This is a genomic window from Pseudomonas sp. ADAK21 (assembly GCF_012935735.1).
In the GTDB taxonomy this organism is placed as follows: Bacteria; Pseudomonadota; Gammaproteobacteria; order Pseudomonadales; family Pseudomonadaceae; genus Aquipseudomonas; species Aquipseudomonas proteolytica.
This window is the reverse complement of the sequence record NZ_CP052857.1, coordinates 745,413-800,042: the sequence shown is the minus strand read 5'-3', so window position 1 is coordinate 800,042 and position 54,630 is coordinate 745,413. Positions and strand designations below refer to the sequence as shown.

Below are 54,630 nucleotides of genomic sequence, written 5' to 3'. Positions count from 1 at the left end.
AGCGTCCCTTGGGCGAAGGCTGGCTGGCGCGGCCGCTGCTGGACGTGCCGCGGGCCGAGCTGGAAACCTACGCTCGCGAACAGCAACTGAGCTGGATCGAAGACCCGTCCAACGGTGACTCACGTTTCTCCCGCAATTATCTGCGTCATCAAGTGTTCCCGCAGCTCACTGCGCGCTGGCCCCAAGCGGTAAATACCCTGGCGCGGACCGCAGGGCATCTGGCGCAGGCCCAAGGGTTGCTCGATGAGCTGGCGCAATTGGATGTGCAGGCCGCCCAGTTGCCATCGGCATTTCCCTGGCTGGCGCTGCCCTCGTTGGCGCTTGCGCCGTTACGTGATCTTTCCGACGCCCGGCAGCGCAATGCCCTGCGTTACTGGCTGGCGCCCCTGACGCCCTTGCCCGACAGCGAGCACTGGGTCGGCTGGAATACCCTGCGTGATGCCAAGGCTGACGCACAGCCGGTTTGGCGTTTGGCCGACGGCCAATTGCACCGTTGCAACGATCGCATCTGGTGGGTGCCTACCGCTTGGTCGGAATTTTCCGACACTGCGCTAAGCTGGCCACACCCGCAAAACCCACTACAGTTACCTGGCAACGGCCAGCTGTATTTCAGCGCAAATGCCCCTGAAGGCCCTTTGAGCATCGGCTACCGCCAGGGCGGTGAAGTCATGGAAGTGTCAGGTCGTGGCCGGCGTGACCTCAAGCGTTTGCTCAACGAAAGTGCGGTGCCGGGTTTTATCCGTGGCAGATTGCCGCTGCTGTACCAGGGCTCCCGGCTACTGGCCGTGGCCAACCTGGCGAGGGCCTCGACAGGGCAGGGGGATGACTGGCAATTACATTGGGCGCCACCAACCTGCGATCAAGGTTTGAGCTGATAGCGCCTTTCCGGTAGACTACGCTCCCTTCTTGATACAACTTCTGTGGATTCTCCTGAAACACAGTCGTTGCCGATTACCAAGCAGTCTTTGCTGGGCGATTCCAAAAAATGTGTAGCGATCAACGTACCGGTGTTCCATTGCTGGTCTGTCACAACGCGGCGGTTTTTTTGAAAGGTGCACTGTGATTAATGCAGGTGATCGGGGGCTTCGGCCTTCCTTCGCTTTCCCCGGCGGCTCCGACCGCTTTAACGCAGACTTCTAGGGTTTTTCATGACGCGCTACATATTCGTCACGGGCGGTGTTGTTTCTTCATTGGGGAAAGGCATTGCCTCCGCTTCGTTGGCGGCCATCCTGGAGGCGCGGGGACTTAAGGTCACCATGCTCAAGCTGGACCCGTACATCAACGTCGACCCGGGCACCATGAGCCCGTTCCAGCACGGTGAAGTGTTCGTCACCCATGACGGCGCCGAGACCGACCTGGACCTGGGCCACTACGAGCGGTTCATCCGCACGACCATGACCCAGAACAACAACTTCACCACTGGCCGTGTCTACGAGCACGTGCTGCGCAAAGAGCGCCGTGGTGACTACCTGGGTGCAACCATCCAGGTGATCCCGCACATCACCGACGAAATCAAGCGCCGCATCATCAAGGGTGCGGGCGATGCCGACGTGGCGATGGTCGAGATCGGTGGCACCGTGGGTGACATCGAATCCCAGCCGTTCCTCGAAGCCATCCGCCAATTGCGTTTCGAAGTCGGCGCCAAGCGCGCGATGCTGATGCACCTGACGCTGGTGCCGTACATCGCCACTGCCGGCGAAACCAAAACCAAGCCAACCCAGCATTCGGTCAAGGAACTGCGTTCCATCGGCCTGCAGCCGGACGTGCTGGTGTGCCGCTCCGATCACCCGATCGACATTTCCTCGCGTCGCAAGATCGCCCAGTTCACCAACGTTGAAGAGCGTGCGGTGATTGCCCTGGAAGACGCCGACACCATCTACAAGATCCCGGGCATCCTGCATTCCCAAGGCCTGGATGATTTTGTGGTCGAGCGTTTCGGCCTGCAGTGCAACGGCGCGGACTTGTCCGAGTGGGAAGCGGTGGTTGACGCCAAGCTCAACCCTGAGCACGAAGTGACCATCGCCATGGTCGGCAAGTACATGGAACTGCTGGACGCGTACAAGTCGCTGATCGAAGCGATGAGCCACGCGGGCATCAGCAACCGGACCAAGGTCAACCTGCGCTACATCGATTCCGAAGATATCGAGAACCAGGGCACCGCCCTGCTCGAAGGTGTTGACGCGATCCTCGTACCAGGCGGTTTCGGCCTGCGTGGCGTGGAAGGCAAGATCACTGCCGTGCAGTACGCTCGCGAGAACAAGGTGCCGTACCTGGGTATCTGCCTGGGCATGCAAGTGGCCGTTATCGAGTTCGCCCGTAACGTGCTGGGCTGGAAAGACGCCAACTCCACCGAGTTCGATCACACCAGCGGCCACCCGGTCGTGGGCCTGATCACCGAGTGGGAAGATGCCACCGGCGCTGTCGAAACCCGCACCGAAACCTCCGACCTGGGCGGCACCATGCGTCTGGGCGCACAGGATTGCCTGCTGGAGTCCGGTTCGCTGGTGCACGACTGCTATGGCAAGGACGTGATTGTCGAGCGTCACCGTCATCGTTATGAGGTGAACAACAACCTGCTGCCGCAGATCAAGGAAGCCGGCCTGAAAATCTCCGGTCGCTCCGGTGACGGCAAGCTGGTTGAAGTGGTCGAAGCCCCGGATCATCCATGGTTCGTCGCTTGCCAGTTCCACCCTGAGTTCACGTCGACCCCGCGCGACGGTCACCCGTTGTTCAGCGGTTTCGTCAAGGCTGCACTGACGCAACATCAGAAGAAGGCGTAAACCTGATGGCCCAGAAGATCATTCGCGTAGGCGACATCGAGATTGCCAACGACAAGCCCATGGTGCTGTTTGGCGGCATGAACGTGCTGGAAAGCCGCGACATGGCGATGCAGGTCTGTGAAGAGTACGTAAAGGTTACCGAGAAACTGGGTATCCCTTATGTATTCAAGGCCAGCTTCGACAAGGCCAACCGTTCGTCCGTGACCTCCTATCGCGGCCCGGGCCTTGAAGAAGGCATGCGGATCTTCCAGGACATCAAGCAAGCCTTCGGCGTGCCGATCATCACCGACGTCCACGAGCCTGAGCAGGCGGCCGTGGTCGCCGAGGTGTGCGACATCATCCAGTTGCCGGCCTTCCTGTCGCGCCAGACCGACCTGGTGGTCGCGATGGCCAAGACCGGCGCTGTGATCAATATCAAGAAAGCCCAGTTCCTCGCGCCCCAGGAAATGAAACACATCCTGAACAAGTGCGTGGAAGCGGGTAACGACCAGTTGATCCTCTGCGAGCGTGGTTCGAGCTTCGGCTACAACAACCTCGTGGTGGACATGCTCGGTTTCGGCATCATGAAACAGTTCGAATACCCGGTATTCTTCGACGTGACCCACGCGCTGCAAATGCCCGGTGGTCGCGCAGATTCTGCCGGTGGGCGACGTGCCCAGGTGCTGGACCTGGCCAAGGCCGGTATCAGCCAGTCCCTGGCTGGCCTGTTCCTGGAAGCCCATCCGGACCCGGACAACGCCAAGTGCGACGGTCCTTGTGCCCTGCGCCTGGACAAGTTGGAGCCATTCCTGGCCCAGCTCAAGCAATTGGACGAACTGGTCAAGAGTTTTCCGACAGTAGAGACCGCGTAACCCGCGTTTCTCCGGTAAACTTTCCGCGCTTTATGCTCAGGCCCCAGGGCCTGGGCCTTGTCGCCTGCAAGCCTGCCCCGTTGTTCCACCCTTGCGGTCGGTCAAAAGATTTCCTTCAGCTGCGTCGTTTTCGTCAACTTTGGAGTGTTTACAACAATGGCAAAAATCGTCGACATCAAAGGTCGTGAAGTTCTCGACTCCCGTGGCAACCCCACCGTCGAAGCCGACGTGCTTCTCGATAACGGTATCATCGGCAGCGCCTGCGCGCCGTCCGGTGCTTCCACCGGTTCGCGCGAAGCGCTGGAACTGCGTGATGGCGACAAGAGCCGTTACCTGGGCAAGGGTGTCCTCAAGGCGGTAGCCAACATCAACGGTCCGATCCGCGACCTGTTGCTGGGCAAGGACCCGCTGGACCAGAAAGCCCTGGACCACGCGATGATCAAGCTCGACGGCACTGAAAACAAAGGCAGCCTCGGCGCCAATGCGATCCTCGCCGTATCCCTGGCGGCTGCCAAGGCCGCTGCACAGGATCAAGACCTGCCGCTGTACGCGCACATTGCCAACCTGAACGGCACTCCGGGCGTGTACTCCATGCCGGTGCCGATGATGAACATCATCAACGGTGGCGAACACGCGGACAACAACGTCGATATCCAGGAATTCATGGTGCAGCCAGTCGGCGCCAAGACCTTCTCCGAAGGCCTGCGCATGGGCACCGAGATCTTCCATCACCTCAAAGCTGTGCTGAAGGCCCGTGGCCTGAGCACTGCTGTGGGCGACGAAGGTGGTTTCGCACCGAACCTGGCGTCCAACGAAGATGCACTGAAAGTGATCTCCGAAGCGGTGGCCAACGCTGGCTACAAGCTGGGCACCGACGTGACCCTGGCCCTGGACTGCGCGGCCAGCGAGTTTTATGAAGATGGCAAGTACAACCTGTCTGGCGAAGGCCAGGTGTTCAACTCCGAAGGTTTCGCTGAATACCTGAAGGGCCTGACCCAACGCTACCCGATCATTTCGATCGAAGACGGCTTGGACGAGTCCGACTGGGACGGTTGGAAAATCCTCACCGACAAGATCGGCGAGAAGATCCAGCTGGTTGGCGACGACCTGTTCGTGACCAATACCAAGATCCTGAAAGAAGGCATCGACAAGAAGATCGCCAACTCGATCCTGATCAAGTTCAACCAGATCGGCACCCTGACCGAAACCCTGGAAGCTATCCAGATGGCCAAGGCCGCGGGCTACACCGCCGTGATCTCGCACCGCTCCGGCGAAACCGAAGACTCGACCATTGCCGACCTGGCCGTGGGTACCTCGGCGGGCCAGATCAAAACCGGTTCCCTGTGCCGTTCCGACCGCGTTTCCAAGTACAACCAACTGCTGCGTATCGAAGAGCAATTGGGCGGTAAAGCCAAATACAACGGTCGCGGTGAGTTTCGCGGCTGAGTAGTTGATGGTAAAAAGACAACGGATTGTGTCGGAAAACTCGCTGAAGAGTGAATTTGCGCACTAATCTGATGCCTATCAAGCACAAGCCTGGTTCTTCCAGGCTTCGTGCTATCAGTTGCTTCAAAAGTTTTGCATGGCTGTCTTTTTTCACTGGATACCCGATATTCGATGCGCAGTCCCAATTGGTTGTTCCTCGTCTTGCTCTTGCTGCTGGCTGGCCTGCAGTACCGCCTTTGGGTGGGCAATGGCAGCCTGGCGCAGGTAACCGACCTGACCCAGCAAATTGCCGCGCAGCACGCTGAGAACGAGGTGTTGCTGGAGCGCAACCGTGTACTCGATGCCGAAGTGCTTGAGTTGAAAAAAGGCATGGAGACCGTCGAAGAGCGGGCTCGTCATGAATTGGGCATGGTCAAGGAGGGCGAAACCCTCTACCAGTTGGCCCAATGAGTTCCTGTTTGCCGGCCTTCTGGGCCGTGATTCCTGCCGCGGGCGTCGGTGCCCGTATGGCCGCAGACCGTCCCAAGCAGTATCTGCAGTTGGGCGGGCGCACTATTCTTGAACACAGCCTGGGCTGTTTCCTCGATCATCCGAGCCTCAAGGGGCTGGTGGTCAGTCTGGCTGTGGATGATCCTTATTGGCCAAGCCTGGCGTGTGCTGGCGACCCGCGCATCCAGCGCGCGGACGGTGGTTCGCAGCGTTCAGGCTCAGTACTCAATGCGTTGCTGCAACTCAATGCCTTGGGCGCCAGCGATGACGACTGGGTGCTGGTGCACGATGCCGCACGGCCGAACCTGAGCCGCGAGGACCTCGACACGTTGTTGGCGGAGTTGGCGCACGACCCTGTAGGCGGCTTGCTGGCTGTGCCGGCCCGCGACACCCTCAAGCGTGTCGACAAGCACGGGCGGGTCGTGGAAACCATTGACCGCAGCCTGATCTGGCAAGCCTACACGCCGCAAATGTTCCGCCTGGGTGCGCTGCATCGTGCCTTGGCCGATAGCCTGGTGGCCGACGCAGTTATCACCGACGAAGCCTCGGCCATGGAATGGTCCGGCCAGGCGCCGCGTCTGGTGGAAGGGCGCGCGGACAATATCAAGGTGACCCGGCCAGAGGACCTGGAGTGGCTCAGGTTGCGATGGGCCAATCGTAGCTAATCAGTTACACCGAGTTGACTCTATCGCAGGCAAGCCAGCTCCCACACTTGACCGCATTCCAGCAGGTATATGCGGCCAAGTGTGGGAGCTGGCTTGCCTGCGATGAGGCCGGGCCTGACACTCCAGATCACCCACCATACTCCGGCCGCCCAGCCAGCCCTTCCTTCAGGTAATCCACCAACTTGCGCACCTTCGGCGACAAATGCCGCTGCTGCGGATACAGCGCCCACACTGCGGTATTTGGCGGTTGATGGGCCTCAAGCAGCGAAACCAGCGCCCCGTTGTGCAAGTGCTCCAGCACGTAATAATCCGGCAACTGACACAACCCCACCCCCTGCAACGCCGCATCCAGCACTGCCTGCCCACTGTTGCAGCGCCAGTTTCCCTGCACCCTTTGGGAGAATTCGCGTCCATCCTGGGCCAATTGCCAAATATCCGAGCTGCCGATCAGGCAGTTATGCCGGCTCAGTTCCGACAAGCTATGTGGGCGTCCATACCTTTCCAAGTACGACGGCGACGCGCACAGATACATGCGCCGCGGTGCCAGGCGGCTGGCGACCATTCGCGAGTCCTGCAGGCGCCCCAGGCGAATCGCCAGGTCCAGGCCTTCATGCACCAGGTCGAGCGGGCGGTTGCTCAGTTCGATATCCACCCGCAATTGCGGATACAGCCCCATGAAGCGTGTAACCAGTGGCACGATAAAACGTTCGCCATAGGCCACCGCGCAGGTCATGCGCAACATGCCCTTGGGCTCGCTGGTCAGGTCGCCCACGGCGCGCAAGGCTTCTTCACGCCCGTCTTGCAGGCGCTGGCAATGCTGGAGGAAGGTCTGGCCGGCCTCGGTCAGCGTCACCCGCCGGGTACTGCGATAGAGCAAGCGGGTTTGCAGGCGCTCCTCCAGGCGTGCCACCTGGCGGCTGATATGCGACGAAGACACTCCAAGGCGTTCTGCCGCGGCGGTGAATTGGCTGCATTCGGCCACGGCGACGAATTCATCGATGCCTTCCCAGCGGTTCTCCAGCATGCAGATTGTCCCTGTATGGCAATAATGTTTTGCTTTTGCCTGGATTATTAATCAGTGGGCCATGTTTTACACTGCCCGTCTCACTTTTCAAGCCCCTGGAGAAACCCGGATGATCAAGTCACGCGCCGCTGTCGCCTTTGAAGCCAAGAAACCGCTGGAGATCGTGGAAGTGGATGTGGCCATGCCCAAGGCTGGCGAAGTCCTGCTGCGTGTGGTCGCTTCCGGGGTTTGCCATACCGATGCCTACACCCTGTCGGGCGCCGATCCTGAAGGTATTTTCCCGTCGATCCTGGGCCACGAAGGCGGCGCAGTGGTCGAAGCCATTGGCGAGGGTGTGACCTCGGTAGCGGTGGGTGACCACGTGATCCCGCTGTACACCCCGGAATGTGGCAAGTGCAAATTCTGTCTGTCGGGCAAGACCAACCTGTGCCAGGCCATCCGCGCAACCCAGGGCAAAGGTCTGATGCCGGACGGCACCACGCGTTTTTCCTACAAGGGTCAGCCGATTTTCCACTACATGGGGACTTCGACCTTTTCCGAGTACACCGTGCTGCCGGAAATCTCCGTGGCCAAGATTCCTAAAGAAGCTCCGCTGGAAAAAGTCTGCCTGCTGGGTTGTGGCGTTACCACTGGCATCGGTGCAGTGATCAACACCGCCAAGGTCAAGCCGGGCGATACCGTTGCCATCTTCGGCCTGGGCGGGATTGGCTTATCGGCTGTGATCGGCGCGGTGAAAGCCAAGGCCGGTCGTATCATCGCCATCGATATCAACCCGGCCAAGTTCGAGATTGCCAAGCAACTGGGCGCCACCGATTGCATCAACCCGAAAGACTACGATCGCCCGATTCAGGATGTGATTGTCGATTTGACCGACGGCGGCGTGGACTTTTCCTTCGAGTGCATTGGCAATGTGCAACTGATGCGCGCAGCGCTTGAGTGCTGCCACAAAGGCTGGGGCGAGTCGGTGATCATCGGTGTCGCCGGTGCTGGTCAGGAAATTGCCACCCGTCCGTTCCAACTGGTGACCGGCCGCGTCTGGCGCGGTTCGGCATTCGGTGGCGTGCGTGGCCGCAGCGAGTTGCCAAGCTACGTGGAAATGGCCCAGACCGGCGAAATCCCCCTGGATACCTTCATCACCCACACCATGGGCCTGGAAGATATCAACAAGGCTTTCGACCTGATGCATGAAGGCAAGAGCATTCGCACCGTCATCCATTTCTGAGGTCGGCCATGAGTCTGGAAAACCTGTCATGCCAGAAGAGCTTCGGCGGCTGGCACAAGCGTTACAAGCATCATTCCGAGGTGCTGGACTGCGACATGACCTTCGCCGTCTACCTGCCGCCCCAGGCGGAGCAGGGCGGCAAGCTGCCGGTGTTGTACTGGCTGTCGGGGCTGACCTGTACCGATGAAAACTTCATGCAGAAGGCTGGCGCGCATCGTGTGGCGGCCGAGCTGGGAATGATCATCGTCGCGCCGGATACCAGCCCTCGTGGGCCGGGTGTGCCGGGGGATCCGGACAACGCCTGGGACTTTGGCCTGGGTGCCGGGTTCTACCTGAATGCCACGCAGGAACCTTGGAGCAAGCATTATCGGATGCACGACTATGTCGTGCAGGAATTGCCGGCGTTGGTTGAAGCGCATTTCCCGGCTTGCGACAAGCGCGGCATCAGTGGCCACTCCATGGGCGGGCACGGTGCGTTGGTGTGTGCCTTGCGCAATCCGGGGCGCTATCAGTCGGTGTCGGCCTTTTCGCCCATCAATAATCCGATGGATTGCCCTTGGGGCCAAAAAGCCTTTTCTCGCTACCTGGGGGAAGAGCGCTCCAAGTGGCGCGAATGGGACGCCTGCGTGCTGATCAGCGAAGCCTCGCAAAAGCTGCCATTGCTGGTGGATCAGGGCGATCGCGACGACTTCCTGGCCACCCAACTCAAGCCCGAGGCCTTGTTGCAGGCTGCCAAGGCGGCGGGCCATCCGCTGGAGCTGCGCCTGCAACCGGGCTATGACCACAGCTACTTCTTTATCGCCAGCTTCATCGAGGACCACTTGCGTCATCATGGACGTGCTTTGCTCGGTTAATGTCCGGCAAAAGTAGGTAGAATCACGCCCTGAATTAAATCGGGGCGTTTTTTTATGCGTATTGGCCACGGCTATGATGTGCACCGTTTCGCCGAAGGCGACTTCATCACCCTGGGCGGCGTGCGCATTGCGCACCACCATGGGTTGCTGGCTCATTCCGACGGCGACGTTGTGCTGCATGCCTTGAGCGATGCCTTGCTCGGCGCAGCGGCGTTGGGGGATATCGGCAAACACTTTCCGGACACCGACCCCACTTTCAAGGGCGCGGACAGCCGCGTGCTGCTGCGGCATGTGGTCGGCCTGATCCATGCCAAAGGCTGGAAGGTCGGCAATGTCGATAACACCATCGTTGCCCAGGCGCCAAAGATGGCGCCGCATATCGAATCGATGCGCGCCGTGATTGCCGCCGACCTGCAAATAGAACTGGATCAAGTTAACGTGAAAGCCACCACTACCGAAAAGCTCGGGTTTACGGGTCGTGAAGAGGGCATCGCGGTGCACTCCGTCGCCTTGTTGTTGCGCGCATGAACGACCTGCAATTGTTGGGCCCTAGGGCCTATGGCGAGGCACTGGGCAGCGCGGCGCTCAAGGCCACGGCCGAAGATTTCCAGGTGGATGAAGTGCTGGATATCCCGCTGACTGGCGAGGGTGAGCACCTGTGGTTGTGGGTCGAAAAGCGCGGGCTGAACACTGAAGAGGCTGCGCGGCGCATTGCCAAGGCGGCCGGTGTGCCGTTGCGCACTGTCAGCTATGCCGGCCTCAAGGATCGCCAGGCGCTGACGCGCCAGTGGTTCAGCGTGCAGTTACCGGGCAAGGCCGATCCCGACTTGAGCGCGGCGCAAAACGACACCCTGAAGATTCTCAAGACCGCTCGCCACAAACGCAAGTTGCAGCGTGGTGCACATTCGGCCAACGGTTTCACCCTGCGCCTGACCCAACTGGCGGGCGACCAGGCTGCTATCGATGCGCGCCTGCAATTGATCGCCAAGCACGGGATTCCCAATTATTTCGGCTCCCAGCGCTTTGGCCACAACGGCGGCAATGTCGTCGATGCCCGCGACTGGGCGGCCCGCAAGGCGCTGCCGGAGCAACGTAATGTGCGTTCGCGCCTGCTGTCGACGGCGCGCAGTTTTGTGTTCAATAAAGTGTTGGCGGCACGGGTTGCCGATGGTTCGTGGCAGCGGGCCCAGGTCGGTGACCTGCTGGCATTCACCGATAGTCGCAGCTTTTTCCCGGCGGGGGAGGCGGAGTGCAGCGATCCACGCCTGGCGATCCTCGACCTGCATCCCACCGGCCCGCAATGGGGTGAAGGCGATTCGCCCGCCACTGGCGCCACCCATGCACTGGAACAAGCGGTTGCTGCGAGCGAGGCGGACCTGTGCGATTGGCTGGCCAAAGCCGGCATGAGCCAGGAACGTCGCATTCTGCGACTGCCCATTGGCGGGTTGACGTGGCATTATCCCGAGACTGACATTCTGCAATTGGAATTCGTCCTGCCGGCCGGATGCTTCGCCACTGTCTTGGTGCGCGAGCTTGTTGATCTGGTGCCGGTGGGGCAGACGGACAGCCCATGCGTATTCTGATATCTAACGACGACGGGGTCACCGCACCCGGCCTTGCCGCGCTTCATGCTGCGCTGGCGGATTACGCCGAGTGCGTGGTGGTTGCCCCCGACCAGGACAAAAGCGGCGCCAGCAGTTCGCTGACGCTCGACCGTCCCTTGCACCCGCAGACGCTGGCCAACGGCTTTATCAGCGTCAATGGCACGCCGACCGATTGCGTGCACCTGGCGATCAACAGCTTGCTGGCCGATGAGCCGGACCTGGTGGTTTCCGGGATCAACCTGGGCGCCAACCTGGGCGATGACGTGTTGTACTCCGGCACTGTGGCGGCGGCCCTTGAAGGGCGCTTCCTGGGGCGCACGGCTTTCGCTTTTTCGCTGGCGTCGCGGCAGGTGGATAACCTGGCGACCGCTGCGTATTTTGCGCGCAAGCTGGTCGAGGCCCACGGCACGCTGGTGCTGCCGCCGCGTACGGTGCTCAACGTCAATATCCCCAATCTGCCCCTGGACCATATTCGCGGTATCCAGTTGACCCGCCTGGGCCATCGCGCGCGCGCGGCGGCACCGTTGAAAGTGGTCGATCCCCGTGGCAGGGAAGGCTACTGGATTGCCGCAGCGGGCGACGCCGAGGATGGCGGACCGGGCACGGACTTTCATGCGGTGATGCAAGGTTATGTTTCGATTACCCCGTTACAACTTGATCGCACATTCAATGATGCCTTCGGTGGGCTCGATCCCTGGTTGGAGGGGCTGCGCTGATGGCTCGTGAACAGGACGACCTGTTGCGCCGTGGCATCGGCATGACCTCCCAGCGCACCCGTGAGCGTTTGATCCAGCGGCTTTACGAAGAGGGCCTGTCCAACGCCCAGGTGCTGGAAGTCATCCGCCGTACACCGCGCCACCTGTTTGTCGATGAGGCGCTGGCCCATCGTGCCTACGAAGATACGGCGTTGCCCATTGGCCACAACCAGACCATCTCCCAGCCCTATATGGTGGCGCGGATGAGCGAGTTGCTGTTGGCTGCGGGTCCTTTGGACAAAGTGCTGGAGATTGGTACGGGGTCCGGGTACCAGACGGCCGTGCTCTCGCAATTGGTCGAGCGGGTGTTTTCCGTCGAGCGGATCAAGGTCTTGCAGGACCGGGCCAAGGAGCGCCTGGTGGAGCTGAACCTGCGCAACGTTGTGTTTCGCTGGGGGGATGGCTGGGAAGGCTGGCCGGCATTGGCGCCCTACAACGGCATCATCGTGACGGCCGTCGCCACCGATGTGCCCCAGGCACTCCTCGATCAACTGGCACCGGGTGGGCGCCTGGTGATACCGGTGGGCTCGGGCGAAGTGCAGCAGTTGATGTTGATCGTGCGCGAAGAAGAAGGTTTTTCCCGGCATGTCCTGGGAGCGGTGCGTTTCGTTCCGTTACTTAATGGGCCGTTGGCCTGATCATTTGTCACGGCGCACTGAATTCTATTGCTGGGTATGTGTCTTACAGCGGGGTTCATTGAGTCAACATCAAGTTGGGTAGTTTATAAACGAGATGAATTTTTCGTTTCTACCTTGTTGCCGGTTAAAGTCTGGCAGCCAGTTATACTTGCGACATATTTCAAGCCTGATACAGGCGTTCATGTTTCAGCCACCACAAAGGGAGCGGCGGGTGAGTCTCACAGTCATTGCGCAGCGTATGAGTAAAACGAGCTTTCAGCGACTGGTGATTGGCCTTGTCTTGAGTTCCTTGCTGGCTGCCTGCTCCAGCACAGGTAGCAGCGCGCGGGTTGTCGACCGCAATAGCGCAGCACCGCAACGGCCTACGGTGACCACCGGGCAATACGTGGTGCGCAAGGGTGATACGATGTTCTCGATCGCCTTCCGTTATGGCTGGGACTACAAGGCGCTCGCAGCGCGTAACAATATTCCTGTGCCCTATACGATACATCCGGGGCAGACCATCCGTTTCGATGGACGCACGGGTTCGGCACCCACGGCAGTTGTGACAAAATCCGGTTCCTCGGCCTCTTCTTCCAGCAAGACTACGGTCTTCACCCGGCCTGCAGGCACCGTTGCGCCTAAGGTTGCGAGCAAGCCGGCACCCGCGCCGTTGCCACCTGCGGGACCTGCGCCGACCGGTTGGGGATGGCCCTCAAATGGCATCCTGATTGGAAAATTCTCTTCAAACGGTAGTTTGAATAAAGGCATTGATATCGCCGGGGATTTGGGACAGCCTGTTTTAGCTGCGTCTGATGGGACCGTTGTATACGCCGGGAGTGGTTTACGGGGCTACGGCGAATTGGTCATCATCAAACACAGCGATACCTACGTCAGTGCCTACGGTCATAACCGCAGGTTGTTGGTTCGGGAGGGGCAGCAGGTCAAAGTCGGACAGACAATTGCCGAAATGGGGTCGACTGGTACAGACCGGGTGAAACTGCACTTTGAGATTCGCCGCCAGGGTAAACCTGTAGATCCACTGCAATTCCTACCCCGGCGTTGATGTGTTGTCAGCCTGTTCCCTCACGTAGAAGGAACAGGCTCCAGCGTTGCCAAGGATAAAGGCGTCGCTTGAGCTTGAGGTCGAACTCACCAAAGGACTATAACAATGGCTCTCAGTAAAGAAGCGCCGGAGTTTGACATCGACGATGAGGTTCTCCTTATGGAGACCGGCATCGCTACGGAATCGATGTCGAATGAGGGACCCGCTGTACCTTCAGTTCGTACCAAGTCCAAAAACTCCACAGCGTTAAAACAGCATAAGTATATTGATTACACCCGGGCGCTTGATGCTACCCAGTTGTACCTCAATGAAATCGGCTTTTCCCCCTTGCTCACTCCCGAAGAAGAAGTCCATTTTGCGCGACTGTCGCAAAAGGGTGATCCGGCTGGGCGCAAACGCATGATTGAAAGCAACCTGCGCCTGGTGGTGAAAATCGCCCGACGCTACGTCAATCGTGGGCTGTCCCTGTTGGACCTGATCGAAGAAGGCAACCTCGGTCTGATCCGGGCCGTGGAGAAGTTCGACCCAGAGCGCGGTTTTCGCTTCTCGACCTACGCTACGTGGTGGATTCGCCAGACCATCGAGCGTGCAATCATGAATCAGACCCGGACCATCCGGCTGCCGATTCATGTCGTCAAGGAGCTGAACGTGTACCTGCGGGCGGCACGTGAACTCACCCAGAAACTTGATCATGAACCTTCGCCTGAAGAGATCGCCAACCTGCTGGAAAAACCGGTGGGAGAGGTCAAACGCATGCTGGGTCTTAATGAGCGTGTGTCTTCGGTCGATGTCTCGCTGGGTCCGGACTCGGATAAAACCCTGCTGGACACCCTGACGGATGACCGGCCAACGGATCCGTGCGAGCTGTTGCAGGACGATGACTTGTCACAGAGCATCGACCAATGGCTTTCAGAGTTGACGGACAAGCAGCGTGAGGTGGTGATTCGCCGCTTTGGCCTGCGTGGCCATGAAAGCAGCACCCTGGAAGATGTAGGCCTGGAAATCGGCTTGACCCGTGAGCGGGTGCGGCAGATCCAGGTGGAGGGTCTCAAGCGCTTGCGGGAGATCCTGGAGAAGAATGGTCTGTCGAGCGAGTCGTTGTTTCAATAACGACGCTTGAGCCAATGTGGGAGCGGGCTTGCTCGCGAATGCGCAGTATCAGTCGACAGATGTACCGACTGATCCACTGCATTCGCGGGCAAGCCCGCTCCCACATTTTTTTGTGCTCGACCATAACGACCGAATGGCGGGCATAAAAAAACCCCGCTTTTAAGGGCGGGGTTCTTTCGACTGAGTCAGTACAAGTTAGATAACTTGAACTTCTTCAGCTTGCATGCCTTTCTGACCGCGGGTAGCGATGAAAGAAACCTGTTGGCCTTCTTTCAGGCTTTTGAAGCCGTCGGATTGGATAGCTTTGAAGTGAACGAACAGGTCGTCACCGGATTGTGGAGTGATGAAGCCGAAGCCTTTTTCATCGTTGAACCACTTAACGGTACCAGTTTGGCGATTAGACATGGTGTATCTCCTTGGACAAAGTTAACTGCGACTCAGGAAAAGCCCTGGCCGAGACTGAGTGCAAAGAGCAGGAAAAATTCTTGGAGATGGTTGGATCGAAATTCAACATATCGTGTAGAGATTCTCAGTGACACAAGCAGCACAGTGGCGCCACCTTAACCCTTTTTCCGGAACGTGCCAATGGTATTTCCGAAGGTTTCTCTATTTTCGTGACTGGCGGTGCCTTTTACAGGCCTGAGGCCCTTTGATTCTGGGGCAGGGCTTGCCCCACACGGTTGACAGTGATCCGGCTCAACTTAATCAAGAAAAACCCCCGCGTCCTTTGAACCGCGAGGCCAGCCCCGGTAAGATGCCCAACAGAATTTTCCACCTCGCTATTCAGGACACCCGCCATGAGCATCAAATCGGACAAGTGGATTCGCCGCATGGCGCAAGAGCACGGCATGATCGAACCCTTCGTCGAGCGCCAGATGCGCGGTGAGGGCGCCGAACGCCTGATTTCGTTCGGGGTTTCCAGCTACGGCTACGATGTGCGTTGCGCCGATGAATTCAAGGTGTTCACCAACATCAACTCGGCCACCGTCGATCCGAAAAACTTCGATGAAAAGAGCTTCGTCGATGTGAAGAGCGATGTGTGCATCATCCCGCCTAACTCCTTCGCCCTGGCGCGCACTGTCGAGTTTTTCCGTATCCCGCGTAATGTCCTGACCATCTGCCTGGGCAAGAGCACCTACGCGCGCTGCGGCATCATCGTCAACGTGACGCCGCTCGAGCCGGAATGGGAAGGCCACGTGACCCTGGAGTTCTCCAACACCACCACCTTGCCCGCCAAGATCTACGCCAATGAAGGCGTGGCGCAGATGCTGTTCTTCGAGTCCGATGAAGAGTGCGAAGTGTCCTATAAGGACCGTGGCGGCAAGTACCAGGGCCAGCGCGGCGTCACTCTGCCACGCACCTGATCGAAACGTCTTACAGAGCAAGGGAATTTGTCAGCGGGCAGGCACTCTATTGGGTGTACTGCCTCGGCGCGTGCACAGCGCGCCGAGCCACGCTTGAGGAGTACCCTATGAAGATCGACCCGCGAATCAGCGCCGAACTTGCCCGGCTTGAACCCAACCAGATTGGTGTTCTGGCCTGGTCCTTGATGGCCGACCCCGCCGCTGGCGGCATCCCTGGCCAGCCTGACCCCGATACCCCGGAACAACCTACCGAACCTGGCGTACCGACCCTGCCGGACGAGCCACCACCCGCGCCTGTGGCCTGATACCTGTGGCGAGCGGGCTTGCCCCGCGCTGGGGTGCGCAGCAGCCCTGAAACCTGACACCGCAGTTCACCTGGATAAAGGCGGCGAAGTTATCTGGACTGTGGCAAGCCCGCTCGCCACAACCACAACCAGGCCAGAGTCTGAACAACCTTTTCGCCAGGCCTCAGCGTTGTGCGCTGTTTATTTCAGGTTGCCACTCAAAAACTGCTGCAATCGCGCGCTTTTCGGGTGATCCAGCACCTCTTGCGGGGTGCCTTCTTCTTCCACCAGGCCCTGGTGCAAAAACAACACCTGGCTCGAGACCTTGCGCGCAAAGCTCATCTCATGGGTCACCATGATCATGGTCCGCCCCTCTTCAGCCAAACCCTGGATCACCTTCAATACTTCGCCGACCAGTTCCGGGTCGAGGGCCGACGTTGGCTCGTCGAACAGCATCACCTCCGGCTCCATCGCCAGTGCGCGCGCGATAGCTACCCGCTGCTGCTGGCCACCCGACAGGAACGCCGGGAACTGGTCCGCTACCCGTGCCGGGAGCCCAACCTTGTCCAGATAACGCCTGGCGCGGTCCTCGGCGTCCTTTTTGCCACACCCCAAGACCCTGCGGGGGGCCATGGTGATGTTCTCCAGCACGCTCATATGGCTCCATAGGTTGAAGTGCTGGAACACCATCGCCAGGCGGGTACGCAGGCGCTGTAACTCGGCCTCGTCGGCCACGCGCATACCATGGCGGTCGCCGACCATGCGGATCGGCTGGCCATCAAGGCTCATGGCGCCGTCATTGGGTTGTTCAAGGAAATTGATGCAACGCAGGAAGGTGCTTTTCCCCGAACCGCTGGCGCCGATCAGGCTGATCACATCACCGCTTTTGGCCTTTAGCGAAACCCCTTTGAGCACTTCATGGTCGCCATAGCGTTTATGCAGGCCTTCAACGGTCAATTTGTACATGGGGCGTGCATCCTCAAGGCGATAGTAAATAGCCACTGCGATAGGGCGTATGTCCGGCGACATGGGCAATCACCATGCCGGCCGTGGCCATGCGCCGCAGCGACCGGGCATACAGCAGGCCGGCGTACCGGCAATGAATGGGGCTGACGCGGTCGTGAATGGGGTCGATGACTTCGGCGACCAACTGCCCGGCCTCGAGGTATTCCCCTGGCAGCGCGTGAAACACCAGCAGGCCGCCTACAGGGGTGGTCACCGGCTCGACGGCGGCAAGCGGCGTGGCGGGGTAGGGCAACCCGGGTAGGGGCGCAGGTTCGCCGCTAATGGCGCCAAAGTGCATCAGGTAGTCGATGATCGCCTGACAGTCGAGGCTGGCCAGGCCGTGATTGACATCACCCTGGCCGCGCAACTCCAGGGTCACCGAAAAGCTGCCCAGGGGAATCGCGAAGCGTTGGCCAAACCGTTGCTGCAACTGCCACCAGAGCAGGGTGAAACACTCATCGAAGGACTGCCCGCCGGAATCGGTGGCCAACAGGCTGGCTTCAGCGCCGATGTAGCGGGCCAACGGCTCGACCTGGGGCCAGGCCTCGGGTGTGGTGTACAGATGGGCGACGGCTTCGAAGTCGCAATGCAGGTCCAGCACCATATCGGCATCACAGGCCAGGCGTTGCAGCACAAGGCGCTGGGATTGCAGTTGCGTGGTGGGTATATGGCGGTCGAGAGCCTGGCGCAGGCTCTCGCGGATCAGTGCGACGTTAAGCCGTGGATCATCCCCCAGCAGGCCTTCGACCTGATTGCCAACCTCTTCACTGAGGTCAATAAACAGACGATTGAAGTTCTGCCCGCTCTCCAACTCGTAGCGGCCCAGGGGAATATCCATCAATACCTGTTCCAGGCCTACCGGGTTGGCGACGGGCACCAGCACGATTTCGCTACGCAGGCGGCCGGCAGTGGCCAGTTCCGCCAGGCGCGCCTTCAAGTGCCAGGCCACCAGCATGCCGGGCAACTCGTCGGCGTGCAGCGAGGCCTGGATATAGATTTTTCCTTCGGCCTGCTCTGGCCCGAAGTGGAAGCTGTGGATCTGCCGTGCGGTGCCGGGCACCGGTGCGAGGATGGGATGAATCTGTTGCCGCATAGGGGCTCCTTAATGACCAGGCCCGAGAAAGGCCAGCCAGCGACGCTCCGCCAGACGAAACAGACCGACCAGGGCAAACGTCACGGTCAGGTAGATCAGCGCAGCGATACCAAACGATTGGAACGTGAGGAAGGTGGCCGAGTTGGCGTCCCGGGCCACTTTGAGGATGTCCGGGATCGTCGCGGTAAAGGCCACCGTCGTCGAGTGCAGCATCAGGATCACTTCATTACTGTAGTACGGCAATGAACGACGCAGGGCCGAGGGCATGATCACGTAGGCATACAGTTTCCAGCCGCTCAGGCCATAAGCTTTCGCGGCCTCGACCTCACCGTGGGCCATGCTGCGGATGGCCCCGGCGAAGATTTCCGTGGTGTAGGCGCAGGTGTTGAGGGCAAACGCAAGCAGGGTGCAGTTCATTGCGTCGCGAAAAAACGCATCCAGCACCGGCTGGGCACGAATGGCAGCCAGGCTGTAGATGCCGGTGTAGCAAATCAGCAACTGGATGTAGAGCGGCGTGCCGCGAAACAGGTAGGTATAAAACTGCACCGGCCAGCGCACCCAGCGGTTGGGCGAGACGCGGGCGATGGATAACGGGATCGACACCACGAAACCGATGCAGAGTGAAGCCGTGAGCAGCCACATCGTCATGGCCAGGCCCGTTATGTGGTTGCCGTCACTGTAGAGGAAGGGGCGCCAGTATTCCTGCAAGAGTTCGATCATCGCACCGCCTCCCGAACGCCTGCCGCGTAACGGGTTTCCAGCCTGCGCAGGACGAAGTTTGATGCGCTGGTGATGGCCAGGTAGATCAAGGCCGCGACCACCAGGAAAAAGAACAACTGATAGGTACTTTTGCCCGCGTCCTGGGCGGCCTTGACCACGTCGGCCAGGCCGATGATCGACACCAGTGCCGTGGCCTTGAGCATCACCATCCAGTTATTGCCGATACCCGGTAGGGCAAAGCGCATCATTTGCGGGAAGGTCACGTAGCGAAAGCGCTGCCGGCGTGTGAGGCCATAAGCCGTGGCGGCCTCCAACTGGCCGCGGGGCACGGCGAGGATCGCACCGCGGAACGTCTCGGTGAAATACGCACCGTAGATAAAACCCAGGGTAATCACCCCGGCGCCGAATGGGTTGATCTCGATGTATTCCCATTCCATGTAGTCGGTGAAACTGGTCAGCCAGGTTTGCAGGCTGTAGAAAATCAGCAGCATCAGCACCAGATCCGGCACGCCGCGAATCAGGGTGGTGTAGAGCTGGGCGGGGATGCGCAACAGCGCCACGCTCGACAACTTGGCGCTGGCCCCGAGCAGGCCCAGCACGACGCTGACGGCCAGGGACAGCACCGACAACTTGATGGTCATCCAGGTGCCTTGCAGCAATAGCGGGCCAAACCCTTGCAGGCTGAACGCGCCAAGCCCGAGGGTCTGCAGCAGGTCTTCAAACATGGGGTATGCCCTTGGCCATCGATAGTGCGCCCACCCCTTGGCGGAGTGGGCGCCGCAGCATTACTTGCCGCTGTACAGGTTCAGATCGCCAAAGTGTTTTTTCTGGATGGTGGCGTAGGTGCCATCATCGTGTAACGCTTTGATACCTTTATCCAAGAGGGCTTTCAGCTCTTTGTTACCTTTTGCGATGCCCACGGCGGTCTTGGAGGGCAGCATTTCGCTGTCTACCGGCTTGCTGACTTCGTAGTCCGCGCCTTGCGGCGACTTCAAAAAGCCCAGCTCGGCTTGCAGCATGTCCTGGATCGATGCATCAAGGCGGCCCGAGGTCAGGTCGGCATACACCTGGTCCTGGTTCTGGTAGGCCTGGGTTTTTACCCCGGCTTTGTCCAGCACGGCCTTGGCATAGGCTTCCTGGATGGTGCCTTGCTCATAACCCACGGTCTTGCCTTTGAGCGACGCAATATCTTCGCTCAGGCCGGCGCCTTTCTTGAACACGTAGGAAGTGGGGCCGGAAAACAGCTCGCTGGAGAAGTCGATAACCTTCTCGCGGGCCGGGGTCACGGTCATCGACGAAATCACGCCGTCGAACTTCTTGGCTTTGAGGCCCGGGATCATGCCGTCAAAGTCGCTTTCTACCCACTTGCACTTGACCTTCAGCTCCGCACAAATGGCGTTGCCCAGGTCGATATCGAAGCCCACCAGGCTACCGTCGGCCGCCTTGGATTCAAACGGCGCGTAGGAAGGGTCCACACCAAAACGCAATTCTTTGTATTCCTTGGCCAGGGCGGTACCGGCGGCCATGCACAGAGCGAGTGCAGAAAGGGTCAGCAATGCTTTTTTCATTATGTAATCCCTGGAAACCACGATAAGCGCTTGTGGCGCGATTAGGACTGTTACTGAACGGGGTCAGGCAAATCGCAAGTAGCAATTTCTGCACCATAGTTCCGAACGGTCTTTTTAATAGGAGGGATTACGCGAAGGGCAACGTGGTCAGCGCCCGATATCGGGCGCTACATAGCTTCAGCACCATTGCAGTGCAGCCTGATCATCAATGGCAGGAGCTGGCATGCCAGCTCCTGCATCGGGTTATTTCCCAGGGACCAGGGTCAATCGGGTCTTGCCGTACGCCTTGTCAAAGTTCTGTGGTTGCATCGGGAAGCTCAAGTACTGCGCCTTGAGCCACGGATCGATGCCATTGGCATAGTACGGGCTGGCAGGGTTGCCGGATTGGCCGATACCGCCCTGGCCCATCATGGGTTCTACCTGGCCGAAATCCACAATCATGCGCATGGCCTGGACTTGGGTGGTGGCGAAATCCTGCCCCCAGTTGTAGGGCGCAGCGTTCAACGTAGTGTGATCACCACCTGCCGCCAACGGGCCACGCAAGGTTTGTCCACTGCTGGTTTTCCAGGTGTAGCTGTGCAGTTTGCCCCATTGCCAGGCCTTGTGATCTACACCCAACAAGCTGTCGCCGGCGGTGATTGCTGCGACCAGGCTGCGGGCGAGGATCGCCGGTTTGTCTTCTTTTTGCGCCGTGCGCAGGTCGTCCCAGAATGGGCTGTCTTCACGTCCCAACAGATGGTCGGCCTGGGCGGCGTAGGACAGGTTGGCGTTGCTGACAAACGCTTTCCAGGTGGCGCTGGTTTCCGGGCCCAGTTCATCGAGGAAAATCTGCTTGGCGCTTTCCTGCAGGAACAGTTGGTAGATCGCAGCATCGCTCGACGTGGCTGCCAGGCGCCCGTCGAACGCCATCAGTCGGCTCAGGGCCTCCTGGGCCTTGGCCCGATCGGCGGCAGGCAGGGCATCGATCGCCTGTTTCAGTGGCAGAGCCATACCCGGTGCCTGGAACATGCCTTTGAGCTTGGCAGCGAACAGCGTGGTCTGGTCGTACTGCATGGCAATCACGCTACGGCTGTCGTGTTTGCCGTTGCCGGCCAGTTGCGCCAGGCGTTCGCTGCGTTCGGGTGCGGCCCAGGAGTTGGACAGTTGCATGCCATAGCCGTGGGGCACGGTGCGTTGGTTGGCGGTGCCGACCCAACCTTGTGGCGGGTCCTGGTCATAGGGGTGCAGCATCGCGTCGGCGTAGCCATCCCAGTCAAAGCGCCCGTCCCAGCCTGGCGACGGCAGCAGGCCTTCGCCTTCGCGGCGGTTGGGGAAGCGCCCGGTGACCTGCCAGCCAATATTGCTGGCGTCGGCAAACACCATGTTCAGGGGGATGGCACGAATCTCACGGCTGGCGTCCGAGGCTTTTTCCACGTTCTGCGCCCGGGACAGGTCGAAAAATGCATCCAGGCTCTTGTCACCCTTGAAGTCGGCGGTTTGCAGGGCCAGGCCGTAGCCGCTGGTCAGCGACTGGGCGCTGTTGAGCAGCGGCCCGTGGCGGGTTTCGTACACCGTTTCGCGAATCGGCCGCTGGCCCTTGGCGAAGAAGGTTTCGTTACGCACGATGGCCGGCACCCATTTGCCATTGTGCTCGTAGTACAGCGCGCTGCCCTGGCGTCTGACCTTTTCTAGGAACAGGTCCTGGGTATCGCCGGAGACCTGGCTCATGCTCCAGGCCACCTTGCCATTGAAGCCGGATAGCAGCGTAGGTACCCCGGCAATCGACACCCCGGCCGCCTGGTATTTCGGTGCGCGGATTTGTACGAACGTCCACAGGGACGGTGCCTGCATCGGCGTCGACAGGTCGTTCGCCAGCAGGCTGCGGCCACTGCGGCTGCGTTGCGGGGCGATGGCCCAGTTGCTGGCGGTGGAAACCCCAAGGGTGTTGAGGCTGCCCAGGCGCTCGTTGATGCTGGTGAGCGTGGCAAGGCCGGGAATCTGCCCGAGGTTGACGCCCTTGAGCTTGTCGGCTTCCGCCGCAGGCAGAGGTTCGTCCGGGTAGCTTGGGGTCAGCCAGGCGAGTTTGTCGGCGCCGACTTTTTGCGCCAGCACCAGGGCGGACAACTCTTCCTGCAGGTTGGCCGACTCACTGAAATTGAGCAGGCAGAACAGCAGCGCCGAATCCTCTGGCTTCCAGTATTCGGGCTTGTAGCCGCTCTGGGCCAGGTCTGCCGGCAGCTTGTCGCGGTAGCGGAACAGGTAGGCATTGACCCCGCGGGCATACACTTCGAAGAAGCGCTTGAGGCGCGGTGACGAGGCGTTGTATAGCTCGCTGGCGCTTTTCTTGAGGTTTACCGCGCGCATGAAACGGTCGACATCCAGCACATCCGGCCCGGACATTTCTGCCAGGCGGCCCTGGGCCAGCAGACGCAGGGTGACCATCTGGTTGATCCGATCGCTGGCGTGCACATAACCGAGGGTGAACAGTGCGTCGTGGAAGGTGTTGCTTTCGATCAGCGGCATACCCTGGCTGTTGCGCCGCACGGAGACATTTTGCGCCAGGCCCTTGAGCGGCTGTACGCCGGAAACGGGAGGCAGAGTGTCCTGGCTGTTCAGTGACTGGCAACCGGCCAGGCCCAAGGCACTGGCCACTGCCGCGGCAACGCCGAACCGGGGAAGAAAACGTGAGAGGGCTGGCGAGGCCATGGCAAAGCTCCTGCGGGGGTAGCGTCAGTAAAGGCGCTACGTTAGTGAGCGCGGCGAACCGACGCAAGCGGGAGGCGATGCTAATTTTTTCAAACACTCACAAACCCTTGTAGGAGCCGGGTTGCCGGCGAAAAACTACCAGGCGCCACGCTTATCCAGGCCCCGGCGTTTTCGTTGACGATCTTCGCCGGCTAGCCAGTTCCTACAGGGCACGATCAGGATTTCGGCGGGTTGACCTTCTGTACCAAGTCATAGGCCCGCACCGTCGCCGGGCGTTCCTTGATCAGGTTGAACCAGCGATGCAGGTGGGGGAAATCTTCCAGGCGCTGGCTCTGCCATTTGTGGGAAACGATCCATGGGTAGATCGCCATATCGGCAATGCTGTAGGCCTCGCCGGCGACGAAGCTGCGATCGGCCAGGCGCCGGTCCAGCACGCCATAGAGGCGCGCGGTTTCATCGACGTAGCGTTTGATGGCGTAGGGGATCTTTTCCGGGGCGAACTGGCTGAAGTGGTGATTCTGCCCGGCCATCGGGCCCAGGCCGCCCATTTGCCAGAACAACCATTGCAGTACTTCCTGGCGAGCGCGCAGGTCCTTGGGCAGGAACTGACCGGTTTTTTCCGCGAGGTACAGCAGGATGGCGCCGGATTCAAACAGGGAAATCGGTGCGCCACCGTCGCTCGGCTGCTGATCGACAATCGCCGGAATGCGGTTGTTGGGCGCGATCTTCAGGAAGTCTGGCTTGAACTGGTCGCCCTGGCCAATGTTGATCGGGTGCACCTCGTAGGGCAGGCCGGCTTCTTCCAGGAACAACGAAATCTTGTGACCGTTGGGGGTGGTCCAGTAATACAGGTCGATCATGAAGCTCTCCAGGATTGGTGATGCTTGAACGGGCAGGGCGCCCGATGATGTGCCTGTAGGTATAGGTAATGGTCGACTAGGGAAAATTCAATGAAATATTTGGGTCTATCGATAGAACCGTAGGAGCCGGCTTGCTGGTAAAGACCGACAAGCCTGCGCCTACATAAGGCGTATCAGGCGCCGTGGCACTTCTTGAACTTCTTGGCGCTGCCGCATGGGCATGGGTCGTTGCGGCCCACATCCTTCAGGGCATTGCGCACGGGTTCCTGGTGGGCATGGCCGCAGTTCGGGCCGTGGACATGACCATGGTCGTGATCGTGATGATCGTGATCGTGGTTGCAGTCAGGACCATGGACATGGGGTTGCTGAGTCATTGGTGTCGCTCCGGAATAAAATCGCCGGGGATTATCTCGTCATTGCGCATCACGTGCACGTCGTTACCGATGAATAATCCGGTTTTCAGTTCACCTTCCAGGCGATAGGGGATGGGCCGGTCCGGGTTTTTCAACAGGTCGGCGATTTCCCGCACCTGCGGCCACAGGTTGGTGCGCACCGTGACTTTGAAAAATCCCCGGCCATGGGGCGCAATTGTCAGCCATTCGTTGGACTCGCCTTCGGTCAGTTCCACATCGGCCAGGCTGATCTTGTAGATCAGGCCGCGCACGGTCAGGTCCGAGTCGCCGCGGTTATCCACACGAAAGTGCAGCTTGAATTTCTGTTCCAGCAACTTGGCGCGCACCAACTCCACCTTGACCAGGTGGATCTGCGGTGGCGGCGTGTCATCGGCGAACCAGGACGTGCATCCCGAGAGCCCAACGGCCAGCATCAACAAATAGCTATAGCTTCGTAATCGGCTGACCATGACGCATTCCTTTGTAGGAGCCGGCTTGCCGGCGATGGTCGTCAACGATGACGAGGGCAGTCTGGGTAAATGCGGTGCGCTTGCCTTCTTCGCGAGCAAGCTTGCTCCTACAAAGAAGCGGATTCTTACAGGTAGCTGGAACAGCACTTCTTGAACTTCTGCCCGCTGCCGCACAGGCAGGCATCATTGCGTCCCGCCTTCACCTCCACGGTAGGGTCAATAAAGTACCAGTGCCCATCGTTCTGTACGAAAGACGACTGTTCCCGGTGGCTATGTTCGCCGGTGCTGTCATGCCAGCGCGCGGTAAAGGTGACGAAGGCATGTTCCGGCTGCCCACCAAACACCTCGGAACTTTCGACCTCCAGGCCCAGCCAGGTGCTTTGCGCGCTCCAGGCCCCGATAGCCTCACGATCCAGGCCGCTGCGTTGTGCCGGTAGCGTAGTCGCCACCAGGTAATCCACCAACCCCAGCACATAGGCGCTGTAGCGTGAGCGCATCAACGCCGTGGCGCAGGGTGCGGGGTGGCCAGAGTGATAATGGCCGCAGCAGGCATCCAGCAGGTTGCCGCTGCCGCAAGGGCAAATGGAGGTGCTCATGGTTACCACCAGTACTTTCCAAAATTTTCCGGGTTGGCCCAGAACCGGGCGTTCAGCCAGTCCGGTACCTGTTTGTATTCAAGCAGATCGTAGGTAAACAGCGTCAGTACCTGATTGTCGCGGCAAAAGTGCTCGCTGGTCTGCAGGGCCAGGGAGAAAAAATCAGTGTCTTTCCAGCCGCAGGCCGCCAGGTCGGCGAGGACGGCTATACGGCTGGCATTGAGGTTGCGCACGCCGCCCAGTAGCTCCAACCCTGCACGTTTTGACAGGTGCTCCAGGCAGTCGACCACCAGGGCCAGGTCAAATCGCTGGGCGGCCAGGTCGGCAGGCAATGGCCCCGGCCCTGCGACGCAGACCACGGTGTCCGGGTGGGCCTGCTTGAACGCATCCAGCGCCGGGAAGTGGCCGGCACCCAATACCAGCAGGCGTTTGGGGGCTTGGCGATCAAGCAGGGCAGCGAGTGATTGCTGCGGCGTACGGGAAGAATTACCGGCGGTCATCGAAGATCCTCACATCAGAACCGTGAAGACTAGCCTGCTTGAGCGCGCGGGCCTAGAGCGGGCGGCGGCCTGTCGGCTGGAAAAAGCAGCGTGGGCCAATGAATACGGGGGTGTGGCGCGCTGGCGCGGATGAAAAGAGCGGTCTTTACTCCACCCATCGGCTTGCGGCCGATCCCCTCAGGAGAAATCAAATGAGCATCATGCGGACAGCTCTACCCTTGGTTCTGCTAACCGGAGTATTGACAGGTTGCGCAGGCTTGCAAAAAACCGATTGGCCCACCTGTGCAGCCCTCGGCGGCGTAACCGGTGCCGCGCTGGGCGCCACCGAAAGTTCGTCATGGGCCGGCGGTGGTGCGTTGTTGATCGGCGGCATGGCCGGCGCCTATTGCTGGGTCCATGGCGACGGTGATGAGGACGGCGACGGTGTGCCCGACAGCCGCGACCAATGCCCGGGCACCCCCAAAGGCGTGCAGGTCGATGCCAATGGCTGCCCGCCAGTACCCGAGGCGGTAGTCGTCGAAGAAGTGGTGGTGGTCAAGGAAGAGACCATCGTGATTCGTGACGTGCACTTTGAGTTCGACTCGGCCCGGCTGACGGCGGCCGATAAAACCAAGCTCGACACCGTCGCCGCACGCCTGAAACAGGAGGCGCCGAGTGCCCAACTGCGGGTCAGCGGGCATACCGACAGCGTCGGTAAAGATGCGTACAACCAGAAGCTCTCGGAAAAACGCGCCCATTCGGTGACCGACTACCTGGTCAGCTCCGGCGTGCCCCGCAGCAACTTTGTGTCGGTGACAGGTGCTGGTGAAACCCACCCGGTGGCGGACAACAAAACCGCCGACGGCCGCGCCCTGAACCGCCGCGTGGAAATCCAGATCAACCGCTAGCGCGCTGCACGCCTGCCCCTGGGTGACTCCAGGGGCATTTCTGACGGAAGCTTCAGACAATCCTCGGCGATCTGGTCGCCAAATCGCAGCTATCTCAAGTTTTTTTATCCTTCACTGGCAAATCGCCTGTAGAACTCGTTACTGTGCGCCCAAAGAATAATGTGCAAGGGGGCGTAGGGCATGAAGCTGTTGTTGCGATTGGGGAAGTTGCTGGCGTTGCTGTTCTGGGTCGTTGTGCTGGTCAATCTGTTCAAACCGCTGACCAATCCATTTCATCTGCTGGTCAACCTGGTCGGTATCCTGTTGTTGCTGACCCATCTTCTGGAGTTGGTGTTATTCAACGCCAGCGTCAAACATCGTGCCCACCCTTGGCGTGACCGCCTGCTGATCCTGTTGCTGGGGATGTTCCATATAAAGAGCCTGCCTGCACCTACGGCTGATCAAGACAACAAGGATGGCAATCATGCGTAACGTTTTTCTCCTGGCCCTGCTGGTCAGCCCCATTGCCTTGGCCGAAAGCGTCAGCGTCGAGACCAACTCGTTGTTGCGCTTGCCCAACAGCACCAGCGTGCTGCAGTTGGAACGCCTGGAAGTGGCCGACTATGGCACTTTGTTGATTCCGGCGAATATCACCCAGGTCACCGTCGACGAACTGCACCTGGGCCGCGACGCGCGGATCGCCATCGTGCCCAGCGCCTCGGCCCTGCAATTGCAGGTACGGCATGCGCAGTTGGAGCATGGCAGCCAGATCACCTCCCGGGGGGCGCCCGGTACCCATGAAAAGCCGGCCAAGCCGGGGCGTGACCTGACGTTGCGGATCAATGCATTGAATGCGCAGCTATTGTCTGTCGATGCCCGGGGTGGCACCGGCGCCCAAGGTTATAGCGGCCTGGATGGCGCCAATGGCGAAGACCCAGGGTGCACCTGGGGTTCGGCCGGGCGTGGCGCCAATGGCGACAACGGCGGCGACGGGCTGCCAGGCGCTGCGGGTGCGGCAGTGCGCATCGAATTGCCACAGGATTATCCGAGCGAGCAGATAAAGGTCTGGGTCGACGGCGGTGCTGGCGGCTTGCCAGGTGTTGCCGGCAAACCGGGCAAGGGCGGGCAGTCCAAGGGGTGCCTGGTGTACCGCGCCGATGGCGGCGAGAAAGGCCGGCCGGGGTTGGAAGGGCAGGCAGGGCCTTCCGGACCTGCCGGCACGGTGACCATCCAGCGGCTTTGAGCTATAGGCACTGACCCCATCGCGGGCAAGCCCCACACTTGATTTGCGAACCGATTCAAATGTGGGAGCGGGCTTGCCCGCGATGAGGCCCTGAAGAGCACCCTCAGAACATCGGCCGAGCCGAGGCAACCGCCACCACCACCAATCCCACAATCAGATTGATCCCTACCAACTTTCGGATTTTTCCCAGCACCTGCGCGCCCGTCGCCCAGTCCTCGGCCGCCACAGCCGTGCGCAGTTCAGGCAGTTGCAACGCCTGGATGCGGATAAACAGCGCCGTCATCACTACATACAGCCCCATCATCACCTGCACATAACGCGGTGCGGTTTCAAACCCGTTGAAGCGCAGTTGCAATAGGCCGACGCCACTGATCGGCAAGATCAGCACCGCCACCCAGACCCACACGAAAAAACGCGGAAACACATTCGTCCACAGTTTCAGCCGCGCCGGCCCTTCAAGCGCCGCCACAGCGGCCGGGCGCAGGATCATCCAGGCGAAAAACATACCACCGACCCATACCAGGGCGGCCAATACATGCAGGGTGTAGGCAAGGCTAAAGACGGTCATTGAGGTACTCCGTTCTGCGCGGGATTAATTAGCGGGGTATGATAGCGGCCGATCCGAACCACTGAAAATTTATCCAGCGTTTTTTGCGCCCGACTATCCATGATCAGCACTGAACTCAAAACCACGATCCAGGGCGCCTACTCGCGTTTTCTCGAAGCCAAGAGCTTGAAACCGCGTTACGGCCAGCGCCTGATGATCGCCGAAGTAGCCAAGGTCCTCGGGGATATCGACACCGACGACGAAGGCCGGCGCAGTGGCGACCCCGCGGTCGTGGCCGTCGAGGCCGGCACCGGTACCGGCAAGACCGTAGCCTACAGCCTGGCGGCGATTCCTACTGCCAAGGCCGCCGGCAAGCGCCTGGTGATTGCCACTGCCACCGTGGCCCTGCAGGAGCAGATCGTCTACAAAGACCTGCCCGACCTGATGCGCAACAGCGGCCTGAGCTTCACCTTTGCCCTGGCCAAGGGCCGTGGCCGCTATATGTGCCTGTCCAAACTGGACGTGCTGCTCCAGGAAGGCCACGCGCAAACCGCCACGGCCTCGCTGTTCGAAGAAGAAGGCTTCAAGATCGAAGTCGATGAGGCCAGCCAGAAGCTGTTTACCAGCATGATCGAGAAGCTGGCCGGCAATAAGTGGGATGGTGACCGCGACAGCTGGCCCAATGCCCTGGAAGACGCCGACTGGGCGCGCCTGACCACCGATCATAGCCAGTGCACCAACCGTCACTGCCCCAATTTCGGCCAGTGCGCCTTCTACAAGGCCCGCGAAGGCATGGGCAAGGTTGACGTGATTGTCACCAACCACGACATGGTCCTCGCCGACCTGGCCCTGGGGGGCGGGGCGGTGCTGCCTGACCCGCGGGACACGCTGTACGTGTTCGACGAAGGCCACCACTTGCCGGACAAGGCCATCGGCCACTTCGCCCACTACACGCGCCTGCGGTCCACTGCCGACTGGCTGGAAACCACCGCCAAGAACCTCACCAAGCTGCTGGCCCAGCATCCGCTGCCCGGCGACCTGGGCAAGCTGATCGAGCAGGTGCCGGAGCTGGCGCGGGAGATCAAGACCCAGCAACAGTTCATGTTCAGCGCTTGCGAGCAGGTGGCGGACTTCAAGCCCGGCGAAGACGTCGAAGGCCGCGAACGGCCCCGCCATCGCTTTGTCGGCGGGCTGATCCCCGAGCACATGCGCGAGATGGGCGTGGAGTTGAAGAAGGGCTTCTCACGCCTGACTGATCTGTTCACCCGCCTCACCGACTTGCTCAAGGAAGGCATGGACGGCGAGGTCAATATCGGCATTGCCAGCAACCAGGCCGAAGAGTGGTACCCGCTGTTTGGCAGCCTGCTGTCCCGTGCCCAGGGCAACTGGGAATTGTGGACCGCCTTTACCGTCGAAGACCCGGAAGACAATCCGCCCATGGCTCGCTGGCTGACGCTGTCGGAAAGCGGCGCGTTGTTCGATATCGAAGTCAACGCCAGCCCGATCCTCGCGGCGGAGATGCTGCGGCGCAACCTGTGGAACGTAGCCTACGGCGCCCTTGTGACCTCGGCCACCCTGACCGCCCTCGGTACCTTCGAGCGCTTTCGCATGCGTGCCGGCCTGCCGAAAAAGGCGGTTACCGCGGTGGTGCCCAGCCCGTTCCACCACGCCGACGCCGGTGTGCTGCGGGTGCCGGACCTCAAGGCCGACCCACGGGATGCGCCGGCCCACACCGCAGCAATCATTCGTGACCTGCCATCGCTGGTGGAAGGTTCCAAAGGCACGCTGGTGCTGTTCTCGTCACGCAAACAGATGCAAGACGTGTTCGACGGCCTCGACCGCGACTGGCGCAAACAGGTATTCATCCAGGGCAACCTGTCGAAACAGGAAACCCTGAACAAGCACAAGGCGCGGGTCGATGGTGGGGATTCCAGTGTGCTGTTCGGCCTGGCGAGCTTTGCCGAAGGTGTCGACTTGCCCGGGGCTTACTGCGAACACGTGGTGATCGCCAAGATCCCGTTCTCGGTGCCTGACGATCCGGTCGAGGCCGCGCTGGCCGAATGGATCGAAGCCCGGGGCGGTAACCCGTTCATGGAGATCTCCGTGCCGGATGCCTCGTTGAAGCTGGTCCAGGCCTGTGGCCGCTTGCTGCGTACTGAAGAGGACCGTGGCACCATCACCTTGCTCGACCGCCGATTGGTCACCCAACGCTATGGCAAGGCTATCCTGAATGCCTTGCCGCCTTTCCGGCGCGAAATTTCTTAAGCCACAGTGGGCGAATTCGCCCACTTCGTGGTCTATCTCGTTTATGTCATCAGGCCATTCACCGGCCGATTGGGAGAACCTTGTTCGTATGATTCGCACGCTGCCCGCTCTTTTTGCCCTGCTGTTCGCCACGCCATTGCTGGCCGCACCGGCTGGGCAACAGACGCTGTTCAACTTTGTCCGGCCGGCCGATGTGGTCAAGGTGGCGACCCAGGACGCCAGCCTGCCGCAATACAACGCTGAACAGACCCCGGAAGGCGAAGTGCTGCGCCGCATCACCTTCAACCCGGCGGCGGAGCCAAGCCTGGTGCTCAGCCCGCAGAGCGGCGTGTGGGACTGGTCGCAATCGAGTGCCATGAGCCTGCGCATCCAGAGTGCGATGGATTGGGCACTGACGTTGTACGTCAAGGTACAGAGCAGCGACGGCAAGACCCTGGTCAGCCGTATCGATTTACCGGCGGGGCCTGCGCAAACCCTGCTGGTGCCCCTGCTGGCCAACTCGCCCTTGAGCCAGGGCATGAAGGCCGGGCCGCCGATGCCCATCACTGTGGACGGTCAGCGCGTCATGCTCGCTGGCAGTGCTGGCGAAATCGATCGCAGCCAGGTGGTCTCGGTCACTCTGTCGATGATCAAGCCGGCAGCGCCGCAAAGTATCCTGCTGGAGCGCTTTGGCGTGCAGGACAGTGAACCGGTGCTCAAGGCCGCCTACAGTGAGCTGGTGGATGCCTATGGGCAGTCCAACCGCGCGCGCTGGCCAGAAAAAGTCAGCAGCGACGAGCAGTTGAAAGCCGCTGCCGCCAAGGAGCAGCAACAACTCAAGGGCTGGCTCGCAGAGCGTGACAAGAGCGCCCTGGACAAGTTTGGCGGCAGCACCAAGGGCCCGGCCTTTGAAGCCAGCGGCTTCTTCCGCACCGAAAAGCGCGACGGGCGCTGGTACCTGGTGACACCGCTGGGGCATCCGTTCTACTCCCTGGGCGTCAACACCGTGAGCCCGGACAATAGCCAGACTTATGTTGCGGGACGCGAGTGGATGTTTGGCGCACTGCCCAAGGCGGGCGAGCCCTTCGACAAGTATTACGGCAGCGGTGACAACCGTGGCGGCAATGGCGCCGATGCAGGGCGCGGTTTCAATGTGGGGCGCTGGTACAACTTCTACGGTGCCAACCTGCAACGCACCTACGGCCAGGCGTGTGACCCGGCGGCCGAGGCGCAGCCCTGCACGGTCCCAGGTTTTGACCAGGCCCGCTGGACCGGCCACACCCTGGACCGCCTGCAAGCCTGGGGTTTCAACACGATCGGCAACTGGAGCACCCCGCACTTGGGTGACGCTCGTCGCGTGCCTTACACCTTGCCTCTGTCGATCATTGGCGACTACACCAGTATCAGCACCGGTATCGACTGGTGGGGTGGCATGCCCGATCCGTTCGACCCGCGCTTTGCCATGGCCACTGAGCGGGCCGTGGCGATCGCCACCCGCGACCATCGCGACGACCTCTGGTTGATTGGCTTCTTTGCCGATAACGAACTGGCATGGGCCGGTCCCGGCGATGATGCGAAATCCCGCTACGCCCTGGCCTACGGCACTCTGCGCATGACTACGGATGTGCCGGCCAAGCGCGCGTTCCTCAAGCAACTGCGCGACAAGTACCGTAACGAAGATGGCCTTTCCAAAGCCTGGGGTATCCAGTTGGCTGGCTGGGAGTTGATGGAAGATCCAGGCTTCGAGCCGCCGGTTCCCAACGCCGAGCATCCGGAAATCGAGGCTGATTTCCAATACTTCCAGAAGACCTTCGCCGACGCCTACTTCAAGACCATCTCCGATGCGCTTAAATGGCATGCGCCCAACCAGTTGCTGCTGGGTGGCCGCTATGCGGTCAGCACCCCGGAGGCGGTGGCGTCCTGCGCCCAGTATTGCGATGTGTTGAGCTTCAACATGTACACCCTCAAGCCCCAGGACGGTTACGACTTTGCGGCGCTGCGCGCACTGGACAAGCCGGTGCTGATCAGCGAGTTCAACTTCGGCTCGGCCGACCGTGGCCCGTTCTGGGGTGGGCTCACGCAATTGGCCCGGGAGGAGGCGCGCGGCCCGGCTTATGCGACCTTCCTAAAGCAGGCCATGGCCGAGCCGTCGATTGTCGGCGTGCACTGGTTCCAGTACCTCGACCAGCCAGTGACCGGGCGTTTGCTGGACGGTGAAAACGGTCACTTCGGTCTGGTGGGGATCACCGATGTGCCGTTCCAGGGCTTTGTCGACAGTGTGCGTAAAAGCAACCTGGCGGCGATCCAGCAGTTGGCCCAGGAAGCCGAAAAAGCCCAGGCTGCAACGGGTTCCCAAACCCAGTAATGACTGGAACAATGGGCGCCACTTAACGTAGGTCTTTTCCGGGGGGATTCAGGTGCAGATTCAGGGTCATTACGAACTTCAATTCGAAGCAGTGCGTGAAGCCTTCGCCGCATTGTTTGACGACCCTCAGGAGCGCGGCGCTGCGCTGTGTGTGCAGATTGGCGGCGAAACCGTCGTCGATCTGTGGGCCGGTACCGCCGACAAGGACGGTGCCGAGGCCTGGCACAGCGACACCATCGCCAACCTGTTCTCCTGCACCAAGACCTTTACCGCTGTCACGGCCTTGCAACTGGTTGCCGAAGGCAAATTGCAACTGGACGTCCCCGTGGCCAACTACTGGCCTGAATTCGCGGCGGCCGACAAGGAAAGCATCACCTTGCGCCAACTGCTGTGCCATAAGGCCGGGTTGCCAGCGTTGCGTGAGACGTTGCCCGCCGAAGCCCTGTATGACTGGCCGTTGATGACGGCGGCCCTGGCCGCCGAGGCTCCCTGGTGGACCCCCGGGGAAGGCCATGGCTACGCCGCCATCACCTATGGGTGGCTGGTCGGGGAACTGCTGCGCCGCGCCGATGGGCGTGGGCCGGGGGAGTCGATCGTGGCCCGGGTTGCCCGCCCGTTGGGCTTGGACTTTCACGTAGGGCTGGCGGACGAAGAGTTTTATCGTGTCGCGCACATTGCCAGGGGCAAAGGCAATATGGGGGATGAGGCGGCCCAGCGGCTATTGCAGGTCACCCTGCGTGAGCCCGAGGCAATGAGCACCCGGGCGTTTACCAATCCGCCTTCTATACTAACCAGCACTAACAAACCCGAGTGGCGTCGTATGCAGCAGCCTGCGGCAAATGGGCATGGCAATGCGCGCAGTTTGGCCGGGTTTTATAGTGGTTTGTTGGACGGAAGTTTGTTGGAAGCCGATATGCTTGAACAGCTGACCCGCGAGCACAGTATCGGGCCGGATAAAACCTTATTGACGCAAACCCGCTTTGGCCTGGGTTGCATGTTGGACCAGCCGGATGTGCCCAATGCCACGTTCGGCCTTGGCCCGCGTGCATTTGGGCATCCTGGGGCGGGTGGTTCCGTGGGCTTTGCTGACCCGGAACATGATGTAGCATTTGGTTTCGTGACCAATACTCTAGGTCCGTATGTACTTATGGACCCACGCGCGCAAAAGTTGGTAAGAATATTGGCCGGTTGTCTGTAAATAGCTTGCCGTCCGGCGTTTTTTTGTTAAAAAGGCACCTACAAAAGGCGCTTGAAAAGTATTGTTACTTTAAACTTCGTGAAGCGTCTGTTTAACGGGTCATCCAGACCCCTGTGTTTTCTCATTTTGTGGATATCTCATGTTATCGAACAAGTCCTTGGCACTGGCGCTCTGCCTAACTATTACTGGCTGTGCACAAACTCCACAAAATGATGCGTCTGGCGAGCATTGGTGGTCATTCGGGTTCGACAAGTCGGCGACCAAGGACGTTACTGCCAAAGCCGATGCCAAGGCGGCTGACGCCAAGGCCGATCTTAAGGCCGACCTGCAGGCGGCAACGCCGGCTCCATCTGCGGCCCCGGTAGTCGCCAAGACTGAAACCGACACCAAATGGTGGTGGCCGTTTGAAAGCAAGCCAAAACCCCTAAGCAAAGTCGATGTGACCAACATCCCGATGCCAGACCCGAAAATCACCCAGGCCTGGTTGGACGACTACGAGCCGCGCCTGCGCGCCGCGATCAAGGACAGCAACCTGCAACTGGAGCGTCGCGATAACGTTCTGGTGGTGATAGCCCCGGTCGATGGCTCCTACAACCCGAAACGCCCGGCGATGTTGCTGCCAGTGACCTTGGGTCCGTTCACCCGTGTGGCCAAGGCCGTTGAAAGCGATCCAAAGACCGCCGTGCTGGTGCTTGGTCATATCGACACCGTGCAGAACCAGCCCCTGACCAAGGAGCGTGCCCAGTCTATCGCGTCGATCTTCAGCCTCAGTGGCTTGAAGCAGGACCGCTTGATGTTGCGTGGCATGGGTGACCTGATGCCTCGCGCTGCCAACGACAGCACCCAGGGCCGTGCCCTGAACCGTCGCATGGAAATCATGTTCACCCAGCGCACCACCATGCTGGCACTGCTGAGCAAGTACAACTCGCCAAACCCGCCGAAGCCTGAAATGGTTGCAGTACAGGACGTGGTTGCCCCAGCGCCGGTCGCCAAGAAAGCGGTTGCCGCCAAGAAAGCACCTGCCAAGAAGGCCGCCGCCAAGCCAGCCGCGAAAAAAGCGGCCGCCAAGCCAGCAGCCAAAAAGCCAGCTGCTGCCAAGGCTGCAACGCCAGCGAAAAAAGTAGCTGCAAACGACCAGACGAAAAACTGAGCAGTTGAGCAAGAAGGATAAAGCCGCATGACCCAGGCACTGGCTGATATGCGCCGTGACTACACACGGGACGGTTTGAGCGAAGCCCAGGCCCCGGCCGAGCCGTTTGCCTTGTTCCACCAGTGGTTCAACGACGCGGTCAAGACCGAGCAACCGCCGGTCGAGGCCAATGCCATGACCCTGGCTACCGTCGACCAGGAGGGCCGGCCTCACTGCCGCGTCCTGCTGCTCAAGGGGCTGGATGCCCAGGGCTTTACCTTCTTCACCAACTACCAGAGCGCCAAGGGCCAGCAAATGGCAGCCCGCCCGTTTGCTGCCATGACCTTCTTCTGGCCGACCCTGGAGCGCCAGGTGCGTATCGAGGGTCGGGTGGTCAAGGTCACGCCCGAGGAGTCGGACGCCTATTATCAAGTGCGCCCACTGGGCAGCCGTATCGGCGCCTGGGCTTCCCCGCAAAGCCAGGTGATCCGCGATCGCCAGCAGTTGCAGGACCTGCTCACGCTGACCGAACAGCGTTTCAGCGAGACCCAGCCCGATTGCCCGGAGCACTGGGGGGGGTATCGCCTGCTGCCGGAGCGCATCGAGTTCTGGCAGGGCAGGGCGAGTCGCCTGCATGATCGCTTGAACTATCGTTTGCAGGGTGCCGACTGGACACGCGAGCGATTGGCACCCTGAAAACGTCATACTTGTAGGAGCCGGCTAGCCGACTCCTACAGCCTCTACTTGACCTCATATTGCCGTGCTGCGTCCTGCAGCCACTGTGGCAAGTCCTTACGCTTGACCTTCTCAGCCTTGGCGCGGTCCAACTGTTGCAGCATAAAGTTGCGCTTGTGCTGATCGTCTCCTGCCAGTGACAGCGCCAGGTCGCGGTCTACCCAGCGCTTGATCCGCCGGTACAGCCACCAATGGAAATACAGGCCGGCTGCGGTGGTAGCTACAATGATGAAGTAGTCCATGAAATTCCTTGTCTGGGTGCAGGTGCTACCGTTTGTCTATTTTTGCGGTACAGCCTGTCTGTACTGGGGCTGAATGAAAGCAATTTTCTCCGGGCCGTGCCGTGACAGGCGTCAAGCAGCGGAGTCTAATAAAGATATGTCCTTTGGAGTTGATGCTATGCGTAAGTCTGTTCTGCTGGTTGCCTGCTTTACCACCATGTCGTTGCTGCTGGGTGGCTGCGCCTCCAGTCTGACCGGCGACTCGTATTCCCGTGACGAAGCCCGTCGCGTGCAGAGCGTGCGCATGGGCACCATTGAATCCCTGCGTCCGGTCAAGATCGAAGGCACTAAGACCCCAATCGGCGGCGCAGCAGGCGCAGTCATCGGTGGTGTTGGTGGTAGCGCTATCGGCGGCGGTCGCGGCAGCATCGTCACCGCCGTTATCGGTGCCGTGGCGGGCGGCCTGCTGGGCTCGGCCACCGAAGAAGGCCTGACCCGCACCCAGGGCGTTGAAATCACCGTGCGCGAAGACGACGGCAGCATGCGCGCCTACGTCCAGGCCGTGCAGGAAAACGAAATCTTCCGCATCGGCGACCGCGTGCGCATCATGACCGTAGACGGGACCAGCCGCGTTACCCGCTAAGCGTCATACAGTAAAAGAAAAACCCCGACCGGGTGACTGGTCGGGGTTTTTTCAGTTTGGCTACGGATTTTCTTAATATGATTTTTAATTTCGGGCGGGCGCGTTAAACGTTGCAAGTAAGTTGGAAGTGATGAATAGAGTCATTTATCACTCTGCCGGCTAAGGTTTCTATAGCCGTCAGTTGAGCGGGGGTCAGGTTGTAGCCCTCCCAGCCATGTTGCTCTTCGGACCATTGCATTATGGTTTTCAACTTGTCCTCGCACCCATGAGGTAGCTCGATTACGAACACTTGCAGGTCAGTAACCTTATCGAAGGCTTCAATCAGATATCTCATGGCTCTATTCTCCGTTCTTTTTCCTTTTTTGATTTTTTCGTGGAGGTGGGGTTGCCAGTTATATGGTCAAACTCACCTATGTGCCTACCACGGGCGTCATACATTTCGATTGCGCCGTGCTGCAAATCCCACTCCAGAATCAGACCTTTGGCAGTTTTCCATCTTTTACGAAGGGCTCCTCCTCCTTTAACGGGTGTTTTACGAGCAACTACTTTTGCATCAGGGTAGGCCGGAAGTAACTCTGGTGCTGGATGGTACGCGTGGTCACCAGGTCGAATGTTTAGAACGACGTAAAGTGGTCGGATCCCCGACTCCGCCGGAAACACCAGAATGAAATCCTTATACTCCGGCGGATAAATCGGGTCGACGATGATACTCGCGGCTGTTTCCGTCGGCGGATACACCCATATGTGAGGCGTGGCTGGCGCAGCCTCCAGTGCGGGTATGCCAAGGGTGTCGGCAGGGTCGACAGCGGGTGTCCAGATCAGCTCAATGCCGTCACCCAAATCCACTACGTGTTGCGTGCCCCGTAGTTGAAACTGCACGACATCGACCATTTCCCAATCACGATTCTTCCCCGTGTAGAAGGCATAGCCTTTCAGGCTGCCGTCGTCCTGTTGTTCGATATTCAGGCGCACGCGGGTGCGGGCGCGGGGCAGGCTGCGTAATTGTTCATCGCTGTAGAGCGCGCTGTCGCCCAGCGTTGAGGGCCATAGCAGTGCGACCAGGCCCAGCATGAAGCCTGTTGCAACGGTCCCGGTGGCAGTGGCCGTGCCCTTAATGGCCGAGCCTGCGAGTGCCAACGAGCCCAGCCCGGCAGGCAATACAGTTGCGCTTATCTTCTGGAGAGGGAGCCGGCCAGTTGCATCTGTTTCACGGCCGCCCAGCACCGCATGTTCGCCATAGTCTGCGAGGCGCTCCAGGGGAATGTAACCAGACGGGTTGTTGTAGCTGATGATGGTGTCCGGCAAGTTGCAGGACTTGGCGAAAACGCACCCGACGACAGGAGCCGGGGTCGGTTCTGACGTAGGCTGAAGCTTTGCTTCGTAGGCCTGCTGGCGGGCGAGCATTGCGTTGTAGGGTTGCTGGAGCGCCTCGCGGGCGGCCAGTTCGCGCTCGTTCATAGGTTCCAGGCGGCGATAGCCACCGGTGCCGGTCCCGTAGGAGCGCCAGACCTGCGGTCTGTCTTGGTTGTTGGCCATCATGCCCTCCCGGCGAGTTACACCGCGACATCCGTTCTTGAAGTCGGATGTGCGACGTTATGGGAGGAGCACGAGAAAAAATGTAGGAAGGTGCTGTAAGCGAGGGGAGAAGAGGCTTAAAGAATGAGGGGGCAGGAAAGCCTGCCCCCTCGTTACGCGTTATGCGTTGACCGTCACCCGCTTGCGACTGGCCATCGCCGTCACTGCATAACCAATCAATGCAGCAAGGATCGAACCGGTGAGAATGCCCATCCGGTCCATCCCGGCGTATTCGCTACTGCCTGGTACGAACGCCAGCGAACCGACAAACAGGCTCATGGTGAAGCCGATACCACACAGGATGGCCACGCCCATGACCTGGCCCCAATTGGCACCGGTCGGCAGGGCCGCAAGACCGGTTTTCACTGCGAGCCAGGTCAGGCCGAACACACCGACGGTCTTGCCCAGCAGCAGGCCTGCGGCGATACCCATAGGCACATGGTGGGTGAAGCTTTCCAGGTTGACCCCGGCCAGGGACACACCAGCGTTGGCAAACGCGAACAGCGGCAGGATGCCGTACGCCACCCACGGGTGCAGGGCGTGTTCCAGGCTCAGCAGGGGCGATGGCTCGGCGTTCTTGGTGCGCAGCGGAATGCAGAACGCCAGGGTGACGCCGGCCAGGGTTGCGTGCACACCACTCTTGAGTACGCAGACCCACAGGATCAGGCCGATGATCAGATAGGGCCCGAGCTTCACCACCCCCAGGCGGTTCATGGCTATCAGCGCGACAAGGCACGCGCCAGCGCCTGCCAGCGACGCGGTGGACAGGTCGCCGGAGTAGAAAATCGCGATGACAATGATGGCGCCCAAGTCATCAATGATCGCCAGGGTCATCAGGAACAGCTTCAGCGACACCGGGACACGCTTGCCCAGCAGTGCCAGCACGCCCAGGGCAAAGGCGATATCGGTGGCCATCGGGATGGCCCAGCCGCCCAGCGCCGCCGGGTTATCCTTGTTCAGCGCCCAGTAGATCAGCGCCGGCACCACCATGCCGCCGATAGCCGCTGCGCCTGGCAGCACGACCTGGGAAGGCTTGGACAGGTGGCCGTCGAGCAACTCGCGCTTGACCTCCAGGCCGATCAGCAGGAAGAACAGGGCCATCAGGCCGTCGTTGATCCATAGCAGTGAAGGCTTGGCGATTTGCAGGGCGCCGATCTGGACGGCGACGGGCACTTCAAGAAAGCTGTTATAGAACGAGGACAGCGGCGAATTGTTGATGATCAGGGCCAGGGCGGCTGCAGCGATCAGTAACAGACCACTGGCCGCTTCGAGCTGGAAGAAACGGGTAAACGTGCTACGCAGAGGCAAGGGATGCTCTCCAATCAAAGTTCAATAGGGGCGTACCCTAACCCGTACTGTTAGTTGTTAAAACAAAAGTTATATTCTTTTTTGTTATATAAAAGCGCTGTTGTATGGATTGCGTCAAAGCCTGGCAATTGTGTATCGAATTGAGTCATGACTGTATCTGTGTGCAGTGTAGGAAAGTCCCTAAGATCAAGCCTGAAAACTTAATGGAACCTGAGCATGAGCGACCACCGTCCGTGGGCCCGAGAGGCCATCCGCATTATTGAAGCGGACTTCCAGCGCAGCGCCGACACCCACCTGATCCCCCTACCGCTGCCGGGTTTGCCGGGGATCGAGTTGTATTTCAAGGATGAGTCCAGCCACCCCACCGGGAGCCTCAAGCACCGGTTGGCCCGCTCTTTGTTCCTGTATGCCCTGTGCAACGGCTGGCTCAAGCCGGGCGCGCCGGTGATCGAAGCCTCCAGCGGCTCGACGGCGATTTCCGAGGCGTACTTCGCGCGCTTGTTGGGCCTGCCGTTCATTGCGGTGATGCCGGCCACCACCTCCCAGGAAAAGATTGCGCAGATCGCCTTTTACGGCGGCAAGAGCCATCTGGTGCAGGATCCCACGCAGATCTACGCCGAATCCGAGCGCCTGGCGCAGGAAAGCGGCGGGCACTTCATGGACCAGTTCACCTACGCCGAACGGGCCACCGACTGGCGGGCGAACAACAATATTGCCGAGTCGATCTTCCAGCAGTTGCGTTTCGAGCGGCATCCCGAGCCGAGCTGGCTGATTTCCAGCCCGGGTACCGGCGGTACCACCGCGACCCTCGGGCGTTATGTGCGTTATCGCCAGCATTGCACCCGGGTGTTATGCGCCGACGCCGAGCGCTCGGTGTTCTTCGAGTATTACCAGACCGGTGATGCCAGCCTGCGCCTGGACTGCGGTTCGCGGATCGAAGGCATTGGCCGGCCACGGGTAGAAGCGTCATTCCTGCCCAAGGTGATCGATGCGATGGTCAAGGTGCCGGATGCCTTGTCGTTGGCGGCCATGCATTACCTGGCGCAACGCTTGGGACGGCGGGTCGGGGGTTCCAGCGGTACCAATCTGATCGGCGCGTTGATTGCCGCGCAGCAGATGCAGGCGGCAGGGGAGTCGGGGTCTATCGTGGCGATTCTGTGTGATGGGGGCGAGCGTTATGCCACGACCTATTACGACGATGCGTGGCTGGTCGGGCAAGGGTATGAGTTGGAGGAGCTGATTGACGCTGTTGCAGCCAGTGTCGAGCGTGGCGAGCCGTTGCCGGACAGCATCCTGCGCGCCAATATCTAAAATTTCCTGTGTATGGAGACCATTGTGGGAGCCGGGCTTGCCCGCGATGGCCGTAGGTATCTACACAACTCTCCAGTGGCGAGCGGGCTTGTCGGAACGCCGCATCGCCCGCGCTGGGCTGCGAAGCAGCCCTAAACCCGGCCATCAGAGGTTTATCTGAAGAAACGCGGAGGGCTTTTTGGGGCTGCTTCGCAGCCCAGCGCGGGCGATGCGGCGTTCCGACAAGCCCGCTCGCCACAGGAAAGTTCGTCAGTTTCTGAAAGTTGTGTAGATACCTATGGTGGCCATCTCGGGCAAGTCCGGCTCCCACAATAGAGAGGGGTGTTTGCGGGTGAGCTGTCAGGCCTCGATGCCGAGGATATCCCGGGCCACGGCTTCGGCAATCCGAATCCCGTCAACGCCTGCCGACAAGATCCCACCGGCATAACCGGCGCCTTCGCCGGCCGGGAACAGGCCTTTGACATTCAAGCTCTGCATCGACGCATCGCGGGTGATCCGCAGCGGTGACGAAGTGCGGGTCTCGATCCCGGTCAGTACCGCGTCGTGCAGCGAGTAGCCCTTGATCTGCTTCTCAAAGGCCGGCAACGCTTCGCGGATGGCCTCGATGGCGAAGTCTGGCAAGGCCAGGGCCAAGTCACCGAGGGCTACACCTGGCTTGTAGGACGGTTCCACAGTTCCAATGGCGGTGGACGGCTTGCCGGCGATGAAATCACCGACCAGTTGCGCCGGCGCTTCGTAGTTGCTGCCGCCGAGGATGAACGCGTGGGACTCCAGGCGCTCCTGCAACTCGATCCCGGCCAGAGGGCCACCCGGGTAGTCCACTTCCGGGGTGATGCCGACCACGATCCCGGAGTTGGCATTGCGCTCGTTACGCGAGTACTGGCTCATGCCATTGGTCACGACCCGATTTGGCTCGGAAGTGGCCGCAACCACCGTACCGCCCGGGCACATGCAGAAGCTGTATACCGAACGGCCGTTCTTGGCGTGGTGCACCAGCTTGTAGTCGGCCGCGCCCAGTTTCGGGTGCCCGGCATACTTGCCCAGGCGTGCGGCGTCGATCAGCGATTGCGGGTGTTCGATGCGAAAGCCCACCGAAAACGGCTTGGCTTCCATGTACACACCACGGCCGTGGAGCATGCGGAAGGTGTCGCGGGCGCTGTGGCCGAGGGCAAGAATCACGTGCTTGGAGAGGATCTGTTCGCCCCCAGCGACCACCACGCCATTCAACTGGCCGTCTTCGATCAGCACGTCGGTGACCCGCTGTTCAAAACGCACCTCACCGCCCAGGGCGATGATCTGCTGGCGCATGTTTTCCACCACACCGGTCAGACGAAAGGTGCCGATGTGCGGCTTGCTGACATAGAGGATCTCATCCGGCGCGCCGGCCTTGACGAACTCATGCAAGACCTTGCGCCCGTGGAACTTCGGGTCCTTGATCTGGCTGTAGAGCTTGCCGTCGGAAAAGGTCCCGGCGCCGCCCTCGCCGAACTGCACGTTGGACTCGGGGTTGAGTACGCTTTTGCGCCACAGGCCCCAGGTGTCCTTGGTACGTTGGCGCACTTCGCGGCCGCGTTCGAGGATGATCGGCTTGAAACCCATCTGCGCCAGCAACAACCCGGCAAAGATCCCGCAAGGGCCGAAGCCGACAACGATGGGCCGCTCGCTCAGGTCTGCCGGCGCCTGGCCCACGACCTTGTAGCTGACATCGGGCGCGGCATTGATATTGCGGTCGTCGGCGAACTTGAGCAGCAGGGCAGCTTCACCCTTGACCTCAAGGTCGACGGTGTAGATAAAGCACAGCTCCGACGATTTCTTGCGCGCATCGTAGCTGCGTTTGAACAGGGTGAAATCGAGCAGATCATCACTGGCGATGCCCAGGCGCTGCACGATGGCCGGCCGCAGGTCTTCTTCGGGATGGTCGATGGGCAGCTTGAGTTCGGTGATTCGTAGCATGACAGGATCCGATATGCGGCGTTTGGTAGGGCCGGCGGTTTTGCAAACCGGCGATTATAAGCCCCAACGACGCATTCCCGTCATGCTAAAACAGCCCAGGGGCGAATCAGTCATCTCGCGAGCCGCCAAATGCCGCGCAGCCACGCTGCACTTGACCGTTGATCCGAAGTTCGGCGCTCATGTGTTGCAGGCTGCCGCTGACGCTATCGATGCAGCGCTGGGGCGCGACCCACAGTTCAATCTGCTGGCCGTTGGCTTCGGTGGTGAGGTTGAAACGGCCGTCACCCAGTTGCTCTTCCACATAAGGTACCGGCAACGGTGGCTGGCCTTCGCGTTGCAGGACCATGCCCTTGTTGGTCACATTCAGTGCCCAGGCTGGCTTGTGCCCGTTGGCGCGCAGGATCATGCGCTTGAAGTCCGGGTCGTCACAGGCTGAGGTCGAGCGTTCGACGCGGTATAGCTGTTGCAGCTCCACCTGGCCCTGGGTGCCGCTGGCGACCCCGGAAAACTTGCCGCGCAAGTCGGCAAACAACGCCCCTTGCTGGCCGGCCAGGGACGCCGCTTCCTGGAGGATGCTGGTACCGCCGGTATCGTTGACCACGTAGTTACGCTGGTCATGGCAGGGCTGGAACAGCAATTTGTCGCCGATGGCCGTCAATTCGCCTTGCATGCGAGTCAGGCCCGCAGTGGAGGGCGTCGCCGGATCGCGTTCAAACACCTGGCAGGCAGCGAACAAGGGCAGCAGGGCAAACAGAGCAAGGGTACGGGCGGCAAACATTATCGGGTCTCCTGACAAGTGCCGCCACGTTACGCAGGCTGGCGCTGCATCACAAGCCGAGGATGGCGGGCGATTAGGTTTCAGCATTTTAATGGCGCGCGGATTTAAGCCTTTTCCTCTGTTTGCTGTGCCAACCTTGTGCAACGTTCAAGCTTTTCAAAGGAGCACGTGTATGAGCCTTCGATGGGCCTTTTTCGCCCTCGTTTGGATGACGCCCCTGGCCTGGGCCCAGGCTCCGGCCAAGCTGTTCTACAGCTCACAGACCGACTTTACCGAGATCACGGTGAGCCTGAAAAAAGCCTCTGTGCCCCGGCCTGAGTTTATTCAAGTCAACGTGACGCTGACGCCCGAAGCCAGGGCGCGTACCAAAGCCCTGAGCCTGTTGGCCATGCACAAACGGATAACGCTGTATCTCAATGGCCGGCAGCTCAATACCGCGACGGTTCAGAGTGTCCTCGACGGCCCCGACCTGACGTTTTCCATTCCCCGTGACCAGCTGCTGGAGATGATGCCATCGCTGCTCGAGTGATACTGGCCGGCCGCCGTTCAGCCGACGATGTAAGTCTGTCCGGTCTGTAAGCCTTCAACACTCTTTGCGTAGGCTAATGCCACCTCCGCCGCAGGAACCGGCTTGAAGCCCCTGAAGTACGGCGCATAGCTGCCCATAGCCTCCACCAACACGGTCGGGCTGACCGAATTGATGCGCAAGCCCCGTGGCAATTCAATCGCCGCCGCTTTGATGAAGGCATCGATGGCGCCATTGACCAGTGCGGCCGAAGCGCCGGTGCGGATCGGGTCGCGATTGAGGATGCCGCTGGTGAAGGTGAACGACGCACCGTCGTTGGCAAACTCGCGGCCGATCAGCAGCAGGTTGACCTGGCCCATCAGTTTGTCTTGCAGGCCGAGGTCGAAGTGGCTGGCATCCATGTCGCCCAGGGGCACGAAGTTGACGTTGCCGGCGGCGCAGACCAGGGCGTCGAACTTGCCAGTTTGCGCAAACAGTTGGCGGATCGACGCGCTGTTGCTGATATCGACCTGAAAGTCGCCGCTCTGGCGACCAATGCTGATCACTTCGTGGCGCTGGGACAGCTCGGCCTTGACTGCCGAGCCCACCGTGCCGCTGGCGCCAATCAACAGGATTTTCATGGTGTGGTACCTCAAAGGGTTCAAGTGAGCCTGCAGTCTAGAGTGGTTTTTTCGGCGGATAAGCGCACTAATAGGCAACCTTTGGTTTTCAATTGGAAACAATCCATGAGCGAGATGGACGACCTGGCGGCGTTTGCGGTGTTGATCGAAGCCGGCAGCTTTACCCTGGCAGCCCAGCAACTGGGCTGCAGCAAGGGGCAGCTGTCCAAGCGCATCAGCCAGCTGGAGGCACAGTTCTCGGTGGTGTTACTGCACCGCACCACCCGCCGACTCAATCTGACCGCTGCCGGCGCGGCCCTGCTGCCACAAGCCCAGGCGCTGGTCATCCAGGTGGACCGCGCACGTCAGGCATTGGCCCGGCTGAAAGACGATGTGGCCGGGCCGGTGCGTATGACGGTTCCGGTTTCCCTGGGCGAAACCTTCTTTGATGGCCTGTTATTGGAGTTTTCCCGCCAGTACCCGCAAGTGCAGGTCGAAGTGGATCTGAGCAATAATTATCGCGACTTGGCCAGGGACGGTTTTGATCTGGCGGTACGCTCAGAGGTTGCCAACGATGAGCGCCTGGTCGCCAAGCCCCTGTTGGCCTGGCATGAAATGACCTGTGCCAGCCCAGCATATCTGCAACAGTACGGTGAGCCGCTGACACCCGCGGATCTGGTTGGGCACCGCTGTTTACTCAACAGCCATTACAGTGGGCGTGAAGAGTGGTTGTATCACCAGCAGCACGAGCTGTTGCGAGTGCGGGTGGATGGCACGTTTGCCTCCAACCACTACAACCTGCTGAAAAAGGCCGCGCTGGTGGGGGCCGGTATCGCACGGTTGCCGTCCTATCTGTTGCAAGAGGAATTGGCTGACGGCCGGCTTCGTTGGCTCTTGCGTGATTATCAGACCCGCAGCATGCCGATGTACCTGGTGCACCCATATCAGGGCGGGCTACCGCGTCGCACCCAAGTGCTGGCCGATTACCTGGTGGGCTGGTTCAAACGTAACGGCGAAGCGTTGGACCGGCTCTAGCGCCAGCGCCGGGCGATCCAGTGATCAATCGATAGCCGTCCTGGCCCCTTGGCCATCAATACCAGAAGCAACGCGATCCAGGTGACGTGGGTCGGGTAGGCATCCGGATAGACAAACAGCTGAATCACCAGGGTCATGCCCAGTAACGCCAGCGCTGAAAAACGCGTGGCGAGGCCCAGCAGAATCAGGACCGGGAAAAAATGCTCGGCGAACGTCGCCAGGTAGGCGGCCACTTCTGCGGGCACAAACGGTAGCCGGTATTCACTTCGAAACAACGGCACGGTGGAGCTGGCCAGGTGGGGTATGCCCAGTTCGAAGGTGCCATCTATCAGGTCGACGGCAAACCCCTGGACCTTGGTCTGGCCGGACTTCCAGAACACCGCCGCAATGGAAAAGCGTGCGACAAGGGCGATCAGGCTGTAGGGGATTTTTTCGAAGGTTTGAGTGATGCGTGCACTCAGGCACGGGGCGGCAGTATTCATGGGTGTACCTTGATTTGGGTGATGGCGCGGTGGTTGATCAGCAGTCCCAGACATTGGTGCAGGTCGAATTCGCTGGCCGCGTCGCGGGCGTATGCCATCGCCATTTCCAGGGGCCAATCGTTGTTCAGGCTGTTGATGAAGGTCACGCAGCCGCTGTCGATGCAAAACACTTCGACCTCCAGGCCGTTGCGCAGGACCAGCGCACTTTGCCCATGCCAGGGGTCGAGTCGGGCGACGGGGTCGGTGGTTTGGTGCGCAGCCCATAGCGCCACCACGGCGTAGTCCGAGCGCAAGGTGGCAACGCAGGGATGCAATTGCAGGCGCACGTTGCCCAGACTTGATAACTGCTGCAGTTGGTTCACCACGGCGTGTGGATTGGCCACGGGGGTGTCGATGGCGTGATATGCACTGATGCGCAAGCGTTCCAATCGAGCCACGTCGGCCACGTACGGCACATCGGCAGCGGGGGCGAAGCCCTTGATAAAGTCCGCCAGGTCACTGCCGTAGTCGTGGAGCAGCGGGCTGATAGGTGGGTACGCCTGGATATACAACCCCGCCATCGCCCGGAAAAAATGCTCGCCCACCAGTTGTTGGGTCACCGGGTAACTGTCGGCCAGGGCATTGATCAATGAGCTGTGGACGTTATTGCGATACACCGCAAAACGGCTGGCAGGATCGGCGCCATTGCGGCTGAATAATCCACCCGGGCATGGCAGGCCCGGCGTAAGCAGGGCCTGGGCGAACTGTTCGTGCCGGTTCATGGGTGCACCGCCGCAGCCAGCAGATGCTGGTCCGCTTGCCGGGCTTCGGCGTGCAATACGCTAAAGGCCGGTACATCGTTGTCGCGCTCGATCAGCGTAGCCACCGGGCCGGTGCGTTGCAGTGCCTGTTGATACAACTGCCAGACGGCGTTGTCGACCGGCGCTCCGTGGTCATCGATCAGCAGGCGATCACCGAGGCTGTCGGCATCTTCGGCAAAACCCGCCAGATGAATCTCGCCCACGCTGTGCAAAGGCAAGGCATTGAGGTAGGCCAACGGATCCTGCTGATGATTGATGCAGGACACATACACATTGTTCACGTCCAGCAACAAGCCGCAGCCGGTGCGCCGGACGACCTCGCTGATAAAGTCGGTTTCGTCCAGGGTGGAGTGTTGGAACAGCAGGTAGGTCGACGGGTTCTCCAGCAACATGCGCCGCTTGAGCGTGCTTTGTACCTGGTCAATGTGTTCGCACACCCGCTTGAGGGTTGCGTCGTCATAGGCCAGGGGCAGCAGATCATTGAGAAACACCGGGCCGTGGCTGGACCACGCCAGGTGTTCGGAAAAGGAGTGGGGTTGATAGCGTTCCACCAGTGCCGCCAGGCGCGCCAAGTGAGCGTGGTCCAGCGGGCCTTCGCCGCCGATGGACAGGCCGACGCCGTGCAGCGACAGCGCATAGTGCTCGCGGATCAACCCCAGGTAGTGGTGGAACGGTCCGCCGGCCACCATGTAGTTTTCGGCGTGGACCTCAAAAAAACCAATGTCGGGCAGGGTGGCGAGCACTTGCTGGAAGTGCTCGCTCTTGAGCCCCAGCCCGGCCCGCCGCGGAAGGCCGGGAGCCTGGGCGACATCAGGCAGGGATGAAAGCGTCATCGTCAGTACTCAGGCGGGGGATTCAGGATTTGGCCTTGAAGGCTTCCAGTTGGCCAAAACCGGTTGGCGAGGTTTTGCTTTCCATCTTCATGCAGGTGCCCTCGGGGACCAGGTTCCAGGCGTTGGCCTGGTAGTCGGTTTTCGAGGTGCCCGCGCAGGTGGTGCCAGCGCCTGCGGCGCAGTCGTTCTTGCCTTTGAGGGCGACGCCAAAGCATTTTTCCATCTTCGGCTCGTCGGCATGGGCGACAGTGGTCAGGGTGCTCAGGCTCAAGGCAGAACCCAGGGCCAGGACGAGGGTGGCGGCGGACAATGAACGGGTGGTAGTGGTCATGGTGTTTCTCCAGTAGTGAGGTAGGTAAGAAAGCGTTTGGGCTTGCTTACCCCACTAGAGAAAGGGGGGAGGGGATCGTTACACGGGGATCGAAGAAAACTTGAAAACAACGCAAATTCTACGGTTCACACAAAACAAATGTGGGAGCGGGCTTGCCCGCGATAGAGGTGTGTCAGCCAATACATCCGGCCCTGGCACTCCGCCATCGCGGGCAAGCCCGCTCCCACATTTTTTACGCCGTTTTTAGCCGCCCAGGTACGCCTCGCGCACTTTCGGGTCGGTCAGCAATTGCTCTCCGCTGCCCTGCATCACCACCCGGCCGTTTTCCAGCACATAGGCACGGTCGGCAATTTTCAACGCCTGGTTGGCGTTCTGCTCCACCAAAAACACCGTCACACCGTCCTTGCGCAGTTGCTCGATGATGTCGAAGATCTGCTGGATGATGATCGGCGCCAGACCCAGGGAAGGTTCGTCCAACAGCAGCAGTTTGGGCTTGCTCATCAGCGCACGGCCGATGGCGAGCATCTGCTGTTCGCCGCCGGACATGGTGCCGCCGCGCTGGCTGAAACGCTCCTTGAGCCGAGGGAACAGGTGCAGCACCTTGTCCATCTGCTCCTGGTAATCGCCCTTGTCGGTAAAGAACCCGCCCATGGCGAGGTTTTCTTCCACGGTCAGGCGGGCAAACACCCGACGGCCTTCCGGGACCACGGCAATGCTCTTGCGCATGATCGCTGCCGAGTGCTGGCCCACCAGTTCCTCACCCATGTAGCGGATGCTGCCGCTGTGAGCCTGGGGCGAACCGCACAGGGTCATCAGCAAGGTGGACTTGCCGGCACCGTTGGCACCGATCAGGGTGACGATCTCGCCCTGGCGCACTTCCACGTTGACGTCGTGCAGGGCCTGGATCTTGCCGTAGAAAGTGGAAACGTTTTCGAATTGCAGCATTTACGCTTCCCCCAAATAGGCTTTGATCACTTCCGGGTTGTCGCGGATCTGCTCCGGCGTCCCGTTGGCCAATGGCGTGCCCTGGTTGATCACGACGATATGGTCGGAAATGCTCATGACCAGTTTCATGTCGTGCTCGATCAGCAGCACGGTGGCGTTGTTTTCTTCACGCAGCACACCGATCAACGCCTTGAGGTCTTCGGTTTCCTTGGGGTTGAGGCCTGCCGCCGGTTCGTCGAGCATCAGGATCCGCGGGCGGGTCATCATGCAGCGGGCGATTTCCAGGCGACGTTGCTGACCATAGGCCAGGGTGCCGGCTGGGCGGTTGGCAAACTCGGTGAGGTTGACCTTGTCCAGCCAATACGCGGCGTACTCCATGGCCTCGCGCTCGCTCTTGCGGAACGCCGGGGTCTTGAACAGGCCTGCGAAGAAGTTGGTGTTCAGGTGACGGTGCTGGGCAATCAGCAGGTTTTCCACTGCGGTCATGTCCTTGAACAACCGCACGTTCTGGAAGGTCCGCACCACGCCCTTGCGGGCGATCTCGTGACCAGCCAGGCCCTGGATCGGCTGGCCGTCCAGCAGGATGCTGCCACCGGCCGGCTTGTAGAAACCGGTCAGGCAGTTGAACACCGTGGTCTTGCCGGCGCCGTTGGGGCCGATCAAGGCGACCACTTGTTTCTCTTTGACGGTCAGGGCAACGCCATTGACCGCCAGCAAGCCGCCGAAGCGCATGCTCAGGTTTTCGACTTTCAGGATCTCGCGGCTCATTTGCGCAGCTCCATATGTGGACGTTGCATGGGCAGCAGGCCTTGAGGGCGCCAGATCATCATCAGCACCATCATGGCGCCGAACATCAACATGCGGTACTCGCTGAACTCACGCATCAGTTCCGGCAGCAGGATCATCACGATGGCCGCAAGAATCACGCCCAACTGCGAGCCCATGCCACCCAATACCACGATGGCGAGGATGATTGCCGACTCGATGAAGGTAAACGACTCCGGCGTCACCAGGCCTTGGCGAGCAGCAAAGAAGCTACCGGCAAAACCGGCGAACGCAGCACCCAGGGTAAAGGCGGAGAGCTTGATGATGGTCGGGTTCAGGCCCAGCGCGCGGCAAGCGATTTCGTCTTCACGCAGCGCTTCCCACGCGCGCCCGATCGGCATGCGCAGCAGGCGGTTGATCACGAACAGCGCGGCCAGGGCCAGCAGCAGGGCGACCAGGTACAGGAACACCACCTTGCTCACCGGGTTATAGGCAATCCCGAAGTATTCGTGGAAGGTCTGCATGCCCTCGGCAGCGGAGCGATCAAACGACAAGCCGAAGAACGTTGGCTTGGGAATGCTGCTGATGCCGTTGGGACCACCGGTGATATCGGTGAGGTTACGCAGGAACAGGCGGATGATTTCACCGAAGCCCAGGGTCACGATGGCCAGGTAGTCACCGCGCAGGCGCAACACCGGGAAGCCCAGCAGGAAGCCGAACGTCGCCGCCGCCATGCCGGCCAATGGCAGGCAGATCCAGAAGCTCCAGCCCAGGTAGTGCGAGAGCAGCGCGTAGGTGTAGGCACCCACTGCGTAGAAGCCCACGTAACCCAGGTCGAGCAGCCCGGCCAGGCCCACCACGATGTTCAGGCCCAGGCCCAGCAACACGTAGATCAGGATCAGGGTGGCAATATCCACCGCACCACGGGAGCCGAAGAATGGCCAGATCAACGCGGCCACGATCAGGCCGATGATGATGTAGCGCTGGGTGCGCGGCAGGGTCAGGAACTGGCTGACCTTGGGCGAGACCAGCGGGCCCCGGTTGGACTTGAGCAGCGCACCAACCTGCTGGGTGAACAGTACCCGCAGGAACATCAGCACCGAGCACAGGGCAATGATGGTCAGTGTCACCGGCCCAGTGCCGTGTACTTCAAGGTTGATCCCGACAATGCTCAACTTGAGCCCGAGTACCGGAAAGGCCACGGCCCATACCAGCAAGGCGCTGAAAAACGCCGATTTAAGATATCTGCTCATACTTTCTCAACCTCCGGACGGCCCAGGATGCCGGTCGGCCGGAATAACAGCACCAGAACCAATAGACCGAAGGCCACCACGTCCTTGTACTGGTCGCCGAAGATATCGGCACCAAAGGCTTCGGCCACACCCAGCACCAGCCCCCCGAGCATGGCGCCCGGAATACTGCCGATGCCGCCCAGAACCGCCGCGGTAAAGGCTTTGAGGCCCACCAGGAAGCCGGCGTTGGGGTTGATCACGCCATACTGCATGCTCAGCAGCACCGCCGCGACGGCGGCCAATGCAGCACCGATCACGAAGGTCAGGGCAATGATGTTGTTGGTGTTGATGCCCAACAGGTTGGCCATCTTGATGTCTTCGGCGCAGGCCCGGCAGGCGCGCCCCAGACGGGAGCGGGAGATGAACAGGGTCAGGCCGAGCATCGCCACCAGGGTGACGACGAAGACCAGGATCTGCATGTAGGAAATCAGGACTTCTTCTGCACCGCCCGGCCCGAAGGAAATACTGCCCGGGATCAGGTTGGGAATGGACTTGTCCTTGGAGTCCTGGGATAGCAATACGGTGTTCTGTAGGAAAATCGACATGCCGATGGCGGAAATCAACGGGATCAACCGGTTGCTGCCACGCAAGGGGCGGTACGCAACGCGTTCGATACTGTAGCCGTAGGCACTGGTTACGACGATTGACGCAAGGAACGCGGCAGTCATCAATAGCGGCAGGGAGTGGATACCCATCATGGCCAACCCGGCAATGGCGATGAAAGCCACATAGGAGCCAATCATGTACACCTCGCCGTGGGCGAAGTTGATCATTCCAATGATGCCGTAAACCATTGTGTAGCCAATGGCTATCAAGGCATAGGTGCTGCCAATGGTCAGGCCATTAACCAGCTGTTGGAAAAAATGATAGATCTCAGGCATTACAGCGCTCCTAAAAACCCGATACGCATTTCACTGGTGGAGTCATCTTCCAGCCTGGTGCTGTGTTCTGTGAGCACATTTGCACAAAGCATTTGCCAGCGAACCGCTGGTGACGGTTTTAAGATTTTCAGGTGAACCAGCGCCCGGATCGCGGGTGCGTGGCCCATAAACCTCGTAAAACAAAACCCACTGCTTGCACAGTGGGCTTGTTGTCCAGTAACGCCTGGCTTACTGAGGGGAAACTTCGGTTTTTGGTTGACCGAAGTGCCATTCGTAGACCACGAACTTGAAGTCTTTCAGGTCGCCCTTGGCGTCGAAGCTCAGGTCGCCGGTCGGGGTCTTGAAGGTACCCGCGTGGATGGCCTCGGCTACTTTGGTGGTGTCTTCGCTTTTGGCAGCAGCGATGCCGCCGGCGATGATTTCCACCGCCGAGTAGGCTGGGAACACGAACGGACCGCTTGGGTCTTTGCCGTCAGCCTTGAGTGCGTCGACGATTGCCTTGTTGGCAGGGTCTGCGTCGAAGGATTTCGGCAGGGTGACCAGCAGGCCTTCGGAGGCTTTCTGGGCGATTTGCGAGATGGAGTCGTTACCCACGCCTTCCGGACCCATGAACTTGGCTTTCAGGCCTTTTTCCTGGGCTTGGCGCAGGATCAGCCCCAGTTCTGGGTGGTAGCCGCCGTAGTAGACGAAGTCGACGTTGGCTTGCTTGAGCTTCTGGATGATCGAGGAGAAGTCTTTGTCACCGGCGTTCAGGCCTTCGAACACGGCAACCTTGGTGCCTTTGCTCTCGAGGGTCTGCTTGACCGCAGTGGCGATGCCTTCACCGTACTGTTGCTTGTCGTGCAGTACTGCAACGACCTTCGGCTTGACGTGGTCGGCGATGTAGTTGCCGGCCGCTGGGCCCTGGGCGCTGTCCAGACCGATGGTACGGAAGACCAGCTTGTAGCCACGAGCGGTGATTTCCGGGCTGGTGGCGGCAGGCGTGATCATGATCACGCCTTCGTCTTCGTAGATGTCGGTAGCGGGTTGAGTGGAGCTGGAGCAGAGGTGGCCGACCACGAACTTGACGCCGTCGTTGACCACTTTGTTGGCTACGGCAACGGCTTGTTTAGGGTCGCAAGCGTCATCGTATTCCTTGGCTTCGAGCATCTTGCCGTCGACACCGCCCTTGGCGTTGATGTCTTTGATGGCTTGCTTGGCGCCCATGAACTGCATATCGCCGTATTGGGTCACAGGGCCGGTTTTAGGGCCGGCAATACCGATCTTGATGGTGTCAGCTGCGAACGAATGGCCGGCAACCCCAGCCAGGACCATAGCGGCAAACAGTTTGGAAATCTGCTTAGTAGCCTTATTCATAGTGCTCCACTCTTACTGTTGTATTTTTTATAGTTCTAGCGGCCTTGTGGGCTACAGAACCGGATCAGATATCTCGGATATCCCCCCGGCAGCGGCCTGGCAACTGTACCGGTACAGTGTAGAGCGCCGGTTGATCGCTTGAAAAGCTAGCTACTGGGGGCAAACCCTGGGTATGTCGCTTAAATGAAAGAAAAAGACAGAATTGCGGCGGGTGAATGCCAGAGTCTCGGGCAATCCTTGGCGTTCCTGACGCTTTCAATCGGTGCCTCAATTGCAACTGGGTTTTTCTGAGGAAGTCTCGACGGTATGATTGCGCCGATTTTTTCCTCAGGTGAGTTCCCATGACGCAAGAACCTAGCACCCTCTATGCCAAGCTGCTCGGCGAAACCGCGGAAATTTCCTGGAAGGAGCTTGAGCCGTTCTTCGCCAAGGGTGCCCTATTGTGGGTCGACGCGGGCCTGGATTTGATCGAAGCCGCCGAGGGCATGGCCGAGGACAGCCGGGACAAAGTGGCCGCCTGGCTGGCCTCGGGGAGCCTTGGCGAAGTGTCTGCGACGCGGGCATTGGACCTGCTGGAGCGTGATCCGAGCCTGTGGGCGGTGGTGGTTTCGCCGTGGATTCTGATCCAGGAAAGGGCATCGAATTAAAT

59 protein-coding genes (1 of these 59 cut by a window edge) are annotated in these 54,630 nt (G+C 60.2%); 29 read left to right on the top strand and 30 right to left on the bottom strand.

Annotation, left to right across the window (positions count from 1 at the left end; translation table 11 throughout):
• The 6 genes from tilS to ispD form a co-directional block, all read left to right on the top strand.
• Positions 1–875, top strand: partial view of a tRNA lysidine(34) synthetase TilS gene (gene tilS / locus HKK57_RS03750; RefSeq protein WP_169389796.1) — the 3' portion only. Its footprint begins 445 nt before the window's first position; 875 of the gene's 1,320 nt are visible here — the last part of the coding sequence; its start codon lies beyond the left edge, outside the window; its stop codon occupies positions 873–875.
• A 273-nt stretch (positions 876–1,148) separates the two neighbouring features.
• A complete protein-coding gene (locus HKK57_RS03745; protein ID WP_029297256.1) occupies positions 1,149–2,780 on the top strand; it encodes a CTP synthase in 1,632 nt (543 codons plus the stop codon).
• Between the two features lie 5 nt (positions 2,781–2,785).
• On the top strand, positions 2,786–3,631 hold the full coding sequence (gene kdsA / locus HKK57_RS03740) for a 3-deoxy-8-phosphooctulonate synthase (protein WP_010212442.1): 846 nt from the start codon (positions 2,786–2,788) through the stop codon (positions 3,629–3,631).
• Positions 3,632–3,787: 156 nt separating this feature from the next.
• A complete protein-coding gene (eno, locus tag HKK57_RS03735; RefSeq protein ID WP_029297253.1) occupies positions 3,788–5,077 on the top strand; it encodes a phosphopyruvate hydratase in 1,290 nt (429 codons plus the stop codon).
• A 171-nt stretch (positions 5,078–5,248) separates the two neighbouring features.
• Positions 5,249–5,527 (top strand): cell division protein FtsB, encoded by a 279-nt coding sequence (gene ftsB, locus HKK57_RS03730; RefSeq protein WP_029297251.1) that lies wholly within the window; start codon positions 5,249–5,251, stop codon positions 5,525–5,527.
• Positions 5,524–6,231, top strand: a complete 708-nt coding sequence (gene ispD / locus HKK57_RS03725) for a 2-C-methyl-D-erythritol 4-phosphate cytidylyltransferase (protein ID WP_029297249.1) — start codon at positions 5,524–5,526, stop codon at positions 6,229–6,231. Before ftsB ends, ispD begins: the two co-directional genes overlap by 4 nt.
• A gap of 127 nt (positions 6,232–6,358) precedes the next feature.
• On the opposite strand, the gene HKK57_RS03720 is transcribed toward ispD, so the two are convergent.
• On the bottom strand, positions 6,359–7,255 hold the full coding sequence (locus HKK57_RS03720) for a LysR substrate-binding domain-containing protein (protein ID WP_029297247.1): 897 nt from the start codon (positions 7,253–7,255) through the stop codon (positions 6,359–6,361).
• A 109-nt stretch (positions 7,256–7,364) separates the two neighbouring features.
• Here HKK57_RS03720 and HKK57_RS03715 point away from each other — a divergent pair, with 109 nt between their 5' ends.
• From HKK57_RS03715 to rpoS, 8 genes are all read left to right on the top strand, one after another.
• Complete coding sequence (locus HKK57_RS03715; RefSeq protein WP_029297245.1) at positions 7,365–8,477, top strand: S-(hydroxymethyl)glutathione dehydrogenase/class III alcohol dehydrogenase; 1,113 nt, start codon at positions 7,365–7,367, stop codon at positions 8,475–8,477.
• Between the two features lie 8 nt (positions 8,478–8,485).
• Positions 8,486–9,331, top strand: coding sequence for an S-formylglutathione hydrolase (gene fghA, locus HKK57_RS03710; protein ID WP_029297243.1), 846 nt, complete (start codon positions 8,486–8,488; stop codon positions 9,329–9,331).
• Positions 9,332–9,385: 54 nt separating this feature from the next.
• Complete coding sequence (ispF, locus tag HKK57_RS03705; RefSeq protein ID WP_029297241.1) at positions 9,386–9,859, top strand: 2-C-methyl-D-erythritol 2,4-cyclodiphosphate synthase; 474 nt, start codon at positions 9,386–9,388, stop codon at positions 9,857–9,859.
• Complete coding sequence (gene truD / locus HKK57_RS03700) at positions 9,856–10,914, top strand: tRNA pseudouridine(13) synthase TruD (RefSeq protein WP_104911724.1); 1,059 nt, start codon at positions 9,856–9,858, stop codon at positions 10,912–10,914. The genes ispF and truD overlap by 4 nt, the downstream gene beginning before the upstream one ends.
• Positions 10,902–11,651, top strand: a complete 750-nt coding sequence (surE, locus tag HKK57_RS03695) for a 5'/3'-nucleotidase SurE (protein ID WP_029297237.1) — start codon at positions 10,902–10,904, stop codon at positions 11,649–11,651. Before truD ends, surE begins: the two co-directional genes overlap by 13 nt.
• 41 nt (positions 11,652–11,692) lie before the next feature.
• Positions 11,693–12,328 (top strand): protein-L-isoaspartate(D-aspartate) O-methyltransferase, encoded by a 636-nt coding sequence (locus HKK57_RS03690; protein WP_169865481.1) that lies wholly within the window; start codon positions 11,693–11,695, stop codon positions 12,326–12,328.
• Between the two features lie 211 nt (positions 12,329–12,539).
• Positions 12,540–13,373, top strand: coding sequence for a peptidoglycan DD-metalloendopeptidase family protein (locus tag HKK57_RS03685; protein WP_169389795.1), 834 nt, complete (start codon positions 12,540–12,542; stop codon positions 13,371–13,373).
• A gap of 105 nt (positions 13,374–13,478) precedes the next feature.
• Positions 13,479–14,483 (top strand): RNA polymerase sigma factor RpoS, encoded by a 1,005-nt coding sequence (rpoS, locus tag HKK57_RS03680; protein WP_025855149.1) that lies wholly within the window; start codon positions 13,479–13,481, stop codon positions 14,481–14,483.
• Positions 14,484–14,678: 195 nt separating this feature from the next.
• Here the strand turns inward: rpoS and HKK57_RS03675 are convergent, their stop codons facing one another.
• The gene (locus HKK57_RS03675) at positions 14,679–14,888 is read right to left on the bottom strand and encodes a cold-shock protein (RefSeq protein ID WP_002554837.1); all 210 of its coding nucleotides are present in this window, start codon (positions 14,886–14,888) and stop codon (positions 14,679–14,681) included.
• A 392-nt stretch (positions 14,889–15,280) separates the two neighbouring features.
• Between HKK57_RS03675 and dcd the strand changes: the two genes are divergently transcribed.
• Both dcd and HKK57_RS03665 read left to right on the top strand, forming a co-directional pair.
• The gene (dcd, locus tag HKK57_RS03670; protein WP_003219273.1) at positions 15,281–15,847 is read left to right on the top strand and encodes a dCTP deaminase; all 567 of its coding nucleotides are present in this window, start codon (positions 15,281–15,283) and stop codon (positions 15,845–15,847) included.
• Positions 15,848–15,954: 107 nt separating this feature from the next.
• Entirely contained in the window at positions 15,955–16,152 is a 198-nt protein-coding gene (locus HKK57_RS03665) for a hypothetical protein (protein WP_029297182.1), read from the top strand.
• Between the two features lie 180 nt (positions 16,153–16,332).
• On the opposite strand, the gene HKK57_RS03660 is transcribed toward HKK57_RS03665, so the two are convergent.
• The 11 genes from HKK57_RS03660 to HKK57_RS03610 form a co-directional block, all read right to left on the bottom strand.
• On the bottom strand, positions 16,333–17,097 hold the full coding sequence (locus HKK57_RS03660) for an ABC transporter ATP-binding protein (protein WP_169389794.1): 765 nt from the start codon (positions 17,095–17,097) through the stop codon (positions 16,333–16,335).
• A gap of 13 nt (positions 17,098–17,110) precedes the next feature.
• Positions 17,111–18,229: a succinylglutamate desuccinylase/aspartoacylase family protein gene (locus HKK57_RS03655; RefSeq protein WP_133714114.1), complete on the bottom strand. Its 1,119-nt coding sequence runs from the start codon at positions 18,227–18,229 to the stop codon at positions 17,111–17,113.
• Between the two features lie 9 nt (positions 18,230–18,238).
• Positions 18,239–18,949 carry an ABC transporter permease gene (locus HKK57_RS03650; protein ID WP_029297172.1) on the bottom strand — a complete coding sequence of 237 codons (711 nt, stop codon included), beginning with the start codon at positions 18,947–18,949 and terminating at the stop codon, positions 18,239–18,241.
• Positions 18,946–19,674, bottom strand: coding sequence for an ABC transporter permease (locus HKK57_RS03645; RefSeq protein ID WP_070995751.1), 729 nt, complete (start codon positions 19,672–19,674; stop codon positions 18,946–18,948). The genes HKK57_RS03650 and HKK57_RS03645 overlap by 4 nt, the downstream gene beginning before the upstream one ends.
• A gap of 60 nt (positions 19,675–19,734) precedes the next feature.
• Positions 19,735–20,517 (bottom strand): transporter substrate-binding domain-containing protein, encoded by a 783-nt coding sequence (locus HKK57_RS03640; protein WP_029297169.1) that lies wholly within the window; start codon positions 20,515–20,517, stop codon positions 19,735–19,737.
• Positions 20,518–20,760: 243 nt separating this feature from the next.
• On the bottom strand, positions 20,761–23,202 hold the full coding sequence (locus HKK57_RS03635; RefSeq protein WP_169389793.1) for a penicillin acylase family protein: 2,442 nt from the start codon (positions 23,200–23,202) through the stop codon (positions 20,761–20,763).
• 215 nt (positions 23,203–23,417) lie between these two features.
• Positions 23,418–24,062 (bottom strand): glutathione S-transferase N-terminal domain-containing protein, encoded by a 645-nt coding sequence (locus HKK57_RS03630; RefSeq protein ID WP_070995754.1) that lies wholly within the window; start codon positions 24,060–24,062, stop codon positions 23,418–23,420.
• A gap of 173 nt (positions 24,063–24,235) precedes the next feature.
• A complete protein-coding gene (locus HKK57_RS03625; protein ID WP_026136698.1) occupies positions 24,236–24,436 on the bottom strand; it encodes an SEC-C metal-binding domain-containing protein in 201 nt (66 codons plus the stop codon).
• Positions 24,433–24,924, bottom strand: a complete 492-nt coding sequence (locus HKK57_RS03620; protein WP_029297162.1) for an LEA type 2 family protein — start codon at positions 24,922–24,924, stop codon at positions 24,433–24,435. Before HKK57_RS03620 ends, HKK57_RS03625 begins: the two co-directional genes overlap by 4 nt.
• A 125-nt stretch (positions 24,925–25,049) precedes the next feature.
• Positions 25,050–25,520, bottom strand: a complete 471-nt coding sequence (locus HKK57_RS03615) for a YchJ family protein (protein ID WP_070995755.1) — start codon at positions 25,518–25,520, stop codon at positions 25,050–25,052.
• A 2-nt stretch (positions 25,521–25,522) separates the two neighbouring features.
• Complete coding sequence (locus tag HKK57_RS03610; RefSeq protein WP_029297160.1) at positions 25,523–26,020, bottom strand: DUF6231 family protein; 498 nt, start codon at positions 26,018–26,020, stop codon at positions 25,523–25,525.
• A gap of 191 nt (positions 26,021–26,211) precedes the next feature.
• Between HKK57_RS03610 and HKK57_RS03605 the strand changes: the two genes are divergently transcribed.
• From HKK57_RS03605 to HKK57_RS03595, 3 genes are all read left to right on the top strand, one after another.
• Positions 26,212–26,907: an OmpA family protein gene (locus HKK57_RS03605; protein ID WP_029297159.1), complete on the top strand. Its 696-nt coding sequence runs from the start codon at positions 26,212–26,214 to the stop codon at positions 26,905–26,907.
• A gap of 180 nt (positions 26,908–27,087) precedes the next feature.
• Entirely contained in the window at positions 27,088–27,378 is a 291-nt protein-coding gene (locus HKK57_RS03600; RefSeq protein WP_029297157.1) for a DUF1145 domain-containing protein, read from the top strand.
• Entirely contained in the window at positions 27,371–28,129 is a 759-nt protein-coding gene (locus HKK57_RS03595) for a hypothetical protein (RefSeq protein WP_029297155.1), read from the top strand. Before HKK57_RS03600 ends, HKK57_RS03595 begins: the two co-directional genes overlap by 8 nt.
• Positions 28,130–28,232: 103 nt before the next feature.
• Here HKK57_RS03595 and HKK57_RS03590 read toward each other — a convergent pair whose 3' ends face one another.
• The gene (locus tag HKK57_RS03590) at positions 28,233–28,697 is read right to left on the bottom strand and encodes a CopD family protein (RefSeq protein ID WP_070995758.1); all 465 of its coding nucleotides are present in this window, start codon (positions 28,695–28,697) and stop codon (positions 28,233–28,235) included.
• A 99-nt stretch (positions 28,698–28,796) separates the two neighbouring features.
• On the opposite strand from HKK57_RS03590, the gene dinG reads away from it, so the two are divergent.
• The 5 genes from dinG (at position 28,797) to pdxH (ending at position 36,308) form a co-directional block, all read left to right on the top strand.
• Positions 28,797–30,941 (top strand): ATP-dependent DNA helicase DinG, encoded by a 2,145-nt coding sequence (dinG, locus tag HKK57_RS03585; protein WP_029297151.1) that lies wholly within the window; start codon positions 28,797–28,799, stop codon positions 30,939–30,941.
• A gap of 88 nt (positions 30,942–31,029) precedes the next feature.
• Positions 31,030–33,285 (top strand): beta-galactosidase, encoded by a 2,256-nt coding sequence (locus HKK57_RS03580; RefSeq protein WP_169389792.1) that lies wholly within the window; start codon positions 31,030–31,032, stop codon positions 33,283–33,285.
• A gap of 52 nt (positions 33,286–33,337) precedes the next feature.
• Positions 33,338–34,483, top strand: a complete 1,146-nt coding sequence (locus HKK57_RS03575; RefSeq protein ID WP_154906458.1) for a serine hydrolase domain-containing protein — start codon at positions 33,338–33,340, stop codon at positions 34,481–34,483.
• A 139-nt stretch (positions 34,484–34,622) separates the two neighbouring features.
• Positions 34,623–35,633, top strand: a complete 1,011-nt coding sequence (locus HKK57_RS03570; protein WP_169389791.1) for an OmpA family protein — start codon at positions 34,623–34,625, stop codon at positions 35,631–35,633.
• Between the two features lie 27 nt (positions 35,634–35,660).
• Positions 35,661–36,308: a pyridoxamine 5'-phosphate oxidase gene (gene pdxH, locus HKK57_RS03565; RefSeq protein WP_029297146.1), complete on the top strand. Its 648-nt coding sequence runs from the start codon at positions 35,661–35,663 to the stop codon at positions 36,306–36,308.
• 44 nt (positions 36,309–36,352) lie between these two features.
• Here the strand turns inward: pdxH and HKK57_RS03560 are convergent, their stop codons facing one another.
• Positions 36,353–36,589 (bottom strand): hypothetical protein, encoded by a 237-nt coding sequence (locus tag HKK57_RS03560; RefSeq protein ID WP_070995761.1) that lies wholly within the window; start codon positions 36,587–36,589, stop codon positions 36,353–36,355.
• A 157-nt stretch (positions 36,590–36,746) separates the two neighbouring features.
• On the opposite strand from HKK57_RS03560, the gene HKK57_RS03555 reads away from it, so the two are divergent.
• Positions 36,747–37,211, top strand: coding sequence for a glycine zipper 2TM domain-containing protein (locus tag HKK57_RS03555; protein WP_029297142.1), 465 nt, complete (start codon positions 36,747–36,749; stop codon positions 37,209–37,211).
• A gap of 103 nt (positions 37,212–37,314) precedes the next feature.
• Here HKK57_RS03555 and HKK57_RS27250 read toward each other — a convergent pair whose 3' ends face one another.
• The 3 genes from HKK57_RS27250 to nhaA form a co-directional block, all read right to left on the bottom strand.
• Complete coding sequence (locus HKK57_RS27250) at positions 37,315–37,545, bottom strand: DUF7683 domain-containing protein (protein WP_070995762.1); 231 nt, start codon at positions 37,543–37,545, stop codon at positions 37,315–37,317.
• On the bottom strand, positions 37,542–38,747 hold the full coding sequence (locus HKK57_RS03550) for an S-type pyocin domain-containing protein (RefSeq protein ID WP_070995763.1): 1,206 nt from the start codon (positions 38,745–38,747) through the stop codon (positions 37,542–37,544). Before HKK57_RS03550 ends, HKK57_RS27250 begins: the two co-directional genes overlap by 4 nt.
• Before the next feature lie 159 nt (positions 38,748–38,906).
• Positions 38,907–40,094, bottom strand: coding sequence for a Na+/H+ antiporter NhaA (gene nhaA, locus HKK57_RS03545; protein WP_169389790.1), 1,188 nt, complete (start codon positions 40,092–40,094; stop codon positions 38,907–38,909).
• A 216-nt stretch (positions 40,095–40,310) separates the two neighbouring features.
• Between nhaA and HKK57_RS03540 the strand changes: the two genes are divergently transcribed.
• Entirely contained in the window at positions 40,311–41,405 is a 1,095-nt protein-coding gene (locus HKK57_RS03540; protein WP_029297134.1) for a PLP-dependent cysteine synthase family protein, read from the top strand.
• Positions 41,406–41,744: 339 nt separating this feature from the next.
• On the opposite strand, the gene HKK57_RS03535 is transcribed toward HKK57_RS03540, so the two are convergent.
• Both HKK57_RS03535 and HKK57_RS03530 read right to left on the bottom strand, forming a co-directional pair.
• The gene (locus HKK57_RS03535; RefSeq protein ID WP_029297133.1) at positions 41,745–43,358 is read right to left on the bottom strand and encodes an NAD(P)/FAD-dependent oxidoreductase; all 1,614 of its coding nucleotides are present in this window, start codon (positions 43,356–43,358) and stop codon (positions 41,745–41,747) included.
• Positions 43,359–43,464: 106 nt separating this feature from the next.
• A complete protein-coding gene (locus HKK57_RS03530) occupies positions 43,465–44,136 on the bottom strand; it encodes a COG3650 family protein (protein ID WP_154906454.1) in 672 nt (223 codons plus the stop codon).
• A gap of 172 nt (positions 44,137–44,308) precedes the next feature.
• Between HKK57_RS03530 and HKK57_RS03525 the strand changes: the two genes are divergently transcribed.
• Entirely contained in the window at positions 44,309–44,665 is a 357-nt protein-coding gene (locus HKK57_RS03525; protein WP_070995766.1) for a hypothetical protein, read from the top strand.
• Positions 44,666–44,682: 17 nt separating this feature from the next.
• Here HKK57_RS03525 and HKK57_RS03520 read toward each other — a convergent pair whose 3' ends face one another.
• A complete protein-coding gene (locus HKK57_RS03520; protein ID WP_154906452.1) occupies positions 44,683–45,282 on the bottom strand; it encodes a short chain dehydrogenase in 600 nt (199 codons plus the stop codon).
• 105 nt (positions 45,283–45,387) lie between these two features.
• Here HKK57_RS03520 and HKK57_RS03515 point away from each other — a divergent pair, with 105 nt between their 5' ends.
• Positions 45,388–46,296, top strand: coding sequence for a LysR family transcriptional regulator (locus tag HKK57_RS03515; RefSeq protein ID WP_070995768.1), 909 nt, complete (start codon positions 45,388–45,390; stop codon positions 46,294–46,296).
• On the opposite strand, the gene HKK57_RS03510 is transcribed toward HKK57_RS03515, so the two are convergent.
• From HKK57_RS03510 to HKK57_RS03470, 9 genes are all read right to left on the bottom strand, one after another.
• On the bottom strand, positions 46,293–46,778 hold the full coding sequence (locus HKK57_RS03510; protein WP_169389789.1) for a DoxX family protein: 486 nt from the start codon (positions 46,776–46,778) through the stop codon (positions 46,293–46,295). The two genes, HKK57_RS03515 and HKK57_RS03510, sit on opposite strands and share 4 nt — an antisense overlap.
• The gene (locus HKK57_RS03505) at positions 46,775–47,539 is read right to left on the bottom strand and encodes an HvfC/BufC N-terminal domain-containing protein (protein ID WP_169389788.1); all 765 of its coding nucleotides are present in this window, start codon (positions 47,537–47,539) and stop codon (positions 46,775–46,777) included. The genes HKK57_RS03510 and HKK57_RS03505 overlap by 4 nt, the downstream gene beginning before the upstream one ends.
• Entirely contained in the window at positions 47,536–48,411 is an 876-nt protein-coding gene (gene bufB, locus HKK57_RS03500; RefSeq protein WP_169389787.1) for an MNIO family bufferin maturase, read from the bottom strand. Before bufB ends, HKK57_RS03505 begins: the two co-directional genes overlap by 4 nt.
• 22 nt (positions 48,412–48,433) lie before the next feature.
• The gene (locus HKK57_RS03495) at positions 48,434–48,742 is read right to left on the bottom strand and encodes a BufA1 family periplasmic bufferin-type metallophore (RefSeq protein ID WP_029297117.1); all 309 of its coding nucleotides are present in this window, start codon (positions 48,740–48,742) and stop codon (positions 48,434–48,436) included.
• A gap of 243 nt (positions 48,743–48,985) precedes the next feature.
• Positions 48,986–49,687 carry an ABC transporter ATP-binding protein gene (locus tag HKK57_RS03490; protein WP_029297115.1) on the bottom strand — a complete coding sequence of 234 codons (702 nt, stop codon included), beginning with the start codon at positions 49,685–49,687 and terminating at the stop codon, positions 48,986–48,988.
• A complete protein-coding gene (gene livG, locus HKK57_RS03485; protein ID WP_038446527.1) occupies positions 49,688–50,455 on the bottom strand; it encodes a high-affinity branched-chain amino acid ABC transporter ATP-binding protein LivG in 768 nt (255 codons plus the stop codon).
• The gene (locus HKK57_RS03480) at positions 50,452–51,705 is read right to left on the bottom strand and encodes a high-affinity branched-chain amino acid ABC transporter permease LivM (RefSeq protein ID WP_029297111.1); all 1,254 of its coding nucleotides are present in this window, start codon (positions 51,703–51,705) and stop codon (positions 50,452–50,454) included. The genes livG and HKK57_RS03480 overlap by 4 nt, the downstream gene beginning before the upstream one ends.
• Positions 51,702–52,625, bottom strand: coding sequence for a high-affinity branched-chain amino acid ABC transporter permease LivH (gene livH, locus HKK57_RS03475; protein ID WP_029297109.1), 924 nt, complete (start codon positions 52,623–52,625; stop codon positions 51,702–51,704). The genes HKK57_RS03480 and livH overlap by 4 nt, the downstream gene beginning before the upstream one ends.
• Before the next feature lie 228 nt (positions 52,626–52,853).
• The gene (locus tag HKK57_RS03470; RefSeq protein WP_029297106.1) at positions 52,854–53,981 is read right to left on the bottom strand and encodes a branched-chain amino acid ABC transporter substrate-binding protein; all 1,128 of its coding nucleotides are present in this window, start codon (positions 53,979–53,981) and stop codon (positions 52,854–52,856) included.
• Positions 53,982–54,322: 341 nt separating this feature from the next.
• Between HKK57_RS03470 and HKK57_RS03465 the strand changes: the two genes are divergently transcribed.
• On the top strand, positions 54,323–54,628 hold the full coding sequence (locus HKK57_RS03465) for a DUF2288 domain-containing protein (RefSeq protein WP_029297105.1): 306 nt from the start codon (positions 54,323–54,325) through the stop codon (positions 54,626–54,628).
• Positions 54,629–54,630 lie beyond the last annotated feature (2 nt).

What these genes read in the sequence shown, in the direction of transcription:
- rpoS (WP_025855149.1), top strand. Translation starts at nt 13,479, where the DNA reads ATGGCTCTCAGTAAAGAAGCGCCGGAGTTTGACATCGACGATGAGGTT.
- HKK57_RS03495 (WP_029297117.1), bottom strand. Translation starts at nt 48,742, where the DNA reads ATGACCACTACCACCCGTTCATTGTCCGCCGCCACCCTCGTCCTGGCC.
- ftsB (WP_029297251.1), top strand. Translation starts at nt 5,249, where the DNA reads ATGCGCAGTCCCAATTGGTTGTTCCTCGTCTTGCTCTTGCTGCTGGCT.
- HKK57_RS03660 (WP_169389794.1), bottom strand. Translation starts at nt 17,097, where the DNA reads ATGTACAAATTGACCGTTGAAGGCCTGCATAAACGCTATGGCGACCAT.
- dcd (WP_003219273.1), top strand. Translation starts at nt 15,281, where the DNA reads ATGAGCATCAAATCGGACAAGTGGATTCGCCGCATGGCGCAAGAGCAC.
- HKK57_RS03590 (WP_070995758.1), bottom strand. Translation starts at nt 28,697, where the DNA reads ATGACCGTCTTTAGCCTTGCCTACACCCTGCATGTATTGGCCGCCCTG.
- HKK57_RS03490 (WP_029297115.1), bottom strand. Translation starts at nt 49,687, where the DNA reads ATGCTGCAATTCGAAAACGTTTCCACTTTCTACGGCAAGATCCAGGCC.
- surE (WP_029297237.1), top strand. Translation starts at nt 10,902, where the DNA reads ATGCGTATTCTGATATCTAACGACGACGGGGTCACCGCACCCGGCCTT.
- HKK57_RS03615 (WP_070995755.1), bottom strand. Translation starts at nt 25,520, where the DNA reads ATGAGCACCTCCATTTGCCCTTGCGGCAGCGGCAACCTGCTGGATGCC.
- HKK57_RS03720 (WP_029297247.1), bottom strand. Translation starts at nt 7,255, where the DNA reads ATGCTGGAGAACCGCTGGGAAGGCATCGATGAATTCGTCGCCGTGGCC.
- HKK57_RS03480 (WP_029297111.1), bottom strand. Translation starts at nt 51,705, where the DNA reads ATGAGCAGATATCTTAAATCGGCGTTTTTCAGCGCCTTGCTGGTATGG.
- HKK57_RS03715 (WP_029297245.1), top strand. Translation starts at nt 7,365, where the DNA reads ATGATCAAGTCACGCGCCGCTGTCGCCTTTGAAGCCAAGAAACCGCTG.
- HKK57_RS03665 (WP_029297182.1), top strand. Translation starts at nt 15,955, where the DNA reads ATGAAGATCGACCCGCGAATCAGCGCCGAACTTGCCCGGCTTGAACCC.
- HKK57_RS03580 (WP_169389792.1), top strand. Translation starts at nt 31,030, where the DNA reads ATGATTCGCACGCTGCCCGCTCTTTTTGCCCTGCTGTTCGCCACGCCA.
- HKK57_RS03635 (WP_169389793.1), bottom strand. Translation starts at nt 23,202, where the DNA reads ATGGCCTCGCCAGCCCTCTCACGTTTTCTTCCCCGGTTCGGCGTTGCC.
- HKK57_RS03560 (WP_070995761.1), bottom strand. Translation starts at nt 36,589, where the DNA reads ATGGACTACTTCATCATTGTAGCTACCACCGCAGCCGGCCTGTATTTC.
- HKK57_RS03605 (WP_029297159.1), top strand. Translation starts at nt 26,212, where the DNA reads ATGAGCATCATGCGGACAGCTCTACCCTTGGTTCTGCTAACCGGAGTA.
- HKK57_RS03645 (WP_070995751.1), bottom strand. Translation starts at nt 19,674, where the DNA reads ATGTTTGAAGACCTGCTGCAGACCCTCGGGCTTGGCGCGTTCAGCCTG.
- HKK57_RS03600 (WP_029297157.1), top strand. Translation starts at nt 27,088, where the DNA reads ATGAAGCTGTTGTTGCGATTGGGGAAGTTGCTGGCGTTGCTGTTCTGG.
- HKK57_RS03625 (WP_026136698.1), bottom strand. Translation starts at nt 24,436, where the DNA reads ATGACTCAGCAACCCCATGTCCATGGTCCTGACTGCAACCACGATCAC.
- HKK57_RS03570 (WP_169389791.1), top strand. Translation starts at nt 34,623, where the DNA reads ATGTTATCGAACAAGTCCTTGGCACTGGCGCTCTGCCTAACTATTACT.
- HKK57_RS03630 (WP_070995754.1), bottom strand. Translation starts at nt 24,062, where the DNA reads ATGATCGACCTGTATTACTGGACCACCCCCAACGGTCACAAGATTTCG.
- ispD (WP_029297249.1), top strand. Translation starts at nt 5,524, where the DNA reads ATGAGTTCCTGTTTGCCGGCCTTCTGGGCCGTGATTCCTGCCGCGGGC.
- HKK57_RS03550 (WP_070995763.1), bottom strand. Translation starts at nt 38,747, where the DNA reads ATGGCCAACAACCAAGACAGACCGCAGGTCTGGCGCTCCTACGGGACC.
- HKK57_RS03610 (WP_029297160.1), bottom strand. Translation starts at nt 26,020, where the DNA reads ATGACCGCCGGTAATTCTTCCCGTACGCCGCAGCAATCACTCGCTGCC.
- HKK57_RS27250 (WP_070995762.1), bottom strand. Translation starts at nt 37,545, where the DNA reads ATGAGATATCTGATTGAAGCCTTCGATAAGGTTACTGACCTGCAAGTG.
- HKK57_RS03470 (WP_029297106.1), bottom strand. Translation starts at nt 53,981, where the DNA reads ATGAATAAGGCTACTAAGCAGATTTCCAAACTGTTTGCCGCTATGGTC.
- HKK57_RS03640 (WP_029297169.1), bottom strand. Translation starts at nt 20,517, where the DNA reads ATGAAAAAAGCATTGCTGACCCTTTCTGCACTCGCTCTGTGCATGGCC.
- eno (WP_029297253.1), top strand. Translation starts at nt 3,788, where the DNA reads ATGGCAAAAATCGTCGACATCAAAGGTCGTGAAGTTCTCGACTCCCGT.
- HKK57_RS03690 (WP_169865481.1), top strand. Translation starts at nt 11,693, where the DNA reads ATGACCTCCCAGCGCACCCGTGAGCGTTTGATCCAGCGGCTTTACGAA.
- livH (WP_029297109.1), bottom strand. Translation starts at nt 52,625, where the DNA reads ATGCCTGAGATCTATCATTTTTTCCAACAGCTGGTTAATGGCCTGACC.
- HKK57_RS03465 (WP_029297105.1), top strand. Translation starts at nt 54,323, where the DNA reads ATGACGCAAGAACCTAGCACCCTCTATGCCAAGCTGCTCGGCGAAACC.
- HKK57_RS03555 (WP_029297142.1), top strand. Translation starts at nt 36,747, where the DNA reads ATGCGTAAGTCTGTTCTGCTGGTTGCCTGCTTTACCACCATGTCGTTG.
- HKK57_RS03655 (WP_133714114.1), bottom strand. Translation starts at nt 18,229, where the DNA reads ATGCGGCAACAGATTCATCCCATCCTCGCACCGGTGCCCGGCACCGCA.
- pdxH (WP_029297146.1), top strand. Translation starts at nt 35,661, where the DNA reads ATGACCCAGGCACTGGCTGATATGCGCCGTGACTACACACGGGACGGT.
- HKK57_RS03620 (WP_029297162.1), bottom strand. Translation starts at nt 24,924, where the DNA reads ATGGTCAGCCGATTACGAAGCTATAGCTATTTGTTGATGCTGGCCGTT.
- truD (WP_104911724.1), top strand. Translation starts at nt 9,856, where the DNA reads ATGAACGACCTGCAATTGTTGGGCCCTAGGGCCTATGGCGAGGCACTG.
- HKK57_RS03510 (WP_169389789.1), bottom strand. Translation starts at nt 46,778, where the DNA reads ATGAATACTGCCGCCCCGTGCCTGAGTGCACGCATCACTCAAACCTTC.
- HKK57_RS03530 (WP_154906454.1), bottom strand. Translation starts at nt 44,136, where the DNA reads ATGTTTGCCGCCCGTACCCTTGCTCTGTTTGCCCTGCTGCCCTTGTTC.
- HKK57_RS03535 (WP_029297133.1), bottom strand. Translation starts at nt 43,358, where the DNA reads ATGCTACGAATCACCGAACTCAAGCTGCCCATCGACCATCCCGAAGAA.
- HKK57_RS03515 (WP_070995768.1), top strand. Translation starts at nt 45,388, where the DNA reads ATGAGCGAGATGGACGACCTGGCGGCGTTTGCGGTGTTGATCGAAGCC.
- HKK57_RS03650 (WP_029297172.1), bottom strand. Translation starts at nt 18,949, where the DNA reads ATGATCGAACTCTTGCAGGAATACTGGCGCCCCTTCCTCTACAGTGAC.
- kdsA (WP_010212442.1), top strand. Translation starts at nt 2,786, where the DNA reads ATGGCCCAGAAGATCATTCGCGTAGGCGACATCGAGATTGCCAACGAC.
- bufB (WP_169389787.1), bottom strand. Translation starts at nt 48,411, where the DNA reads ATGACGCTTTCATCCCTGCCTGATGTCGCCCAGGCTCCCGGCCTTCCG.
- fghA (WP_029297243.1), top strand. Translation starts at nt 8,486, where the DNA reads ATGAGTCTGGAAAACCTGTCATGCCAGAAGAGCTTCGGCGGCTGGCAC.
- HKK57_RS03745 (WP_029297256.1), top strand. Translation starts at nt 1,149, where the DNA reads ATGACGCGCTACATATTCGTCACGGGCGGTGTTGTTTCTTCATTGGGG.
- dinG (WP_029297151.1), top strand. Translation starts at nt 28,797, where the DNA reads ATGATCAGCACTGAACTCAAAACCACGATCCAGGGCGCCTACTCGCGT.
- HKK57_RS03595 (WP_029297155.1), top strand. Translation starts at nt 27,371, where the DNA reads ATGCGTAACGTTTTTCTCCTGGCCCTGCTGGTCAGCCCCATTGCCTTG.
- livG (WP_038446527.1), bottom strand. Translation starts at nt 50,455, where the DNA reads ATGAGCCGCGAGATCCTGAAAGTCGAAAACCTGAGCATGCGCTTCGGC.
- HKK57_RS03540 (WP_029297134.1), top strand. Translation starts at nt 40,311, where the DNA reads ATGAGCGACCACCGTCCGTGGGCCCGAGAGGCCATCCGCATTATTGAA.
- ispF (WP_029297241.1), top strand. Translation starts at nt 9,386, where the DNA reads ATGCGTATTGGCCACGGCTATGATGTGCACCGTTTCGCCGAAGGCGAC.
- HKK57_RS03505 (WP_169389788.1), bottom strand. Translation starts at nt 47,539, where the DNA reads ATGAACCGGCACGAACAGTTCGCCCAGGCCCTGCTTACGCCGGGCCTG.
- HKK57_RS03520 (WP_154906452.1), bottom strand. Translation starts at nt 45,282, where the DNA reads ATGAAAATCCTGTTGATTGGCGCCAGCGGCACGGTGGGCTCGGCAGTC.
- HKK57_RS03675 (WP_002554837.1), bottom strand. Translation starts at nt 14,888, where the DNA reads ATGTCTAATCGCCAAACTGGTACCGTTAAGTGGTTCAACGATGAAAAA.
- HKK57_RS03525 (WP_070995766.1), top strand. Translation starts at nt 44,309, where the DNA reads ATGAGCCTTCGATGGGCCTTTTTCGCCCTCGTTTGGATGACGCCCCTG.